The organism is Kitasatospora sp. NPDC127067 (assembly GCF_042724755.1).
Taxonomy (GTDB): domain Bacteria; phylum Actinomycetota; class Actinomycetes; order Streptomycetales; family Streptomycetaceae; genus Kitasatospora; species Kitasatospora lactacystinica.
This window is the reverse complement of the sequence record NZ_JBHXEM010000069.1, coordinates 1-45,864: the sequence shown is the minus strand read 5'-3', so window position 1 is coordinate 45,864 and position 45,864 is coordinate 1. Positions and strand designations below refer to the sequence as shown.

Here is a 45,864-nt window from a genome sequence, read left to right as displayed (position 1 = left end):
GGCCCGGACCGGTCCGGGCCCGCCCCCGCCTTCGCCGCGTGTCCCGTTCTCCAGCCTTCCCGCGCCTCCTGGCCGCCGCTCTGCGCGCTGGATCTTTAGGCCTGAAAGTCGCTATCCGAAACCGGTGATCAAACCATAGGAATGGCTCCACGGCCTGACCGGCCACCCCGACCAGAAGGAGCCTCACCCATGATTCGCCTCCGTACCACCTGTATGGCCGTCGCCGGTACCGCCGCGATGCTCGCCCTGGCAGCCGCGCCCGCCCAGGCCGCCCCGGGTGACGTCACGACCTCGTGCGCAAGCGTGGTCACCCCGGCCGGCTTCGTCGACGTGAACTGGGGCTACAGCAGCAGTTGCGGCACGGGGAGCTTCAGCCCGAACATCAAGCAGATCAAGCAGCTCACCGGACTGCCCGTCGGCACCGTGGTCCAGGCCTGCTCCACCACCTACCCGCCCGCGGGCTGGGTCCAGACCAGCTCCTACTACACCAGCAGCTGCGTCGCCTGGTCGAACCCGAGCCTCAACAACAACGCCTGGCAGCTGAAGCGCGTCTCCTGATCCGGCGCCCCCGGCGCCCCCGGCGGCTCCGCTGATCCGTCGGCTCCGCCCGGACCCTCGGTCGGGTGCCTGACCCGAGGACCTGACCGAGGGCGCCGGGACCGGACGCGCCGGTGCCGACGTGATCAGCGGGCATGCTCGGGGCCGATCGAAGACCGTGCAGTTGTTGAGGTGTCAGTTGTCGCTGCACCCCGGCTCCGGTGAGCAAGTCCCTTCTCCGAGCGCTCGGATCGCGCGGTCGAGCAACCCCGTCGGCACGACCGCAATGCGGGCCGGAGACCGGCTGGACGGGCTGTGGTGCAACGGGGCTTCGCGGGCTGGTACCCGCGCGACGGACGCCCGGTCCGTCCGGGCAAGAACCCCACCCGGCCCAGGACCAGGATCCTCGCCGCCGACGACGGCAGCCTGCCACCCTCCGCCTCGGCGATCGTCTCCCTGCACGACACGACGGCTCGTCACGTCCGCCGCGGGCACATCATCAGCTGGAAGGGGTTCGCCGCACATGTCACCGGGACGAAACCCCGTTATCGAGACCGCCTTCCAGACCTACCCGGACGAGAACGACATCCCCCGGCCGAAGTCCTGGCGAACCCTTGGCACCTGAGCTCGCAAGATCACCGACAGAGCCGATCTCGGGCCCTGCTCGCGGATGCACGACGCTGAACGCGCCCGGCTCCTGCCACGCTGCACAGGAAGTCGGCGGGTCCGACTTCCTGTGCACGGCGCGGAATTCAGATACGGGCCGCTTGGGTGCGGCAGTGGGTGAGGGCGTACTTGAGGCGGGTGTCGGCGTTGGGAGCGGTGGTGAGGAGTTCGCCGGCGGTGACGAGGGTGGTCCAGTACAGGGTGGGGTCGCCGGTGCGGGGCATGGGCCGGGCGGCGGCGAGGGAGAGGTAGGCCGCGGTGAGGTTGCCGGTGGTGAACCAGCGGTGGAGGCCGTGCTGGTGGCCGGGTCGGATGCCGCCCATGGCGTCGATGGCGAGCAGGAAGAGGTCGACGACGGCGAGTTCGGTGTCCGTGAGGGACTTGGGGACGTCGAAGACGCCGAGGGCTTCGAGGAGTTCGCCGGTGTCGGTCTCGGAACCCGCGCGGGGGTTGGCGAGGAGGGCGTCGTGGCACTCGTTGAGGCGGCGGACGGTCTCGGCGAGGGGGATGGTGAGGGCGAGGCAGACAGCCCGCGCGGAGGGGACCGGTTTGTGGGTGCGGCGGGCGAGCAGGGCGTAGGTGTCGGCGGGGGTGCGGCCGCGGGAGAGGGCGTGGCCGGCGAGGGTGGTGAGGTGCATGGGGGTTCTGGGCTTTCAGGCGGTGACGAGGGCGGGGCCGGGGGCGGGGGCGACGTGGGCCCAGACGTACTTGCCGATGCCGCCGGGGCGGTTGGCGCTGCCCCAGCGATCGGCCAGCTCGTTGACGAGGAACAGGCCGCGCCCGTGCTCGTCGTCCGGCGCGGCGGAGCAAAGAGACGGGGATCCGCTGCCGGCATCGTGCACCTCCAGCCGCAGGCGGGAGTTGACGAGGGCGAAGCGGACTTCGATGTGGCGGTCGTCGGGGGCGTCGGAGTGCTGGACGGCATTGGCGAACAGCTCGCCGAGCAGCAGCTCGGCGGTGTCGCGGTAGCGGTCGCCGGAGGGCAGGCCCGCGAGATAGGCCCTGAGCAGGTACCTGGCCAACGGCGTGGATTCGGTCCGCGAGTCGAGGCGCGCGACGAACATGCGGGGCCGGTGGTTTTTGAGCATGGGGAGTACCTCAAGGGGTGCGTGCGAATGGAGTGCGCCATGCGCTGGGCCTTGCCTGGTGCGGCGTCATCCAGCGGCCAGGCACCGTTTCCGGGCGGCTCCTCGCCTTCAAGGCCAATGAAGTCCTTCACAGCTTCGTCAAGTTGGAGGGCATCTGAGGAGCCCCGACCTTCGGGCATGGGTGTCTCTGTGAGGGGTGTGCGCGTTGCCGCCCCGGCAGGCAACTCCGGTCAGTGACCGAATGACTACCAGGATGACTCAGCCTCCTCTAGGATCGGAAGAGTTTCAAATCTCTAGTCCGATAGATTTTAAAGAGGGTGATCTTGGTTCGCCGCACACTTGATCCAACGTCATCTCCACTGGAAGCACTGGCGGTTCAGATCAGTAGATCGCGCCAGGCCAAGGGGCTGACGCAGATCGAACTTGGCAAACGAGTCGGATACTCCAACGTCTACATCTCGAACGTGGAGCGAGCCAAGCAAGCTCCGTCTTTAAAGTTCGTAGAACGGGTTGACGTCGCGCTCGATGCTGGTGGTGCTCTGACAGGGCTGTGGTGGAGCTGGAAGAACGGCGCATTGTTGCCAGGGTTCTCCGAGTACCTTCGCCGAGAGCGCGAAGCGATCACAGCCCGGCTGTTCGACACGGACATGGTGTCGGGCATACTTCAGCACCCCGACTACAGCGCAGCCTACGAAGCCGGCATCGTCCGACGCGGGGAGGCGACTCGGGAACAGGCCGACGGAAGGCTCAGCTTGCTGGCCCAGCGCCAACTCATGCTCAACCGGGGCACGATGATCCATGCTGTTCTGGACGAGGGAGCCCTACGTCGGCCGATCGGCGGTCATGAGATCATGGCTGTGCAGCTCTCTCACCTGGAGAGTCTGAGTGATCGCCCGAATGTGATCATCCAAGTTGCCCCGTACCGCCTCGCCGAAGATCGACCGCTGTCCCACCCCGTCACGCTCCTGACCCTCCCGAATCGGGCGCTGGTCGGGTACACGGAGACGCTTCAACGGGGATATCTGGAGCAGGATGCCGAGACGGTGGCCCGATGGGTCGATAGATACGATCGACTCCAGGTCAACGCGCTCAGCCAGCCGGACAGTTTGGCCATGATCCGGGAGACACGGAAGGAACTGGACCATGCATGACCCAACGGGCGCCAAGTGGCGCAAGAGCACCTACAGCAATGGCGGGGGCGGCTGCATCGAGGTGGATGACGCGCACCCGGGCAGGGTCCGTGACTCCAAGGACCCCCAGGGGCCGGCTCTGGTCTTCCCGCCCGAGGCCTGGGCGTCGTTCGTCGCTGCGGTCCGCAGCGGCGAGTTCGGCGAAGTCTGATTTCGAAGCCCTGGCGTCCTGGCCCGGGACGGTTCCAGAAGCATCGCGACGTGCGGTGAAGAGGCTGCCGGGCGCTCGGCTGGGGCTTGCCCGGCCGAGCGCTTTGCGTGACGGGCAGTCGAGCTTGCCGCCCGGTCCCAGGGGGGCGCCCCGCAGGGCAAGAACGTCCCCTGGTGTCCTCGCCGGCGCCCGCGCCGTCATGGTCCTCGTCAGTACATGGAGCGTCGTCTTCGCTGACGTGGGCAGCGTTTGCACCACAGCGCCCGGACACCACCCGATCAAGTGCAGTACGTCGAGGACTGCGCACCCGGCACACGCCGACGCTTCTCCATGACGAACCCATCGGGTCCGTCCGGGCCGCCGGCTCGCGGCCGACCAAGGACACTGTGAGCAATTGACTCCAGGACTCGTGGTCAAATCCGGCGGCGTTCGGCCACGATGCCCCAATGATGCACCTCAGGCGGGACCAGGACGACGGGGTGTTCGATCGCTTCGGCGGTCACATCGAGGATTTGTGGGCGAACGGCCGTGAGGTATGGACGGCCCCGGCAGCAGAGGTGGTGGATCATGCCCAGGCGTGATTACGAGGACGACCCGAACGCCCCGGCCGCCAACTCGCTGGTCCCGGCCGCATCCGTGGTCGTGGTCGACGATGCGGGCCGTGTCCTGCTCCAGCGGCGTAGCGACAATGGGATGTGGGCCCTGCCCGGCGGAAAGATGGACATCGGCGAGTCGCTCGCCGGGTGCGGCATCCGCGAGACGTACGAGGAGACCGGCATCGAGGTCGAGATCACCGGGATCGTCGGCACCTACACCGACCCCGGCCACGTCTTCGCCTACGACGACGGCGAGGTCCGCCAGGAGTTCTCCATCTGCCTGCTCGCACGCCCGGTCAGCGGGAAGCTGCGGGTGTCCGACGAGTCCCACGAGGTGGCCTGGTTCACCCCGGCCGAGACGGACGGGCTGCCGATGGTGGCGAGCATCCGCAAACGGCTGGCCGACTGGCGCTCCGGGGCGATCCCCGCGGTGCGCTGACACGGCTGGTGCACGCGGGAGGTCGTGCCGGCGGTGCCGCCGCGGGCGGCCCGTCTGTCGGAGCGTCGTCTTCGCTGACGTGGGCAGCGTTTGCACCACGGCGGCCCGGACGCCACCCGCTCAAGCTTCAGTACGTCCAGGACTGCGCACCCGGCACACGCCAACGCTTCTCCATGACGAACCCATCGAGTCCGTCCGGGCCGCCGGTTCGCGGCCGACTGACGTCGCTGTCCGAGGACACCGTGAGCAACTGACGCCAGGACTCGTGGTCGAATCCGGCGGCGTTCGACCGCGATGCCCTGAGTGGCTGGAATGACTGGCGGTCAGGTCGTGAAATCACCACCCGCCGTTCCGAGGATCAGACGCGAGGGGGCGATCGGCGTGTCGAACCCGATCGCCGCGACGACGAAGAACGAGATTCCGATACCGAAGGCCACGGAATGGGGCTGGTCGAGGTTGAACGTGTTCTGACCGTCCAGCCCGGTGCGGTGTTCACCTTCGCCTGCGAGGTTCTCGAATTGCTGGATAGGCCCTCCGGAGGCGTCCCAGACGTGCACCCGGGTGAGCTGGCCGAATCCGACGTCGGTCTTGAACAGGACGAAGACCCTGACCAGGTTCGTCCGGACGTCGTTGACGATCACCGGCGTCGGTACGGCGATGTGGAACCAGCTGGTCTTCCCGGGTGTGATGTCCACATCGGAGCCCCACCCGAAGTGTCCGTTGCGGCTGAGGTTCTCGGGATTCTCCACCACCATGGCGTTCCCGTGGACCCAACTCGCCTGCAGCGCCACAATACCCACCTCCTCGGCAGGTTATTTCCTTTCTTGCGGTCTCACACTCCGGAGCCCTGGCTCACAAGAGTCCGGCCCCGCATACTTTCTGCTGTCGCGGGCCCATTACCGATTCGTACAGCAACGGTGAAGGCGGCGGCTCGCCGTATGAGCCCGGACACGCAATTCGCCGAGCCCCGGCTGGAGACAGACGGCCGGCCTGCCATCGCGCAAACGCTCTTTCCGGCGATGACCGGCTATGCGCACTTCACCGCGATGCGGGTACGCGCTCGCCGACGACATCGAGGACGTCCACGCCGCGCGGGGAGTCGGCCGGGCCGACTTCCCGCGCACGGCCGGCGGGGTGGTGGGTCAGGCCGGGTGGACGAGGCGGCTTTCGTAGGCGAGGACCACGGCCTGGATCCGGTCGCGGAGTTCGAGCTTGTGCAGGATCCTCCCCAGGTGGGACTTCACGGTCGCCTCCGCGAGGTAGAGGGTGGCCGCGATCTCCGCGTTGGACAGGCCGCGGCCCACCTGGACGAGCACCTCGCGTTCGCGGGCGCTGAGCCGGCCCAGCCGCTCCTCGTGCTCGGGGTTGCGGCCGTCGGGGATGTGCGGGCGGAGGTTCTCCAGCAGGCGGCGGGTGATCCGCGGGGAGATCACCGCGTCGCCCGCGGCGACGTTGCGGATCGCGGTGAGCAGTTCCTCGGGCCGGGCGTTCTTCAGCAGGAAGCCCGAGGCCCCGGCGTTGAGTCCGGCGAAGGCGTACTCGTCCAGGTCGAAGGTGGTGAGGATGAGCACCCTGCTGTGCGGGGAGTTCCCGACGACCTGCCGGGTCGCCTCGATCCCGTCGGTCCCGGGCATCCGCACGTCCATGAGGACGACGTCGGGGCGCAGCTCCCGGGCGAGGCGTACGGCCTGGGCGCCGTCGGCGGCCTCGCCGACCGGTGCCATGTCGGGCTGGGCCTCCAGGACGGTGCTGAAGGCCATCCGGAGCAGCGCTTCGTCGTCGGCGATCAGGATGCGGATCGTCATGCGGGCGCCGCTTCGCCGCTGTCGAGCAGCAGGCGGGTGTGCACTCCCCAGCCGCCGCCCGGGAGCGGTCCGGTCCGCAGTCTCCCCCCGTAGGCGGCCGAGCGCTCGCGCATGCCGGGGATGCCGTGGCCGGACGGTGCGGCGGTGGCAGTGGCGGGTTGCGGCGGGCGGGGGCCGCTGTCGGTGACGTCCACGGTGACGGCCGCGGTCGAGCAGTGGATGCGGACCGTGGCGCGGGTGCCGGCGGGTGTGTGCTTGAGGGTGTTGGTCAAGGCTTCCTGTACCAGTCGGTAGACGGTGAGTTGGGCGGTGGCGGGGATGTGGGCGTGGCCGCCGTGGACGTCGAGGCGGGTGGGCAGTCCGGCGGCGCACATCTGGTCGGCGAGGGCCTCCAGTTGGGCGATGCCGGGCAGTGGGTGGCGCTGCGCGTCGGGTTCGTCGGTGCGCAGGACGCCCAGTGAGCGCCGCATGTCGGTCAGGGCCTGGCGGCCCGTCTCGGAGATCTGGAGCATCGCGGTGGTGGCCCTGTCGGGCGACCGGTGCTGGGCGTAGACGGCGGCGTCGGTGAGCGCGACCATGACGGACAGGTTGTGGGTGACGATGTCGTGCATCTCCCGGGTGATGCGCGTCCTTTCCTCGGCGACGGCCAGTCGCGCCTGCTGTTCCTGTTCGTGCTCCAGGCGGGCGGCCCGTTCCTCCAGGGCCGCGAGGTAGGCGCGCGTGGTGCGCACGTTCACGCCGAGGACGGCGGCGGCGACGACCATCGCGGTGACCGCGACGAACGGGGTCAGGAACGCGCCTTCCGTCGCCCAGCGCAGGCAGGCCAGCAGGGCGCCCGCCTCCACGAGGGCGCCGGCGACGAACGTACCGCGCCGGCCCGAGGTGGCGGCCACCGTGTAGAGGGCCACCAACAGGGCGACGTCGGCGGGCAGTTGGACTCCCGTCAGCCACTGGACGAGGGCCGCGGCCGCCACCGCGGCGAACACCGTGCGCGGGGCCCGGCGCCGCCACAGCAGGGGCAGCGCGAGGGCGGCGGTGAGGGCCACGGCCACCGGCAGCTCGTGCGGCGGGCGCGTGGTCGCGGCGTTGAGGAGCAGGAGCGCCGGCAGCAGCGCGTCCCGTACCGCGGGCGGCAGCCGGGAGCCCCAGCGTGCGGCGGCTTTCACCGGTCGCGCCGCTCGTGCGCGGGCGAGGTCGGCGTACTGCGTCAGTCGTAGGGCCGTGCCCGCCCACCACGCCCGCACCCGCACAGGCACGGGCGCCCGCACAGGCACCTGGTTCCGGTGGGCCTGGCCGGGTTCCGCGGCCGCCTCGGTCATCGCACGTCCCTGTCGATTCGGCGTCATGGTGGCCCCGGCACGGACCGCTGCCCGGCACGTACCGCGGCCCTGTTCACGGTAGGCCGCCGGCCCGCGCGGCACATGCGTCCACCGTCTGATCGCGCCGGGCCGGGATACGCCCGCAGGAGGAGTCCCGATACCTCCCGTGGTCGCAGTGCGGCCGCCGGTCCGGCGTGCTCGACTACTGCTGCGGTCGTACGGGGACGTTCAGCGGTTTGCGACCCCGGTCGCCCACGGCGGCGACCCGTGATCGATGCGGCGGCGCACGCCCGGTGCCGAGCATGGCCGGGTGACCGAGAACATCGCGGGACTGCCCATGTCCCCCCTGGAGATCCTCGCCCTGCTGGGTGCCGTCGCGCTGGTGGTGGCGCGCTGGCTTCCCCCCGCCGCCCGCCCGCGCGTGACGATCGCGGCGGGGGCGCTCCTCGTACCGTCCGCGCTCGCGCCGGCCGTGACGGGGATCCGCTGGCAGCTGCTGCCGGTCCTGGCCGGCGCCGCCCTCGCGGCGCCGTTCGCCCTCGCGCCCCTGCTGCGAGGCCGGCGCCGCGGCGGCCGGCCGGCGTGGCGGGCCCGCTGGTGGCTGGCGCTGCCGGGATCGGTGGCCTGCGCCGGCCTGATCGCCACCGGCCCGGTGGCCGCCTGGGCCTTTCCCGTGCCCGTGTTCCCCGAACCGTCGGGCGCCTTCGCGGTCGGCACCCGCGTGGTGCAGTGGACCGACCCGCGCCGCCCCGAGACCTTCACCGCCGATCCGAACGACCTGCGCACGGTCGTGGTCCAGCTCTGGTACCCGGCGCGGAAGAGCCCCGCGGGCACGCGGCGGGCCCAGTACCTGGGACGCACCGAGCGCGAGGCGCGCACCGTCTCCGAGGCCCTCGCCCGCGGCGTCGGCCTGCCGGGCTTCCTGGTCGACGGTGTTCCGCGGGCCCGCAGCCGTTCGGTCTTCGACGCCCCGGTGGCCGGCGGTGGCGAACGGTTCCCGGTCGTGCTGTTCTCCCCCGGGTCGGGCGGGGTGCGCACCCAGAACACCGCCTGGGCGGAGGAACTCGCCAGCCACGGATACGTGGTCGCCGCCCTCGACCACCCGTACGACTCCGCCGCCGTCGTCCTCGCCGACGGCCGGACGGTCACCACCGAGACCGCCTCCAGCGGCGACCGGGGCAAGGACGACGAGCTGGCGGCCGGCTGGACGGCGGTGCGGGCCGCCGACCTCGGCTTCGTCCTCACCCAGCTGGACGCCCTGGACCGGGGCGGGATCGCCGACCCGCTGACCGGACGCCTGGACACCGGCCGGGTCGCGGTGAGCGGCCACTCCATGGGCGGCGCCGCCGCCCTGCAGGCGGCCCGGCAGGACCGCCGGTTCGCCGCCGTCCTCGACCTGGACGGCTACCCCCACGGCCCCACCACGCCCGCCCTCGACCGGCCGACGCTCGCACTCACCCAGGCCCTCACCCCGGGAACCGACCCGCGCTACCTGCCCCGCCTCACCGAGGCACTCGGGTCCAGCACCGCGACGAGCTACCGGCTCACCGTCCCCGGCGCCGCACATCTCACCTTCATGGACGGCCCCCTGTACCTGCCGCCCGTGCCCTCGCTCGTGGGCTCCCTGGGCCGCACCGAGAGCCCGCGCGTCGTCGCCGCGGCCACCCTCGCCTTCCTGGACGCCGTTCTGCGGGACCAGCCCGGCGACCCGGCCGGCGCCCTGCGGGCCTACGGCGACCTCACCGTCCACCACCCGGGCGGCCACGGGTGAGGCCGGGTGACGGGAGGCCCGGCGCCGGCCGGGTGACGGGCGGCCCGCTCAGCTCCGGTTCGGTTCAGTGCCGGGCGACCGGTTCGGCCGTGAGCGCGCCGAGGAGGCCGAGCGCCTCCTCGGCCCGGCTGCCGGGCGCGGCCGTGTAGACGACCAGCAGGTGGTGCGCGGTGTCGGGGGCGCGGAAGGTCTCGTAGTCGAGGGTGACCTCCCCGACGGCCGGATGGTGGAAGCGCTTGCGGCCGTGGCTCTTCTCGTGCACATGGCGCCCGGCCCACAGGGTGCGGAACTCCTGGCTGCCGAGGGAGAGTTCACCGAGCAGGCGGACGAGTTCGGGATCGTGCGGCCGTCGCCCGGCGGCCATCCGCAGGATGCCGACGGTGGTGCGGGCGGCCTCCGCCCAGTCGAGGTGGACCTCGCGCGCGTCCGGGTCGAGGAAGAGCCGGCGGGCCATGTTCCGCTCGCGCGGCGGCAGACGGGGGAAGTCGGCGATCAGCGCGGCGGCCATCCGGTTCCAGGCCAGCACGTCGTTGCGGTCGTTCATGACCAGGGCGGGGGTGTCCGCCATCGCCTCGACCACCCGCCACAGCGCCGGGCGCAGCGCCTCCGAACGCCCCGCCGTCCGGCCCGCCACTCGGCCCGCCGCCCCGCCCGCCGCCCGGCGCGGCGGGCGGGCCAGGTCGTACAGGTGGGCGCGTTCGGCGGGGCCGAGCCGCAGCGCCCGTCCGATGGCGTCCAGCACCTCGTCGGAGGGCCGGTCGGCGCGGCCCTGTTCGAGGCGTACGTAGTAGTCGGTGCTGAGCCCGACCAGTTCCGCGACCTCCTCGCGCCGCAGTCCCGGCACCCGTCGACGGCCGGTCGGCGGCAGCCCGGCGTCCTCGGGGGTGAGCAGGGCGCGGCGGGTGCGCAGGTACTCGCCGAGGCTGCCGGCGAGCGGGTTCGGGTCGGCCATGCGTTCCAGTATGGGGGCGCCGGGGGGCGCCGTTCGGGGGTGCGGGGCCCGCAGGGTGGCCCTGTCGGACCCAGGGAACGGGACTCCCTTCCCGCCGCTCGCACGGCCCGCCGACGATCGGCGCATGACCACCTCCGCAAGCGCTCCCACCTCTGCGAGCAGCCTCCCGACGGCGGCGGGCGCCGGCCGGGACCGCTACCGGGCCACCGTCGCCGCGGTCGGCTGCGCCGGCGTGATGCTGCCGTTCTCGGTGACCGGCGCCGCCGTCGCGCTGCCCGACATGGCCGCCCGCCTCGACGCCTCGACCGACGCCGCCCAGTGGATGCTGAACGCCTTCAACATCACCTTCGCCGCGCTGCCGCTGGCCGCCGGCGCCCTCGCCGACCGGCTCGGCCGGCGCCGGGTGCTGCTGGCGGGGATCGCGCTGGTCGGCGCGCTGTCCCTGGTGGTCGCGCTCGCGCCGTCGATGGCGGTGGTGGACGCGGCCCGCGCGGTGCAGGGCTGCGGGGCGGCGGCCGTCCTGGCGGCGGGCGCGGCGGTGCTGGCCCACTCGACGTCCGGGCGGCGGCGCCGGGTGGCCTTCGGCGTACTCGGCACGTCCTTCGGCACGGGCCTGGCGGTGGGGCCCCCGGCGGCCGGCGCGCTGGTGCAGGCGGGCGGCTGGCGGGCGGTGTTCCTGCTGGTCGCGGCGCTGGCCGTGCCCGCGTACCTGTGCGCCGTCCGGGCGCCGGAGTCCCGGGCACCGGGCCGCGCCCCGATCGACCTGGGCGGGCTCGGCTGCTTCACCGCGGGGCTCGCCGCGCTGTCGTTCGCCCTGGTCCGGGCCACCGGCGCCGGCTGGACGGCGCCGGGCACCCTGCTGCCGCTGGCCGGCGCGGCCCTGCTGGTGGCGGCCTTCGCGGTGGTGGAGCTGCGCCGGGCGCAGCGGGCGATGTTCGACGTCCGGCTGTTCCGGCGGCCCGAGTTCCTCGCCGTCGTGTGCCAGCCGTTCACCGTGACGCTCGGCTTCGTGGTGCTGCTGGTCTACCTGCCGGCCTACCTCCAGGGGGTGGGCGGGCGTTCCGTGCTGACCAGTGGTCTGCTCCTGCTGCCGCTGACGGTGCCCGTCCTGCTGCTGCCGCTGCCGGCCGGGCGCCTGGCCGCGGCGTTCTCCGTCCGTACGGTGCTGACCGGTGCCTCGGCGCTGATCGCGCTGGGCGCCCTGCTGCTGGTCACGGTGCGCGGCGACGCGGGGTGGGCGGCGCTGACGGTACCGCTGCTGCCGTTCGGGGCCGGGGTGGGGCTGGCGTTCGGGGTGATGGACGACGCGGCGGTGGGCACGGTGCCGGTCGAGCGCGCCGGGGCCGCGGCCGGCGTCTTCAACACGATGCGGATCACCGGCGAGTCGGTCGCGGTCTCGGGCGCGGCCGCGCTGCTCACCGCGCTGACCGCCGCTCACCTGCCCGGCCTGCCGGGCGGCGAGGCGGCCCGGCTCGCCGCCCGGGCCGTCCAGGGGCAGGTGGACCCGGCCCGGCGGGAGGCGCTGGCGGCCGGGTTCACCGGGGCCCTGCACGTCCTGGGGGTCGTCCTGGCGGTGCTGTCCGCGGCGGGGGCGGTGCTCACCCACCGGGCTCTGCGGGAGCGGGGCGGGCGGGATGCGAAGGTGCGCCGGGGGTGAGCCGGGGGTGAGCCGGGGCGGTGCGCCGGACGGGCCAATGCCCCGTTGACGGCCGTGCCGCGCCCCTCTACAACGGAGCACAGGCCCCGATCCGCAACGGAGCACCGGCCCCGGACAGGTCGGCCCCGCCGCGGGGCACCACCGTCCACCGGGGCGGGCCCGACAGGTCCCGAGAGTTCCCGAGAGTTCCTGAGAGTTCCTGAGAGTTCCTGAGTTCCTGAGTTCCTGAGAGCTCGTGAGGAGCAATGCCATGGCTCCAGACGACAGCCGCTGCCCGGTGCTGGACATGACCGCCCGGCGCGTCCACCAGCAGAACGCGGAACTGCGCGCCGCCGGGCCCGCCGTACGGGTCGAACTCCCCGGCGGCATCATCGCCTGGTCCGTGACCCGCAGCTCGGTGATCCGCGCCCTGACCGGCGATCCCCGGATCTCCCGCGACCCGCGCAGGCACTGGCCCGGCCTGGCCTCGGTGCCCGAGGGGTGGCCGATGGGGCCGATCGCGTTCCAGCAGAACTTCTTCAACCTCTACGGCCGCGAACACCGCTCGGCACGACGGCAGATGGCGCCCTCCTTCTCGCCCCGCCGGGTGTCCGGGCTGCGGCCCCGGATCGAGGCGACGACCGCCGCCCTCGTCGGCGCGTTCCGCGACCTGGGCCCCGGCGAGGCCGTGGACGTCCGCCGGGCGCTGTCGCTCCCGCTGACCATGACGGTGATCTGCGACCTCTTCGGCGTGCCCGCCGACATGCGGCCGCGGATCGGCACGTCGATGGACGCCCTGCTGACGACGACGGCCACGGCCGAGCAGATTACCGCCTCCCGGGCGGCGATCAACGTGGTGCTGACCGACCTGCTGGAGCTCAAACGGCGCTCCCCCGGGCCCGACCTCGCCACCGACGTGGCCGGCGTCGGCACCGGCGACGGGACGGGCCGCAGCGAGGAGGAGTCCCGCGACATCCTCTTCCTGATGCTGGGCGCCGGGTACGAGACCGCGGTCAACCTCATCACCAGCGCCGTCCAGGCGCTCCTCACCCACCCCGGCCACCTGGCCCGGGTCCGCGAGGGCGGCCTCGGCTGGGGGGACGTCATCGAGGAGACCCTGCGCCACGAGAGCCCGGCGATGCACATCCCGCTGCGCTACCCGCTGGAGGACATCGACCTCGGCGAGGGCGTGGTCGTCCGGCGGGGCGAACCGATCCTGCTCGGCTTCGGCGCGGCCGGCCGGGACCCGGAGGTCCACCCGCAGCGGCCGGACGACTTCGACCCGACGCGCCCCGACAAGGAGCACCTGTCCTTCGGCCACGGCCCGCACTTCTGCCTGGGCGCGCCGCTGGCCCGCCTGGAGGCCGAAGTGGCCCTGGACGGGCTCTTCGGCGCCTACCCGGGCGCCGTCCTGGACCCGTCCAGGGCGGCGCCGTCCCGGATGGAGTCCGTCATCATCAACGGCCCGTCCGAGCTCTGGATCGTCCCCACGCCCGCCCCGGCCGCCTGACCTCTGTCGCGAACGCCCTTTGTGCGCGCGATCGTTGTGACAGGTTCCGTGACAACAACCACTCCCGATGCGTGTTCATCGCAGCGCCCACGTGCGCGATTTCACCGTGTTGCCCAACGGCATGCTGCAGTGCCGGCAGCTCTCCTACACCACCCGCGGCCTGCTCTCGGACCTCCTCTCCCGCCCCGACGGATGGCGCGAGGACGGCCGGCACATGGCCGACACCAGCCCCCAGGGACGCGGCGCGATCCGCAAGGCACTGAAGGAGCTGACCGCCTCCGGGTACTACCGGGTCGAGCGGATCCGCAGGCCCGACGGCACGACCGTCACCGAGACCCACGTCTACGACACCCCGCGGCTCGCGCCGCCGGGTGTCACCCGTCCGGTTCCCGGTGAAGCGGCCACCGGCGGCGCTGACGCCCTTCCAAAGGACCGGAACCAAGAACCCTCCCTCCCCGAGCGACATGTGATGGAGCATCAAAACTCCGGTGGCCGGTCAGCGGAGGTGCCGGACGAGCAGCTCCGCGAGGCCGTCGCCACCCTGTTCCGGGCGATCCGCCCGGAACAGGGTGGCGACCTCGCCCAGGCCCTGATGCCGGGCCTGCCCACCCCAATGCACTCGGCGCTCGCGTTGCTCCGCCACCGCCCGGAGCGCAAGCTGCCACCCGACCGGAGCGCCGCTCGGCCCGCCGCGGCCCGATACGCCGAGTGCGCCGAGTGCCATGACCCGGTGCCCCGTTCCGGACTCTGCGACCCCTGCGCGGGCCTCGCACCCCGGCAGGTCGAGGTCGGCCGCGGCGCGACGGCCGCCCGCACCGGCGCCGCCCACGCCAGGGCGGCCCTGCGGGCCGCGCAGACCGTCGGCGTGAGCCCGGACGGCCTGGCCGCCGCCTGACAGCCGGATGCCGCCCCCGACTTGTTCTTCGACCTCCGGGTCATCGGCCTTCTGCCACATCGGCCCGAGGTGACTCGAACTGCGCGGGACCGTCTCGGCCATGTGCCTGGTAGCCGGTGGCGAACTCTGGTCGGGAGGCCTTGCCGGCCGCACCGTCCCGGTGTGCCGACCAGCAGTCAGGAAGCTGTAGGGGAAGTGCCGTTGGTGTTCAGCAAGGTGAGGCCGAGATGGGTCAGCGTGTGAAGGGCCGCCTTCCGCTCCCGGGTCAGAGCGGTCAGTCCGGCCTTGCGCAGGGTGGTGGCGTGCTCGCTGGCGCTGGCCGGCGACAATCCGGCCCGCTGCGCCAACTGCGTCGTCGTGCAGGCGGGATGGTCGGCTATGACGCACAGCACGATCGCCCTGCTACGGCCGAGGAGCGCGGTCAGAGCCGGCGGCACCGGGGCATCGCCGCTGCGGGCATCGACAGGGGGAGCCCACAGGGCAGCCGCATCGACCGGATCGTGCAGTGCCTGATAGGCCATGACCACCGTCTCGGCTTCAGGGCTGGCGAACAGCTGGGGAACCGGCCCGCAGAACACCGACGGAGCCAGCACGAACGAGCGGCCCGACAGGTGGAAGTCGGCCTCCGGATGGACCAGCGGCCGGTAGCCGGGGATCTGAAGCACCGGCGGGTTCCACACGGCCATCGGGCGCAGACCGTCCAGCAGCACCCCCACCCCGCCCTGCGCCATGAGCCGGCCGCGTCGCGCCACTTCCCCCTGAAGGTGCTGGTCGATGCGGGGCCAGTAGGGGGCGACCGCGACGCGGTGGCAGCGCCGCAGGGCGACGCCCAGCCGTCGCACCGCCTGCGGGGCGGCGTCCATCGCCTCGGTCAGCCACGGTGCCGGACGCCCGGCCGTACGCGGCTTGACGGAGAACTCCGCGCGCAGCCGCGGGGTCGGCACACCGATCAGCCGCTCCACCCCCTCGTCCACACAGCCCACCGCGCCCACCAGGGTGAACAGGTCCACCAGTCCCCCGCAGGCGGCCGGGCTGAGGAACCGTGCCGTCTCCCGCCCGTCGGCATCGATCCGTGGACCGGTCCGCGCGCGCCACCCGTCGAACAGCACCGCACGGTCGCGCCACTGCACGGTCCGCAGGCTCAGCTGCGTCTCCGCGAGCGGTCCCAACGTCGCGACCCGTACCTGCGCCAGGTCCTCGGCGGTGAAATGAACCCGTAACACGACATCCTCCTCATCCGCGCCCGCACCTGCGGATGAGCCTTCCGGCCGCACTCGTTTCGGGGCAGGCCGAAACGAGTCGAATCCCGCACCGCTCCGGGTGGACTCTTCCATTCGTGCCCGAGGCACACCGCACATCCACGAAGCGACAGAGGAGAACACACATGCGCGCACGTCTGCTTCTCACCGGCCTGGTTCTGGGCGCCACCGTGCTGGCGGGCGGCGCCGCCACCGCACAGGCGGCCCCCGTGCCCTCCCAGGCCGGCACGTCGTCGGCCGTGGTTCCGGGGTACTGGGAGGTCATGGGCCCCTTCACCAAGTCGATGTGCATCGCCATGAGGGACTCCTACGCCGGCAAGGCCTACTGCACCTCCGCTGGCGCCAACTACTACCTGCACATCTGGGTCCTCTGACCCTCTCCCCGCGTGCTGCTCCTGGAGCGGCCTCATCGTGAGTGCGCTGCGCCGCGAAGGCCCGGGGAGCTCGTCGGCGGCGCGTCAGGAAACGGTTCCGGCCCTTCGGTTCGTCCGAAGGGCCGGAGTCGCGCCGGCCCGGGGCGGGCCTGACTACAGGATCACGGGATCTACGGGTTGACGGGGCCGAAGATCGTGGTCGGCCTCGTCTGCTGCGGGGTCTCCAGGCTCTGCAGGCAGAGGGTGTACTTGGTGCTGCTCCGCTTGTAGGTGAAGTAGCCGTCGGCGGTGGGGAACTTCCTGCACGCGGCCTCGCCGTCGTTGGTGTCCTCCTCGCGGCCCACGACGCGGGCCTCGGCCTTGGGGTCGGAGCAGGGCACCACTTCGACGTCGGGGTTCTTGTCGACGAGGCCGGGCAGGGCGGCGGCGATCGGGTTGTTGTTGTGGATGCAGTCGCCGGCCTTGGCGAACTCGGGGTCGCGCTTCGCGACGAGGTAGATCACCGTGATCAGCAGCGCCGGGATGAGCACGCCGAGGATCGTGGGCCGCAGGTACACCGGCTTGCCGGGGTCCATCGGCGGGCGGGGCGCGCCGGGCAGCGGCTCCGCCAGCTTGTCGACCTTCAGGCGCTGCGGGATGTTGATCAGCATGATGATCGGGTTGACGATCATCGAGGGGATGCCCCACCAGCCCTGCCAGAGGCTGTCGGAGGTCATCTCGCGGTGGGTGGCGATGCCGCAGCTGCGGCAGAACGGCCCCCGGGTCTTCAGGTACTTCAGGATGATGATGAGGCCCAGGTGCCCGCGGAAGGTCGCGTCCACGGCCGGGACGGATCCGCAGTGCCGGCAGCTGAGCTGCCCCTCGCCGTAGCCGGGCAGGCCCGGGCCGGGTGCCGGGGCGTCGGAGGCGGGCTCGGTGGGCGCAGCGCTCTCGGGCAGCTCGGCAGACTGAGTGGAAATGGTGAAATCCCCCGTGACGGTCACGAATATGTGCGTCGGGAAACCTACCGCTGCCGGGGAGCGGGGAGGACCGATTTATTCACCGGCCGACGGAAGGTCGCCGAACCGTGATCACAAACCGGCCGATCGATGCCGAAACCTCCCCGGTCGGGCGTCCGACCGGCCCCTGTCGGTGGCCCCGCGTACGGTCGCCCCATGGATGACCAGCAGGAATCGCACGCGGCCGGCACTCCGGCGCCCGGGGCGGCGCACGGGCCGGGAGACGACGTACGGCGGGCGTGGGGCCGGGTGACCGGGTGGCTGGAGCGGCACGACCCGGAGGTCTTCGCCGCCCTCGGCGGCCCGGCGAGCCGGGAGGACGTCGACCGGGCCGAACGGCGCATGGGCCTGACGCTGCCGCAGGAGTTGCGGCAGTGGCTGCTGGCGAACGGCATCGACGCCGGCACGCAGCCCGACATGCCCTCGTGCCTGGTGACGCGGGCCTGCGCCGTGCCCCTGCCCGGCGGCCACATCCTGCTCGGCCTGACGGACGTCCAGCGGGTCCACCTCAGCCGGACGGCCCTGGAGGAGGCGGAGCCGTCCGAGGACCCCGACTGCCCGTTCTGGCGCCGTACCTGGGTGCCGGTCGCCGCGGAGCGCGACGGCTTCTACGGGACGTTCCTGGACACGGCCACCGGAACCGTCGGCACGTGGGCGGAGGCGTCCTGCCCCGAGGAGGGCGTGTACGCCTCGCTGTCCGCGTTCTTCCACCATGCGGCGGACTGGCTGGAGGGAGCCCCCACGGGAGATTGGACCGGCCCCGGCAGGCCCGCCGCCTCCCGCGAGCCCGACCCCCGGCCGCAGGACGAGCCGATCCGCCGCTGGGCCCGCGCCCACGGCATCCTCGTCAACGAGCGCGGACGCGTCCCCTCGACCGTCCGCGAGGCCTACGAGGCGTCCCAGCGGTGAGCGGCGCACGGAAAAAGAGTGAATCGACGGCCCTCGGTGGTGCCCGAAATGGCCTCGTGCGCGGCCTCGACGGCGCCCTGGCCGCACCGCGGTGGCCGTCCGGGACCCCTGGGGCGGACGCCTGCCGGCAGGCGCTCACGCGGCCGTCCACACCCTCATCAAATGGGCTCTGACCTGGTGTTATTCTGAAATTCGCCTAGGCTGTGGAGTTCTGCCGGGACACCTTCGGAGGGGACACCGTGTGCCAGGAATCCAGCAGTTACGACGCCGCCCGCATCCAGGTGCTGGAGGCGCGGGAAGCCATTCGCAGGCGGCCCGGGATGTACATCGGCTCGACCGGTGAACGCGGCCTGCACCAGATGGTGTTCGAGGTCGCCGACCGGGCGGTGAAGGAGGTCCTGGCGGGCCGCGCCGGCCGCGTCGAAATCACGCTCGGGTCCGACGGTGGCGTGTGCGTCGCCGACGACGGTCCGGGCGTTCCCGTCCACGACGAGGGGGCTGCCGGCGAGCCCGGCCTCGGAGCCCTGCTGACCCGTATGCACGCCGGAGCACGGCTCGGCGGCGGCCGCCACGACGTGATGCTCGGCTACAACGGCGTCGGGCCCACCGTCACCAACGCCCTGTCGAGCCGGCTGACTGCCGAGGTGCGGCGCGAGGGGGTCCGCTGGGAGCAGGAGTTCGAGCGCGGTGTCGCGGTCGCCCCGCCCACCGAGGCGGGCCCGGCGACCGGCAGCGGGACCGTCATCACCTTCTGGCCGGACACCGGGATCTTCGGTGCGGCGCAGTGCTCGTTCGACGAACTGGCCGACCGCTTCCGGGAACTGGCGCTGCTGAACCGGGTCCTGGACATCTCGCTGACCGACCGGCGCGGCCCGGGCGAGCCGCGGTCGGTCCGGTTGCGGTTCCCCGGCGGGGCGCGGGACTTCGTCGCCCTCCTCGACGGCCGGGACGCGGCCTCCGCTTCCACGGACATCATCGGCTTCGAGGGCGAGGACCCGCGGATGGCGGGGACGGTGGAAGCGGCCTGGCGGTGGCGCGGTCGTGGCGAGGAGAGGATCCGGAGTTTCGCCAACGGCCGGCCCACGCCGCGCGGTGGCACGCACGAGGCGGGCTTCCGGGACGGGGTGGCGGCCGCGCTCGACGCGTATGCGCGCAAGGGGCTCCTGTCGGCCGCGCCGGACCCCGCCCTGACCGCCGAGCAGGTCTGCGCGGGCCTGACGGCGGTCGTGTCGGTGAAGCTCGACGCTCCCGAGTTCCACGGCTCCACCTGGGACGTGCTCGGCGACGACACCGTGCGCACCTGCGTCGCGCAGGCCGTCCGGGACCACCTGGGCATCTGGCTGGAGCAGCACCCGGAGCAGACCGCGGCCGTCCTCGGCCGCCTCGTCCACGGCATCTGAGCACCCGGCCCCGCCGCCTCCCTCGAAGCGGCGGGGCCGGGGCGTTCGACAAGGTGTCAGGCGGGGCGGATGCCCGGGTTGCCGGCCTCGGTGGTGAAGGAGGCGGCGGTGGACAGGGTGCCGCCGGGGCGGGTGATGTGGGAGACCACCCGGTAGTCGGCGCGGGCGCGGTGGCGGTCCAGGGTGAGGACGGTGTAGCCGCGGCGCCCGTCGTAGAACTTCATGTGCGGGTTGGCCGACATGAGGTTGTTCCAGTTGGAGGGCTTCTCCTCGCCGTCGCCGTCGCTGCTGATCGAGGTGCCGACGAACTCCACGCCCACGGTGCGGGAGCCGGGGTCGTCGAAGTTGCGCTTGACGTCCAGGGCGTAGGCCACGTGGACGTCGCCGGTGAGCAGGACGAGGTTCTTGACGCCGGAGCGGTCGACGGCCTGCAGGAAGCGCTCGCGGGCGGCCGGGTAGCCGTCCCAGGCGTCCATGGAGAGCTTGGAGCGATCGGCGGTGGTGTTCTTGCGGCGGGAGAAGACGACCTGCTGGGGCACGACGTTCCAGGTGGCCCTGGAGCGGCGCAGGCCTTCGGCGAACCAGCGTTCCTGGGTGGCGCCCATCAGGGTGCGCCCGGCGGCGTCGGACTCCGGGGTGGGGTACTGCCAGCCGTCGCCGTTGGCCTGGTCGTCGCGGTACTGGCGGGTGTCGAGGATGTCGAACTGGGCGAGCTGGCCGAAGTGGACGCGCCGGTAGAGGGTCAGCTCGGTGCCGTGCGGCTGGGGCATGCGCAGCGGCTGGTTCTCCCAGTAGGCGCGGTAGGCGGCGGCGCGGCGGGCGACGAAGGGGGCCGGGTCCTGGTTCTTCTCCGGGATGCCGGCGGCGTAGTTGTTCTCCACCTCGTGGTCGTCCCAGGTGACGTACCAGGGGTGGGCGGCGTGCGCGGCCTGGAGGTCGGGGTCGTTCTTGTAGAGGGAGTAGCGCAGCCGGTAGTCCTCCAGGGTGGTGGTCTCGTGGTTGAAGTGGGCCGCGAGGGTGCGGTCGGTGTACTTGCGGTCGCCGCCGGCGGCGTCGATGCCGTATTCGTAGATGTAGTCGCCGACGTGGAAGACGGCGTCCAGGTCCTCGTTGGCGAGGTGGCGGTAGGCGGTGAAGTAGCCGTCCTCGTAGGCCTGGCAGGAGACGAGGGCGATGCGGGCGCTGTCGAGCTTCCTGCCGCGCGGCGGGGCGGTGCGGGTGCGGCCGACGGGGCTGGACCAGGAGCCGACGGTGAAGCGGTACCAGTACTCGCGGCCGGCGTCGAGGTCGTCGACGTCGACGTGGAGGGCGTAGTTGAACTCGGCGTGGGCGCGGGCGGTGCCGCGGCGCTCGACGCGGCGGAACTTCTCGTCGCGGGCGATCTCCCAGCCGACCTTGACCGAGCCGGTGGGCGGCAGGCCGGCGCCGGGCTCCAGGGGGCGCGGGGCCAGGCGGGTCCACAGCACGACGGCCTCGGGGGTGGCGTCACCGGAGGCCACGCCGAGGGTGAAGGGGTTGTCGCCGATGGCGCGCGGGGCGATCTCGTTGTCGGCGGCGTGCGCGGAGGGCAGGTTGACGCCGAAGGCGAGCGCGGCGGCGGCCGAGGTGACGGTCAGGAAGCGGCGCCGGTCCAGGCGGGCGGCGGCCTCGCGCAGCATCCGGTCGGGCGTGGGGTGGTCGGCGGGGCGGGTCATCGGCGTGGTGGCCTTTCGCAGCTCGGGGGTGTGCGAAGGGAATTGGAGTGGACCACCCCGTACGGCGGGGGTCGGGATCACGGCAGCAGAGTGATCATCTGATGGGAGAGCGGTGAAGGTCCGGCACTTCACCCCGAACCGGACGGAAGGCTGCATTCCGGTCGCGTTCGCCCTGTCCCGACCGGCGCCGACCGGCCCCGCCGCGCACCCCTCGGGCCCCGGCACCCGCCCGTGCGCCCGGTGGGTGCGGCCCGCGCAATGGGCAGGTCAAGGCGCACGGGCCGGATGCCTCCGGGTGAGCGGGCCCGGGCCGGCCCGTCAGACGACTTCCAGGTTGGCCATCATCCCCATGTCCTCGTGCTCGGCGTTGTGGCAGTGGAAGAGGTAGCGGCCGCGGTAGCCGTCGAAGCGGGTGATGATCTCCGCGGACTCCCCCGGGCGCAGCGAGACGGTGTCCTTGAGGCCGGCGTCGTGGGGCAGCGGGGGCCTGCCGCCGCGGGTGAGGATGCGGAAGCCCACCAGGTGGAGGTGGACGGGGTGGTGGACGTCGGCGATCAGGCGCCAGATCTCGGTGTCGCCGAGGGGGACGGTGACGTCGGTGCGGGCGGGGTCGAAGGGGCGGCCGCCGATCAGCCAGCCGTGGCCGCCGTTCATGCGGCCGGCGCGGAAGGCGAAGTCGCGGGTGCGCACGGCGTCCTGGCGGTGCCAGTCGGGCAGGTCGGTCGACAGGACGGGTGGGATGCGGCTGTCGTCGGCGGCGGGGCGGCGGGTGATGCGGAAGGCCATGATGTCGCGGGTGCGGCCGGTGCCGAGGCGGTTGACGAGGCGGACCAGGGAGCCGACGGGGGCGGCGGCGAAGTCGACGACGAGGTCGTGGCGTTCGGCGGGGGCCAGGGGCAGGGACTGGTGGGTGACGGGGGTGGCGAGCAGGCCCTGGTCGGCACCGACCTGGACGAGGTCGAGGCGGCGGCCGTCCTCGGTGCGGGCCTCGATCTCGTAGTGGCGGGCGTTGGAGGCGTTGAGCAGGCGCAGGCGGTGGCGGGCGGCGTCGGTCTCGTGGACGGGCCAGGGGGCGCCGTTGACGAGGACGACGTCGCCGAGGACGCCGGCGAGGTGGGGTTCGGTGACGCCGGGGCGCTCGCGCAGGGTGGGGTCGAGGGAGGGGTAGGTCAGGGCGCCGTCGGCGGCGAAGGCGCGGTCGGTGATCATCAGGGGGATCTCGCGGGGGCCGGCGGGCAGGCCGAGGGCGTCCTCGGCGTCGTCGCGCACGATGTGCAGGCCCGCGAGGCCGCGCCACAGGGCGGGGGCGGTGAAGTCCATGCGGTGGTCGTGGTACCAGAGCAGCGTGGGGCGCTGGTCGTTGGGGAAGGTGTAGTCGCGTTTGCGGCGGCTGGTGACGGCGCGGGGGTCGGTCATGGCGCCGCCCATGCCCGGCATGCCGTCCGCGCCCTGCATGCCGGGCATGACGTGGGGGGTCTCGGGCCAGCCGGCGGGCAGGACGAGGTCGGTGGGGTAGCCGTCGGAGTCGGCGGGGGTGTGCCCGCCGTGGAGGTGGACGACGGTGGGTACCGGCAGTTCGTTGCGGTGGGTGACGGTGACGGGCCGGCCGCGGCGGGCCTCGATGGTGGGGCCGGGGAAGGTTCCGCCGTACGTCCACAGCCGGGTGGTGAGGCCGGGGAGGATCTCGGCGTCGGTCTCGCGCTGGACGATCTCGTAGCGGTCGGCTCCGCCGTCGGTGGACAGGGGCTTGGCGACGGCGGGCAGCGGCAGCGGCACCTGGTAGGGGGGTGGCAGGGCGGCGGTGCTGCGCAGCTGGGCGCCGGTGGTGGCGGGGCGGCGGGCGAGGGTGGCGGCGGTGGCGAGGCCGGTGGTGGTGAGCAGGCCGAACGCGCCGCCGATGCCGAGGATCTGACGGCGGGTCATGCCGAGCGGGCGGCCGGGGCGGGGTTCAGTCACGGCCGTCCTCCCGGCGGGCGGGACGGCGGGCGGGGCGGCGGGCGGGCAGCGGGGTGCGCCACAGGGCGATGGTGAGGACGACGGTGGCGGCGATGGTGGCCACGCCCAGGGGCAGGTGCAGCCACAGGGCGCCGTCGCGTCCGGCGAAGTACTGGACGGTCTCGGCCGCGACGACGGCGAGGGTGGCGGCCGCCGGCCAGCCGCGGCGCAGCCGGATCCACACCACGAGGGCGGCGATCAGCTGGAGGTAGCCGAGGGAGGTGACGACGTTGGCGCCGGCGGCGTGCCAGGTGAGGGCGTCGTAGTCGCCGCTGAGGTAGACGCCGGCGAAGACGGGCTGGCCGAAGACGGCGGCGGTGTGGGCGGCGGCCAGGGCGCGCAGGGTCCGTCCGGCGGGCCCGGTCCGCTCCCCCGCGGCGGACCGGGCCTTCGGCTCCGGTGGGGTCCTGTCGGCGGCGATGGCCATGGGCGTCCTTCCTCGAACCGTTGCCGGGCCGCGCTGTGCGCCGGTGCGCGGCCCCGCCCATGACGCTATGACCGTCCGGTTATCCTGTCTAAGATCAATATTGCTATGGCGTTATGACGCCTCGGGCATGGGGGCGTCGGTGGACCTGAACACGCTCGCGCAGTTCCTGGCGGTGGCGCGGCTGGAGCACCTGAGCCGGGCCGCCGAGGAACTGCGCGTCGCCCAGCCCTCGTTGAGCCGCTCCATCGCCCGGCTGGAGGCCGAGCTGGGCACCCCGCTGTTCGAGCGGGGCGGGCGGCTGCGGCTGAACGCGGCCGGGCACCTGTTCCGCGGCTACGCGGAGCGTTCGCTCGGTGAACTGGAGGCGGGCCGACGGGCGGTGGCGGAGGCCGCCGGGCAGGGGCTGGGCACGGTGCGCCTGGCCTCGGAGACGTTCCTGGCCTTCAGTGGGCCGCTGGCGGCGTTCAAGCGCGGCCACCCGGGGGTGGAGATCGAGCTGCACCAGCTGTCCGCGCGGGAGGCGGCGCGGCGGCTGCGGGCCCAGGACGTCGACCTCGCCGTCTTCTCCCAGCCCGTCGCCGCCGAGGGCCTGGAGTCGGTGCCGCTGCTGGACGAGGAGGTGGGGCTGGCCGTCCCGGTGGGCGACCCGCTGGCCGGCCGCACCTCGGTGGGCGTCGAGGAGCTCGCCGAACGCCCGTTCATCGCCGCCCGCCCCGGCCACTGGCAACGCCGCCTGCTGGACCGGCTGTTCGCCGCCCGCGGGCTGGTGCCGCGGATCGTCTGCGAGAGCGACGAGGCCGGCGCCATCGCCGAACTGATCAGCGCGGGCCTGGGCATCGGCCTGGTGCCCGCCGTCGCCCGGCGCACCGCCACCCGCCTGCCGCTGGTGTGGGTCGGCGTCGACAGCCCCGACTGCCGGCGCTCCCTGACCCTGTTCTGGGACGCGCAGGCCCGCCTGCCCGCCGGCGCCCGACTGCTGCGCGAGGCGATCGCGGGCTGGGACTGGGCGGGCGGCGGTCGGACAGCGGGCGACGGACGGGCTGCGGCGGCTTCTGACGGCCGGCAGGCGGGCGGCAGGCAGGCGGACGGCGGCTTCTGACGGCCGGTCCCCCCGTTCGAGTGCTGCTACAGCTTCGCGGCCGAGAAGGTGTCGCACTGGGCGAAGTCGCCGCTGCGGTAGCCGGTGGTGAACCAGGCCTTGCGCTGCTCGGCGGAACCGTGCGTCCAGGCCTCCGGGTTGATCCGCCCGGTGGCCTGCTGCTGGATCCGGTCGTCGCCGACCGCCGCCGCCGCGTCCAGGCCCTGGGCGATGTCCTGGTCGGTGAGCGAGGCGATCAGCGGACGGCCGGTGGAGGGCTGCGGGGTGGTCGTCGCGTGGTGCGCCCACACCCCGGCGTAGCAGTCGGCCTGCAGCTCCAGGCGCACCGAGCCGCTGGTGGCACCCTGGCGGTCGTTGCCGACCTTCTGCATGGCGCCGGTGAGGTTCTGGATGTGGTGGCCGTACTCGTGGGCGACGACGTAGGACTCGGCGAACGGACCGCCCTTGGCGCCGAAGCGGGCGGACAGCTCGTTGAAGAAGCCCAGGTCGAAGTAGGCCTTCTTGTCGCCGGGGCAGTAGAACGGGCCCACCGCCGAGGTCGCCGCCCCGCAGGCGGTGGAGACCTGGCCGGTGAACAGCACCGTCTCGGCGTTCTTGTACGGGACCTTGGCGGCGCGCGGCAGCTCGGTGCGCCAGAACTCCTGGAGGCTGTTGGTGACCGCCACGATCCGGCAGTCCTGGCGCTTGTTGGCGTCCGCCCCGGTCTTGCAGGCCTGCTGCGCCTCGCCGGCGGTGCGCACGCCGGAGGAGTTGGAGGAGGAGCCGGAGCCGGAGGACAGGCCCAGCAGCTGCGGGTCGACCCCGAGGACGACCGCGAACAGCACCGCGATCAGGCCCACGGCCCCGCCCCCGATGGCGATCTTCCCGCCCGGGATGCCGCGCCGGTCGTCCACCTGCGAGGTGTCGAGGTCGCCCTGGTCGTCGAACTGCATGTGCCCCTGCCTGCCCGTTTCTGTCGCGTTCCGCCCTACTGGTGACGGTCTGTACCGTCGACGGCCCGGCCCAGCCTACGGGCCCCGCCCCGGATCGCGCCGCAGCGGGTCCCGGCTGCCCCCCGCCCCGGATCGCGCCACTGCCCCGCCCCGGCGGCCCGGGCGCGGTCAGGCGGGCGCGGTCAGGCAGGCGCCGGGACGCCGACGACGCGCAGCAGCTCCAGACGGGAGGCCGACTCGCCGCCCGGCGCGGCGGTGTGCACCAGCAGCAGCTGGTCCTCGCCGCCGGCGGCCAGCACCTCGCACTCCAGCTCCAGCGGCCCCACCACCGGGTGCAGCACCCGCTTGCGGCCGCTGCGCCGCCGGGCGACCTCGTGGCGCTCCCAGCAGGCGGTGAACTCCTCACCACTGGCGAGGAGTTGCTCCAGCAGTTCGGCGGCGCGCCGGTCCCCGGGGCGGGCGGTGCGGGCGGCGCGCAGGGAGGCGACGTGGGCGCGGGCGAGGTCCTCGTGGTCCTCGGGCGGGAACAGCGCCCGGACGCCCGGTTCGGTGAACCAGCGCAGCAGCAGGTTGCGCCGCTCGGGCGCCAGCGCGGTGACGTCGCCGAAGACGGCGGTGGCCATCGGGTTCTGCGCGAGGACGTCGCCGAGGTCGGAGACGACCTGGGCGGGCGTGTCGTGCAGCCGGTCCAGGATCAGCAGCAGCCCGGGCCGCACGTGCCCGAGCGGCCCGTGCCGGCGCGGCGGCTCGTGCCCGGCGAGGCGGAACAGGTGGTCGCGCTCGTCCTCGCTCAGCCGCAGCGCCCGCGCCAGCGCCGCGAGCAGCTGCGGCGAGGGCTGTGGGCCGCGCCGCTGCTCCAGGCGCGCGTAGTAGTCCACCGACAGCCCCGCCACCTGCGCCACCTCCTCCCGGCGCAGCCCCGGTGTGCGCCGCCGGACCCCGGGCGGCAGCCCCAGGTCGGCGGGGGCGAGCCGGGCCCGGGTGCGGGTGAGGAAGTCGGCCAGTGCCGCTCGGTCGATCATGCCCCCAGCATGGCCCGCCGGAGCCCGCCGCCACCAGGGACCGGCGGTCCCCCGCTCGCGGACGTCGTCACCCGTCGGCGCGCGGTGGGTGTCCGCGGCGCCGGGCCCGGAACAGGACGTGGCCGCTGTCGCCCTCGGGCACGAACTCCTCGTGGACCACGTCGAAGCCGGCGCTCACGAGCCACCCGCGGTTGGTGGCGGCGTCGGCGTGGCTCCACCACATCGCGGCCCCGCCGCCGAGCCAGTTCTCGTCGGTGCCGGTCCAGGCCCGGTGCCCGGTGGTGCTCAGGAACCAGCCTCCCGGCCGCAGCCAGTGGGCGATCCGCTCCAGCAGGGCCGGCTGTTCCTCCACCGGAACATGGATCAGGGCGTACAGGCAGACGACGGCGTCGAAGCGGCCCCGGGGAAGCTCCAGGGTCGTGGCATCGGCCCGGATGAAGTCGGCGCCCGGCACGAGCTGCCGGGCCCTGCGGATCTGGACCTCGCTGATGTCGACCCCCGTCACCCGGTGACCCGCCGCGACCAGGGACCGGGCCACGGGAACCCCGGTGCCGCACCCGATGTCCAGGACGGCCGCGGCCCCGGGGAGCCGGCCGAGCAACTCCTCGATCCACGGTCCGTACTTCGTCCCGCTGCCGAATGCCCGCTCGTAGTGCTCCGACAGCGCGTCGTACCCGCGCCGGACCACTTCCTTCGGATCCTCGTCGTCCACGCGCGCACGCTACGGCGCGCCCGCCGGGAGCGCGACCGCTTTTCACCCGGCCCCGGCCCGCCCTGCGCCCGGGGCCGGTGGCGCCCGGGGCCGGTGGCGCGCGGGCCGGTGGCGCCCAGTGCCGTGCGAGCGCCAGGGCCCCCAGCCAGGGATCGGCGGTCCCTGGATCGGGAGGTCTCTGCCGCACCGCTCGGGGCGCGGGCAGGGTGGTGGGTGTCGAAGGTGATCAACTCTCCTGGAGGAGGCGGACGATGGCGACGATCCTGGTGACGGGCGCGACGGGCTCGGTGGGCAGCAGGCTGGTGCCGCGGCTGGTGCGGTGGGCGGAGGCGGACGGGTCCTCGGTGCGGGTGCTGGTGCGGGACGCCGCGAAGGCGCGGGCCCTGGACGGGGTGGAGGTGGTGGTCGGCGACCTGTGCGAGGAGGCGGACCGGGCGCGGGCGCTGGAGGGCGCCGAGGTGGTGCTGAACGTGGCGGCGGCGCTGCGCGGGGTGCCGGACGAGGCGGCGTGGGCGGTCAACCGGGACGCGGCCGTCGCCCTGGGGCGGGAGGCGGCGAAGGCCGGGGTGCGGCGGTTCGTCCACACCAGTACGAACCTGGTGTACGGGCGGGGGCTGGGGCGCCCCGCTGTGGAGGGCGACCGGCTCGCACCGGATCCGGCATGGGGGGTGTACGCGGCGTCCAAGGCGCAGGCCGAGGCGGGGCTGCGCGCGCTGGGGGACGAACTGCCGCTGGTGGTGGCCCGGTTGGCGTTCGTGTACGGGCAGGGCGATCCGCACCTGGCGCAGTCGCTGCACTGGGCGGCGAACTGGCCCGCGCACCAGCGCCTGGCGGTGGTGCACCACGTGGACGTGGCGCGGGCGCTGTGGCGCGCGGTGGTGACGCCCGGCATCGAGGGGCGCACGTACAACGTCGGCGACGACGCGCCGCTGACGGCCTGGGACCTGTACGCGCTCAACGGTCGGACGCACCCCGGCAGTTCACCGGCCGAGCCGGACGAGCCGTCCGACCCGTTCGACCCGTGGGAGGGACAGGTGTCCACGGCGGCGGCGCGCCGGGAGCTGGGCTGGCGTCCGCTGTACCCGTCGGCGTGGGCGGCGGCCGACGCCGGGGCTCTGTAGCGGACGCCGCCCGGCCCTCCCGGTACGGGGAGGGCCGGGCGACACCGCTCAGCCGGCCGGTGCCGCTCAGCCGGTCCGTGCCGCTCAGCCGGCCGGCGTGGGCGCGGGGGCGTAGCCGGCCGGGCGGGTGGTGAAGGTGCCGCGGCCCTGGGTGCGGCCGCGCAGGCGGCCCGCGTAGCCGAACAGTTCGGCCAGCGGCACCAGTGCGCCGACCCGGGCGGTGGCGCCGTGGCCGGGTTCGGTGGAGCGGACGTGGCCGCGGCGGGCGGCGAGGTCGCCCAGGACGGTTCCGAGGGCGTCCTCGGGCACGGTGACGCTCACTTCGGCCAGCGGTTCCAGCAGGTGCATCCGCGAGGCGCGCAGGGCCTCGCGCAGGCCGAGGCGGGCGGCGGTGCGGAAGGCGAGCTCGGAGGAGTCCTTGGGGTGGGTGGCCCCGTCGGTGAGGGTGACGGCGACGCCGGTGACCGGGTGCCCGCCGAGCGGGCCCTCGGCCAGGGCGTCGCGGCAGCCGGCCTCGACGGCCTGCACGTACTCGCGCGGCACCCGTCCGCCGGTGACGGTGGAGGTGAACGCGAACTCCCCCTCGGTGCCCGCCGGCAGGGGGTGGACGTCGAGGACGAGGTGGGCGAACTGCCCGGCGCCGCCGTCCTGTTTGGCGTGCCGGTAGGTGAAGCCGGTGACGCCCTCGGTGAGGGCCTCGCGCAGCGCGACGCGCGGGCGCCCGACGACCGCCTCGACGCCGGCCTCGCGCCGGACCTTCTCCACCGCGACCTCCAGGTGCAGTTCGCCCAGGCCGGACAGGGTGCGCTGGCCGGTCTCCGGGTCGGTGGCCACGCGCAGCGAGGGGTCCTCCTCGGCCAGGCGGGCGAGGGCGGCGGCGAGTTTGTCGGTGTCGGCGGCGCGGCGGGCCTCGACGGCGACGGTGACGACCGGTTCGGCGCTCACGGGGGCCTCCAGGACGATGGGGTGGTCGGCGTCGCACAGGGTGGCGCCGACGCGGGTGTGCTTGGGGCCGACGACGGCGACGATGTCGCCGGCGCGGGCGCTGTCGGTCTCGGTGTGGCGGTCGGCCAGGACGGTGAGGATGCGGGCGACGCGCTCGCGGCGGCCGGTGGCGGTGTCGAGCACGGTGGCTCCCTTGTGGAGGGTTCCGGCGTACAGGCGCAGGTGGGTCAGCCGCCCGGTCGGGGCGGAGGTGACCTTGAACGCCAGGGCGGTCAGGGGCTGTTCGGGGTCGGGGTCGCGCTGCTGGGCGCGGTCGGCGGAGCGGGTGGGCGGGACGTCGAGCGGGGAGGGCAGGTAGGCGACGGCGGCGTCCAGGAGCGGTTCGATGCCGCGGTTGCGGTAGGCGGAGCCGCACAGCACCACGACCACCTCGCCGGTGCGGGTGAGGTCGCGCAGGGCCGCGGTGAGGGTGTCGGCGCCCAGGGTGGCGCGGGCGCAGAACTCCTCCAGGGCTTCGGGGTGCAGTTCGGCCACCGCCTCCTCCAGGGCGCGGCGGCGCTCGGCCGCCACGGCTTCGAGGCCGGCCGGGACCGGGCCTTCGTGCAGGGTGCCGTCGTCGTCCCAGGTGAGGGCGCGCAGGCCGACCAGGTCGACGACGCCGGTGAACGACTCCTCGGCGCCGATGGGCACGTGGACGGCCAGCGGGCGCGGATGCAGGCGTTCGCGGATGGCGGCGACGGCGGCGTCCAGGTCGGCGCCGGCGCGGTCGAGCTTGTTGACGAAGGCGATGCGCGGCACGCCGTGGCGTTCGGCCTGGCGCCACACCGACTCGCTCTGCGGCTCGACACCGGCGACCGCGTCGAACACCGCCACCGCGCCGTCGAGCACCCGCAGGGAGCGCTCGACCTCGTCGGCGAAGTCGACGTGGCCGGGGGTGTCGATGAGGTTGATCCGGTGCCCGGCCCAGGCGCAGCTGACGGCGGCGGCGAAGATGGTGATGCCGCGGTCGCGCTCCTGGGGGTCGAAGTCGGTGACGGTGGTGCCGTCGTGGACCTCGCCGCGCTTGTGGGTGGTGCCGGTGAGGTAGAGGATCCGCTCGGTGACGGTGGTCTTGCCGGCGTCGACGTGGGCGAGGATGCCGAGGTTGCGGACGGCGGCGATGCCGGCGGTCGCGGCGGCGGTGGTGGTGCTGCGGGTGGTGGTGTGGGTGCGCATGGCCCGGGTGCCTTTCGAGGCGGTTCCGCTCGTGGGGTGGGCGCGCGATTCCAGCAGTGCCGACGGATCGTCGGATTCATGACCACGGAATGGGGTTACGGCCGGACAGGCCGGTGTCAGACGGTGGCGGCACTGCTCCGGTGCCGGCCGCGCAGCGGGCACCGGAAGGCCGAGGACACCAGGATCACCTCGTACCGCGACGCGGGAGAGGGGGCGGCGGCGCTCTGCTTCGGCATGGCCGCCCGCCCCCTCTCTCGTCCCGTTCGTCGTCGCGGTCGTCGTGGTTGTCACGTTGTCGCGGCGGGCCGCGCGTCGGGGCGCGGCCGCGTGGCGAGTGTAGGGAAGGCGGGCCGGCCGGTGCGACGGGTTTTACGGTGCCGGGTCCTACGGTGCCGGGTCCTGCGGTGCCGGGTCCTGCGGTGCCCGGAAGCGCAGCACCGGCTCCGACCAGCCGTCGTCGCGCACCCCGGCGTCCAGGGCGGCGCCGATGGCCCGTTCCTCGTACGCGAAGTGGGAGTCCATGATGGCGGCGAGTCCGTCGAGTTCGCGTCCGATCGCCTCCAGGTCGGCGCCGGTGGCGCCCTGGACGACGGCGTCGGCGGCCCGGTCGGCGAGGTGGCGCACCCGGGTGAGGATGTGGGTGATGAAGCCGTGGTCCTCGACGAGTTTGCCGATGGTCGGTGCCAGGTCGGGGCGTTCTTGCAGGAGTTGGGCGAACAGGCCGGTGTCCTCGCCCTGGTGGTGGTTGGTCAGGGCGGTGCAGAAGGCCAGGCAGTGGGTGAGGAGTTCGTTGCCGTCGCCGTCCGGGCGGCGGGGCCGGCCGAGGTTGGTGCGCAGGTCGGCGAGGCGGCGGCGCAAGTCCTGGTGCGCGCGGGAGAGTTGCAGGCTGAGGGCGGCCGTACGGCCGGTGGAGGGGGAGGCCACGGGTGGCGGTCCCTTCGGTTCCGCACCTCCATGCCTGACGCAGTCCGTCACCGGCACGCGATGCTCGCGCCATCGGATCATGTGGTCCGGCCGGAAGGCAAGCGGGCGGCCGCGGGGCCGGCCTCGGGACCGGCAGAGGGCTCGGCGGCGGGAGCGGGCTCGGCGGCGGGTTCGGCGGCCGCGCCGGCGCGCGGGCGCCCGAGCAGGATGCCGGCGACCACCAGCGCCAGTCCCGCGCCCTGGCGCACCCCGAAGGGGTCGCCGTCCAGCGCGGTGCCCAGCAGCACGCCGGTGAGCGGGTTGAGCAGTCCGAGCAGGCCCACCGTGCCGGCCGGCAGGTGGCGCAGTCCGGCGAACCAGCAGGTGAAGGCGAGCGCGGTGGCGACCACGGTGGTGTAGCCGAAGGCGAGCAGGGTGGGCCCGTCCGCCGGCGGGGGCGCACCCTCGGCGGCGGCGGCGAGCGGCAGCAGCACCAGGCCGCCGGCGGTCAGCTGCCAGGCGGTGGCGGTGAGCGGGTCGGCGCCCTCGCGCCAGCGGGCGGCCAGCACGTAGCCGACGGAGGAGACCAGCATCGCGGCCGCGGAGGCCGCCAGCCCGGCCCAGCCGATCCCCTCCCCCGTTCCGGCCAGCGCGAGGGCGACCCCGGCCAGGCCCACCACCGACCCCGCCAGGTGCGCGCGGCGCGGCCGCTGCCCGGCCAGCGCCCAGGCGGTGAGCAGCAGGGCCAGCGGGGAGGCGGCCATGAGGGTGGCGGCGGCGCTGGTGGGCAGCAGTTGGGAGGCGAGGTAGAGCAGGACGAAGAAGGCGGCGGTGTTGAGCAGGCCGAGCAGGGCGCTGCGCCACCACCAGGCGCCGTGCGGGCGGCGGCGGGCGAGGGCGAGTTCGACGTGCTCGCCGCGCTGCGCCGCGCCGGCGCCCCGTACGAACGGGCCCCGGGCGAGCTGGCCGCGCACACGATGGTGACCACCGGCGCGATGACCAAGCGGATCGACCGGCTGGAGCGCGCCGGGCTGGTCACCCGCCGCCCCGCCATGGACGACCGGCGCGGGCGCGTGGTCGCCCTCACCGACGCCGGCCGGCGCCTGTTCGACGAGGCGTTCACCGCCCACCTGCGCAACGAGCACCGCCTGCTGGCGCACCTGAGCACCGAGGAGGCCGCCGCCCTGCAGGGCCTGCTCACCGCCTGGCAGCACCGCCTGGACGGCACCGGGGACGCGGGTGGAAGCCGCACCGGTGGAAGCCGCGCCGGGGGCGCCGGGGACGCGGGCCGTACGGAGCGGTGCGGTGACGGCGGGCCGTGAGAAGCTGACGCATGGCCAGCGAGACTCCCCCGCCCGACGCCCCGCCGCCGCACCGCCGGCACTCCTCCGCTCCCCCGCCCGGCTGGCGGAACCCGGAGGTGCGGGCCGCCCGGCGCCTGGTGGAGATGCTCCAGGAGCTGCGGGTGCTCCAGACCGGCGTGCAGATCGTCTTCGCGTTCCTGCTCGGCGTCGCCTTCACCCCGCGCTTCCCCCAACTCACCGACGCCCAGCAGGACATCTACATCGTCACCCTGCTGCTGTCGGTCGTCTCCTCGGCCGTCCTGGCCACCCCCGTCGCCCTGCACCGCGGTCTGTACCGCCACCCGGGCAAGGCGCGGATCGTCGACGTCTCGGCCCGCATCGCCCAGGTGGGCCTGCTGCTGCTCGCCTGCGCGCTGACCGGCGCCGTGCTGCTGGTCCTCGACGTCGTCCTCGGCACCGTGCCGGCGGTGCCGATCACCTGCGCCATCGCGCTGGTCTTCGCCGTGCTGTGGTTCGTCCTGCCCTGGGCGGTGCGCCGCTCCGCCACCCACCACCGGGCCTGACCCGACGGCCACCGCCGCCTTCGCCATCGCCGCCTTCGCCGCTGCCGCCGCCCGCAGCGGGGTTGTACGGGCGGCGGACCACGGACCGGGCCGGGGCCGGCTGCCGGGCGCCGGGGGCCGGGCCGGGAGGCACCCGCCGGGCCGCCTCCCCCACCCCACAGAGCCCACCCGCACCCCGGACCGCTTACCGTGCCGGTATGCATACCGACGAAAGCCCGTGGGACGTCCTGCTGATCGGCGGCGCGTCCGGCATCGGCAAGAGCCGCGCCGCCGCCCGCCTGTCCGCCCGGCACGGCGCGTTCGTGGTCGAGTTCGACGACGTCGTGGCCGCCCTCCAGGCCGCCACCACCCCCGCCGGCCACCCCGGCCTGCACCACTTCGCCACCGTGCCCGACCCCGACGCGCTGCCCGCCGACCGCGTCCTGGAGCTCCAGATCGCCACCGCCCGCGCCCTGGACGACGCGCTGCTGGGCGTCGTGCGCAACCGGCTCACCGTGGACGTGCCCGCGATCGTGGAGGGCGACTACCTCACCCCGGCCGCCGCCGCCCGCGCCGCCGCCGAGGCCACCGGGCAGGGCCGGCGCGTGCGCGCGGTCTTCCTGCACGAGGACGACCCGCGGCGCATCGGCGCCAACTACGCCGACCGCGAGCCCGGTTCGGGCCCGCAGCCCGAGCGCGCCGCCGTCAGCGCCCGCTACAGCACCTGGCTCGCCGACCAGGCCCGCGCCCACGCGCTGCCCGTGGTCGACTGCCGCCCGTACGCCACCCTGCCCGAGCGCCTGGCCGCCGCCCTGGCGTGACAGCGGCCGGGGCGGCGGCACGGGCGCCCGGCGGGCCCGTCAGCCCTCCTCGATCTCCGAGATCAGCCTGGTGCCCAGGTCGCTCTGCACCGCCAGCCGGGTGTGCCCGGCGTCGGGGCCGGGGGCGGCACGCTCCCGCCCCGGGCCGGTCGGTCCGACCCGTACGGCCCAACGAGCCGGCCCACCGGAGGTTGCGCCCCGGTCCGCCTCCCCCACCGGCCGGCCGGCCCACCCCGGCCGTCGGCCCGCCCGGCCGGGGCGGCGTTCGGGTCAGCCCGGCGCCTGGCGCCCGTCGTCGTACGCGGCGCGCGCCGCGAGCACCTGCGGCATGTGGCACTCGGCCCAGGCCTTGATCTGCCGCACGAGCGGCAGCAGGTCGCGCCCGAGCGCGGTGAGCGCGTAGTCGACGCGGGCCGGCACCCCGGCGGTGACGGTGCGCCCGACCAGGCCGTCGCGTTCCAGGGCGCGCAGGGTCTGGGTGAGCATCTTCTCGCTCACCCCGGCCAGGCGCCGGCGCAGGCCGCTGTAGCGCAGCGGCCCGTCGGCGAGGGCGTTGACGACGAGGCTGGCCCACTTGTCGCCGATCCGGTCGAGGAGTTGGCGGGCCGGGCACTCGGCGAGGTAGGCGTCGTAGTCGGCGGCCTCGGCGGCGCGGCGCTGGGCGGCGGTCGTGGTGGGCACCGGCCCACTCTCCTTTCCGTACGGTACGCACGTTCGGGTGCGTCCTTCCCCATGGAGAGTAACTCTCCTTAGGTTGGGTGGAGTTGCCGATGCGTGAGCCGATGGCGCGAGCCGAGGCGCGAGGGGTGTGGGTGCGATGCGTGCCGTGGTGGTGCGGGAGTTCGGTGGTCCCGAGGTGCTGGAGCTGGTGGAGGTGGCGCTGCCGCAGCCGGGCCGCGGGCAGGTGCGGGTGCGGGTGGCGGCGGCCGGGGTCAACCCGGTGGACGCGGTCACCCGTTCCGGGGTGCTCGCCACGGCCGGGCTGATGGCGCCCCGGGCGGTGACCGGCATCGGCTGGGACGTGGCCGGGACGGTGGACGCCGTCGGCCCTGGCGTGACGCGGTTCGCCCCCGGGCAGCCGGTGGTGGGCCTGCGCGACCGCCTGGACACCGACCTCGGCACCTACGCCGACCGGGTCGTCCTGGACGCGGACACCCTGGCCCCCGCCCCGGCGGGCGCCACCCTCGCGCAGGCCGCGACGCTGCCGCTGAACGGCCTCACCGCGCTGCAGGCCCTGGACCTGCTCGACCTGCCGGCCGGCTCCACCGTCCTGGTCACCGGCGCCGCGGGCGCGGTCGGCGGCTTCGCCGTCGAACTGGCCGTCCTGCGCGGCCTGCGGGTGGTCGCACTGGCCGGGGAGGGCGACGAGCCGCTGGTGCGCGGGCTCGGCGCCGAGTGGTTCGTGCCGCGCACGGCGCCCGATGCGGCCGCCGCCGTACGGGAGTCGGTGCCCGGCGGGGTCGACGGCGCGATCGACGCCGCCCTGCTGGGCGTGCGGGCGCTGGGCGCGGTGCGCGGTCGCGGCGCCTTCGTCGCGGTCGCGGCCGGCAGCGCCCCGGCGGCCCTGCGCGGCATCCGGGTCGCCAACGTGTGGATCACCGCCGACGGCCCCGCCCTCGCCCGCCTCTGCGCCCTCGTCGCCGACGGCCGCCTCACCCTGCGGGTCGCCGACACCCTCCCCCTGACCCGCGCCGCCCACGCCCACCGCCGCCTGGAAGCGGGCAACCTGCGCGGCCGCCTGGTCCTCACCCCCTGAACCGCTGCCCTCGGGGAACGGAAAGAAGGCCTGCTCCCGTTACGGGGCAGGCCTTCTTCGATGTGATCCGCGTCACGGCGGGGCTGCGGCAACAGCGCTCCGCCCGGGGAGACCGTCCGGGTTGAGGGGAAGGGCTCTCGGGTTGCACTGTGGCAGCCGGCGGGGCTCCGACCAAGCCGGCCGGACGACTTCGGACGCTCTCGGACGCCTTCGGACGCCCGATCGCCCCGAGCAGGCGCGATCCCGCGACTGCGCCCGCAGGTACGCGGACGGCTTCGGACGACCCCGGACGCGCGGGTCCCGGCGCCGGCGCGGCGGTGTCCGAGGCCGTCCCGAGAAGCCGTCAAATCCCCTCGCCAGGTCTCCTTTTGACGCCGGTCACGCCCACCGGAAGGAACTTGCGCGGGCCTTCACGGCCCGCGCATGATCTGACCCAGCCGCCCGCCGGGCGGCCCAGGGGACGGCAATCCCCATGTCCGGGTTGAGGGTTCAGAGAGGGATCACAGTGCTGTTCGAGTTCCGATGCGCGGTGCGGCGCACGCCGCCGCCCGCGCAGTACGCCGAGAGCCACGACCTGCGGCGCGCCGCGCTGTCCGCGGCGTTCCTCGCGGTCGCCCTGGCCGGCGTCATCGCCCTGATCGTCCTCGGGTACACCGTCGAGGCGCTGGTCACCGTCGTCGTCACCGCCTCGGTCGAGGCCTCCGGCACGGCCGCCCGGGGGCGGCGATGAGCACGCCGGATCGCACGGGGATCCCTCCCGCCCGCGCCCGGCTCGTCGCCGAACTGCGGCAACAGCGCCTGCTGGCAGGTCTGCCGTCCCTGAGCTCGATCGTCAGAGGACGCGATCTGTCGGTCACCACCGCGAGCAGCATGCTCGTGGGGAAGATGCTTCCCTCGGAGCGGTCGCTGAAAGCACTGTTGGACGGGATGGGCGTGAGCAGTCGCGACCAGCAGCACGTGCTGCTCCTCCACCGTGATGCGGCCGAGGAAGCCCGTGCCACCGCTCGGCGCGCCGCCGCCGAGCGCCCCGCCGACGAGCGCGCCCCCGAGGAGCGCCCCGCCCCCGACTGGCGCGTGCCGGTCCCGGCCGCGGGGGAACCCGATCCGGTGATGTTCTCCACCGTGCAGGAGTTCGTCGCGGGCCTGGAGGACGTGAGGATCTGGGCCGGCGAGCCGTCGCTGCGCCGGCTGGAGGAGCGCAGCGAGAGGCTGCACCGGCAGCGGCACACGGCGTACGGCAAGGTCCTGCGGCGCAGCACGATCTCCGACATGCTCAACGCCTCGGTGCTTCCGCAGATGGAGAAGGTGCGGCACTACCTGCAGATCTGCGGGGTGCGGGACATCGACGCGTGGGTGTACACGTGGCGGCGGATCCGGACGATCGAGAAGGCCGCCCTGCGCCGGGCGGCCTGACCCCTCACGGCCGCGGAGTGGGAAGTCGGCGGGTCCGACTTCCTGCTCCGGCTTCCTACTCCGGTTCCTTGCCCGCAGTGGACGCCGGCTTGGTGTGGAGGACTTCGCGGGCCTGGTCGGCGGCGCGCACGATGCTCTCGCTGATGAAGTCGAGGAAGCGGGCGATGTTCTCCAGGCGGACGGCGGCGGGGGTGCCGGGGCCGAGGACGGTGACGCCCTGGCGGGCGGCTTCGATGACCCGGTCGTTGGCGCGGGCGCTGGCGATGACGGCCTGGTAGTAGAGCTCGTCGTCGACGATGTAGCGGTCGCGGCGGCGTTCGTCGCGTTCGCGGCGTACCAGGCTCTGGCTCTCCAGGAAGGCGATCGCCTTGGAGACGGAGGCCGGGCTGACCTGCAGGCGCTGGGCGAGTTCGGCGGCGGTGAGGCTGCCCGCGTCGGTGGTGGACAGGCAGGTGATCACCCGGGCGCCCATCCGGTTGAGGCCCGAGCCCATCAGGACGGTGGTGAACTGTTCCTCGTAGGCGGCCACGGCCTCGCTGTCGCGCCCGTGGGGCTGCGGGCCGGACTGCTGTGCGCCGGGGGTGGCGGGCCGGCGCCGCTGGGCGCGGTGTTCGGTGGCGCGGTGGGCGAGGTCGGCGCGGTAGGCGAGGGGGCCGCCGTTGCGCATCACCTCGCGGGTGACGGTGGAGGTGGGGCGTTCCAGGCGCCGGGCGATCTCGGCGTAGGGGAGGCTGTCGGCCAGCCCCAGCGCGATCTGTCGGCGTTCCTGCTGGGTGAGCCTGCCTCCGGGCATCGCGTTCTCCTCGGTGGTCGTCGCCGCACGGTTCGCGGCACGGTTCGCCGCACGGTTCGCGGCGTGCTTGCCGGTGGGGTCACCGGTCGACGGCCCCACCATAGCGTTCACCTTCCACCCATTGCAATGGTCGCAACGGTCGCCGTTGCATTCATCGACACATCCGTTGCAACAGTTTCCTGTCATTCACCTGCCGCAATGCTGTTTTGACGCAACGAACTAGTTGCCGAGATCTTGAAAGCAACGTAGCGTTTCCAACGTCGGAAACACCGACGGGGCAGGCCCGGAACCGGGCCCGAGCCCGCACCCACCCCCGTATCCACCCAGGAGCGCACCATGCAGAAGTTCGACACCTCCGCCCCGATCACCGTCGTCCTGGACATCCCCGGCGGGCGCGTCCGGTTCATCGCCGCCGAGCGCGGCGACACCACCGTCGAGGTCCGGCCCGCCGAGGCCGGCAAGAACCGCGACGTCCAGGCCGCCGAGCGCACCGACGTCGCCTTCGCCGACGGCGTCCTGCGGATCACCACCGCCGCGGCCGGCCACCAGCTCCTGGGCCCCACCGGCTCCCTGGAGGTCACCGTCCAGCTGCCGGCCGGCTCCGCCGTCCGGGGCAGGGCCGCCGCCGCCGAACTGCGCGTCGTCGGCCGCCTCGGCGACGTCGCCTTCGACGGCGCGTACCGCACCACCAAGGTCGACGAGGCCGCGAGCCTGGACCTGACCGCCGTCGACGGCGATGTCGAGGTCGGCCGGCTCACCGGGCCCGCCCGGATCGCCACCACCCGCGGCGACATCCGGATCACCGAGGCCCGGCGCGGCACCGTCGAGCTGACCACCCAGGCCGGGAGCATCACCGTCGGCGCCGCCGCCGGCGTCCCGGCCGCCCTGGACGCCGGCACCGGCCACGGCCGCATCGCCAACACCCTGCGCAACGACGGCACCACCGTGCTCGACATCCGCGCCACCACCTCCCACGGCGACATCACCGCCCGCAGCCTCTGACCCCGGCCCCGCCCGGGCCGACACCATCCAGCTCCAGGGGGACACCATGACCGGCAACGCGACACCCACCACCCGTCCGAGCGCGTGGACCGGCATGCTGCCGGTCGACGACACCGCCCTCGCCGTCACCGACACCGGCGGCCCGGGCCTGCCCGTGCTCTACCTCAACGGCCAGTTCGCCACCCAGGGCTACTGGCGCCGCGTCATCACCGAACTCGGCCCGCGGTTCCGGCACATCACCTACGACGAGCGGGCCCGCGGCCGCCGGTCGAAGCGCTCCGCGGACTACTCCTTCGAGGCCGCCGTCCGGGACATCGACGCCGTCCTCACCGCCCGCGGCGTCGAGCGGGCCCTGCTGGTGGGCTGGTCCTACGGGGCGTTCCTCGGCGCGCACCAGGCCTCGCGCAACCCGCGGCGCACCATCGGCGCCGTCCTGGTCGACGGCGCGCAGCCCTACGACTGGCTCACCGAGGAGATGGAGCAGCGCATCCGCAGGCAGTTCCGGCAGTGGGCGCCGCTCATGGCGCTGATGCGCCCCACCGGCCTGACCCCGCGGATGACCCACCGGCAGATGTCCGACTGCAACATCGAGCTCGGCAGGATCGGCAGCGCCGGCGCACTGGGCCCGGTGCTGGACGCCGTCACCGTCCCGACCCGGTACGTGGTCGCCTCGGGGGTGTCCCTGGGCAGCAAGGGCGAGGAGCAGGAGATCATCCGCGCGGCCCTGCCCGCGGTGACCGAGCGCAACCCGCACATCGAGATCAGCGCGAAGGTCCCCAGCAACCACGGCGCGATCCTGAAGAAGGACTTCCGCGCCATCGCCGACGCCGTCCGCGAGGTCGCCGCCCTCGACCGCCCCACCCCCGGCCACTGACGGCCCCCCGCACCGGCACCGGCACCGGCCGCCACCTGCCGCCACCGGGCGGCCCGCCGGAACGGCGGCCCTGCGCGCCGCGGCTCAGCGCGGAAGCGAGGACTCCTCACCGACGGCGGCCAGCAGCTCGAACGGGAACTCCGGATCGGCCTGGCCGATGGCCAACGCGAGCCAACGGCCGCCGGACGGCAGCCACCACACGCGCATGGTGCCGGCGACGTTGCACAGGAAGCCCAGCGGCTCCGGAGCCGCCGATTCGGGATCCGGGTCGTCGAACCCGAGATACGGCCACAGTTCGACCGTCGCCGGATCTCCCCAGCGGTCGGCCAGAACGGCCGTCAGTGCGTGGAGGTCGGCTTCCAGCTCCTGTTCGGCCGCCTCGACGATCTCTTCGCTGCGGTCGTCCCAGAAGTCCCGGCTCTCCCCGAGCACTGCCACATGGTGTCCGGGCCCACCCCATCGACGGTCCGTCCCCGGCCGGACCTCCCGCTCGGGAAACGGGAGGATGCTCAGTTCGTCGATGATCGAGAGCCGGGCGGCGGTGAATCCCCTCGATCGGTGCCGGCTCGACATGGGCGGAGCCTATCCAGGTCTCCCCCCGCCGTGCCACGGCGGCGGGCGAGGCACCGTACCGCCGGGCGTTCGACCAGGGTGTGGACGAGGGCCCCGGCGGCCAGGGTCGCGGCGAACGCGGCGAACGTCAGCAGGACCGCGATCGGGGTCGGGTAGGTGCGGTCGCCGAGGACGAGGGGGCGGCCGTGGAAGAGGACGACGCCCTGGCAGAGGTAGAAGCCGAAGGAGACGCCGCCCAGCCACTGGGCCAGGCGGCGCGGCGCGGGGCGCGGGCCGCCGGGGTGCAGGTCGTGGTGGGCGGCGGCGCAGATGACCAGGGCGATCGGCAGGGCCATCGGCAGGACGAAGTCGTAGGGCGAGGGGACGGTGAGGGTGAGCGCGTAGGCGGGCGCGACGAGGAGGGCGGCGGGGGCGAGGGGCATGCGCGGGGCGAGACCGGCGGCGACGGCCCGGGCCAGCAGCATACCCAGGACGAACTCCGGCAGCCGGGCCGGCGGGAAGAGGTAACCGAACCACAACTGGTCGAGCGACACCGGCAGTTGGGGGATGCGGGGGTGGGCCGGCAGCAGGGCGGCGTCGGCTCCCGCGACGGCCGCGGCCACCAGCAGGACGGCGGCCAGGGCCGGGCGCAGAGCACCTTCGGGCAGATACCGTACGGCGCGGTGCAGGAGCGGGAACAGCAGGTAGAACAGGACCTCGCAGCACAGCGACCAACTGGGCATGTTCATACCCGAGTTGATGTTCGGGTCGGGCGAGTAGGCGTGCACGAGCAGGAGGTTGGGCAGCCAGACCCGCACCGGGCAGGCCCAGGCGAACAGGAGGGCGGCGGCGGCCCACATCGCCAGGTGGCTGGGGTAGATCCGGGCCAGGCGCCGGCGCCAGAACGCGGCGGGGCGCTCACCGTCCCGCGCGGACCAGGTCAGGACGAAGCCGCTGAGGACGAAGAAGAACGAGACCCCGGCGTAGCCGGCCTTGGAGGTGGCGTGGGCGAGGGCGGCGGCGAGGCGGGGGTCGGCGAAGAAGCCGAGCGGGGCCCGGGGGCGCAGCGGGTCGGTGACGAGGAAGGCGTGGAAGAGGAAGACGGCGAGGGCGGCGGCGAAGCGCAGGGCGGTGAGGGTGGGCAGACGGTGCGGGGGTGGCGGTTCTCCGACGAGCAGAGCATCACTTCGTGCACTCATAACATGACCTTAGGTGACTGTGCGTCAAGCTGGGTCACTGTCGGTATCGCCCGGAAGGCGTAAAGCGGGGCGGAACACCCGGGGCGGGACGCGGGGCGGGATGCGCTGGTGGCGAGCGGAGGCGGGACGCGGGGGGCGGCGAGCCGGGTGGAAATGGCGGTGCGGGCCGTGCGCCCGCTGGGCACACTGGTTCGATGATCACCGACCACTGGCCCCTGCGGGGGCTGCGCGTGACCTCGCCCCGCCTGGAGCTGCGCCTGCCCACCGAGGACGAACTCGCCGAGGTGGCGGACGTCGCCGCGCGCGGCGTCCACCTGCCCCAGGACCGTCCGTTCCTGACGCCGTGGGGCGAGCTGCCGCCGGCCGAACGCGCCCGGCACGTGATGCAGTCGCACTGGGCACGGCTGGGCCGCTGGAGCACGCAGCACTGGGCGCTGGACCTGGTCGCCTTCCACGAGGGACGCCCGGTGGGGATCCAGGACATGCGCGCCGAGGAGTTCGGCGTGCGGCGCGAGATCGTCTCCGGTTCCTGGCTCGGCCTGGAGCACCAGGGCAAGGGCCTGGGCACCGAGATGCGGGCCGCGATGCTCCACCTGGCCTTCGCGGAGCTGGGCGCGCGCTCGGCGACCTCGCTCTCCTTCGCCGACAACCACTCCTCCCTGGCCGTCTCGCGCAAGCTCGGCTACCGCGGCGACGGCATCGACCGGGACGTCCTGGACGGGCGGGTGGTGGTCTCCGAGCGCCTGCGCCTGAGCTCCGAGGCCTGGGCCGAACACGCCCGCACCCCGGTCACCGTCACCGGCCTGAGCGCCGACTGCCGCACCATGTTCGGCCTCACCGACTGACCCCGGCCCCCGGGAGCAGCCGGCGCGCGGAAAGTCGGCCCCGCCGACTTCCCACTCCCCCACAACAACCGCACACAGGCCCGGCCGACAGGCGAAACCAACCACGGGCAACACGCAGCACGGGCCCGGGTGATGAACGGGCTTCGGACCCGAGCCCCACCTCGGCGCCAAAAGTCGGCCACACCGACTTCCCGCGCGCTCACCCGGCCCCGCTTCTCCTCCCGCCTGCGCCAAAAGTCGGCCCGGCCGACTTTCTGTGCGCGGGGACGGCCCGGCTCAGGGGTGGAGGGCGGCGGGCAGGGCGGTGAGGGTGTGCAGGACGTGGATGCCGTCGTCGACCGGGGCGGTGCGGGTGGCGGTGCGGTCGAGCCAGAAGGGGTGCAGGCCGGCGTTGCGGGCGCCGAGGGCGTCGAGGTCGTAGTTGTCGCCGACGTAGGCGACTTCGTGCGGGGGCAGGCCGAGGCGGGCGCAGCCGGTCCAGAAGATGGCGGGGTCGGGTTTGGCCTCGCCGGGCCGGTCGGAGCCGACGAGGGCGGTGTCGTCGAAGTGGTGCAACAGGCCGGTGGCGTGGAGTTTGGGGCGTTGCTGGTCGATCGGGGCGTTGGAGACGATCCCGAGGCGGTGGGTGGGGGCGAGGGCGGCGAGGGTGGGGGCGGCGTCGGGGAAGGCGGTCCAGGCGGCGTTGCGGTGGGCGGTGTAGCCGGCGAACCAGGCGGCGGCGGTCCCGTCGGGCATGGTGGCGGTGTCCTCGCCGAGGCGGGCGAGGAACTGGCGGGCGCGTTCGCGCTGTTGCCCGGCGAAGGTCAGTTCGCCGGCCAGGAAGCGGGCGTACTGCTCCTGCATGACCTCACGCCACAGCGTCACGGCGCTCTGCGGGTCGGGGACGCGGTGCAGCAGGCCGAGGTGGTGCAGGTGGGCGAGGATGCCCGCCTGTTCCGAGCCCGAGTAGTCGAACAGGGTGTCGTCGACGTCGAAGATCACGCCTCTGATCGGCACGGTCCGTCCTTCCGCTGGTTCCGTCCGGGTCCGCCCGGTCACGTACGGACCCTATGCGGTCCGCGGTGCCCCGTCGCCGCCCCCGTCCGCCCAGTCCCCGCCGGCCAGGCGGTGGCGGGCGGCGGTCAGGAACTCCTCTGACAGTGCGGTGTCGTCGCTGGCGCGGGCGAGCAGCAGTGCTCCGACCATGGTGGACAGGTCGGCGAGGGTCTCCTGCCGTCCGGCGCCTTCGGGCAGTGCGGCCAGGGCGTCGACGAGTTCGTGCAGTCCGGCGGTGTAGGCGGTGCGCAGGGGGGAGCCGGGTTCGGTGCGGGCGGCGTCGGCGGCCAGTGCGGCGGCGGCGCAGCCGTGGCCGGGGTGGTCGCGGTGCGGTTCGGACAGGTAGCGGTCGAGGAACTCGGCGCGGGGGGTGCGGTCGTCGGCGGGCCGGTCGCCGGGCCGGCCGGCGGGCTGGTCGCCGGGCCGGCCGGCGGGCTGGTCGCCGGGCCGGTCGGCGAGTCGTTCCATGGCTTCGCGGCGTTCGGTGAAGGCGGCGGCGAGGGCTTGGGCGAGGAGGTCGTCCTTGGAGGCGAAGTGCCGGTAGAAGCCGCCGTGGGTGAGTCCGGCGGCGGCCATCGCCTCGGGGACGCTGACCTGGTCGGGGCCCTTCTCCCGGATCAGGCGGGCGGTGTGGTCGATGACGCGGCGGCGGCTGCGTTCGGCCTCGGCGCGTGAGACGCGGGGCATGCCGCGGCTCCCTTCCTCGTGTCGGACGGCGGTGCTGTTCCCGAGCGGTGCTCCGGGCGGTGTTCCCGGGTGGTGTTCCTGGGGTCCACTTTCCCATCCCATTTAGATGATGGTAATAATCTAAACGCTGCGGCGCCGCCAGTCACGGCCGGTGCCGCCCCAAGAGCGAGGAGATGCGCATGACCGTGATCGAAGGCTCCACCGTCCTGGTGACCGGGGGCCTGCGCGGCCTGGGCCGGGCGTTCGTCTCGGAGCTGCTGGCGCGCGGCGCGGGGAAGGTCTACGCCACCGCCCGCACCCCCTCCCCCGGCGCCGGCGGCGACCCGCGGGCGGAGGTCCTCGCCCTGGACGTCACCGACGACGCCTCGGTGGCCGCCGCGGCCGCCACCGCCGACGACGTCGACATCGTCTTCAACAACGCCGGCGTCCTGTACCCGGGGCCGCTGCTGACCGGTGACCTGGAGGAGGTCCGGGCCACCTTCGAGACCAACGTCCTCGGCCCGCTGCGCGTCGCCCGGGCGTTCGCGCCGGTGCTGGCCGCGCGCGGCGGGGGCGCGCTGGTGGACGTCCACTCGCTGCTGTCCTGGGGCGCGGGCGCCGGGGCCTACGGGGCGTCCAAGGCGGCGCTGTGGTCGCTGACCAACTCCCTGCGCCTGGAGCTCGCCGCCCAGCACACCCAGGTCCTCGGCGTGCACCTGGGCTTCGCGGACACCGACATGGTCGCGGCCCTCCCGGTCGAGAAGGTCCCGCCGGCCGAGGTCGCCCGGATCGTGCTGGACGCCCTGGCGCGCGGCGAGAGCGAGGTCCTCGTCGACGACGCCACCCGGGCCGTCAAGGCCGCCCTGTCCGGGCCGGTGGAGGGCCTCACCGTGCGCATCGGCCGCTGACCCCCGCGCCGGGACCGACGCACCAGGGCCGGCACGCACCGACGCGCACCGACGCGCACCGACGCACACCGACACCGACACCGACACCGACACCGACACCGAGGAGCACACCCCATGCCGCTGTGGCACGTCTACCACCCTCCCGGCACCTACACCCCCGAGCAGAAGCGTCAACTGGCCGGCGACGTCACGGGGTTCTACACCCGCATCGGGCTGCCGAGGTTCTACGTCATGACCCTCTTCCACGAGATCGCCGCCGACTCCTTCCACGTCGGCGGCGAACCGGCCGACAGCGCGGTGCGCATCGTGGTCGAGCACATCGCCCGCCACAACGCGGACCCGCAGGCGCGCCGGCACACCCGCGAGAGCCTCGCCGCCCTCCTCGCACCCCACACCGCCGAGCGCGGCCTGTACTGCGAGTTCCACATCGACGAGACGCCCCAGGACCTGTGGATGACGGACGGCATCGCCCCGCCCCCGCCCCGCAGCGAGGCCGAACGCGCGTGGGCCCGCGAGAACCGGCCCCTGCCCTACTGACCCCACTGCACCTCACCGCCACCGGAGGCGGTGCGGCGGAGCGGGAGGCCCACCGAC

The 45,864-nt window shown here is 74.0% G+C and carries 46 protein-coding genes and 1 pseudogene; 24 read left to right on the top strand and 23 right to left on the bottom strand.

The genetic code is table 11. The features are described from left to right. Window positions 1-189 precede the first annotated feature (189 nt). On the top strand, window positions 190-558 hold the full coding sequence (locus ACFWJ4_RS25475) for a hypothetical protein (RefSeq protein WP_380547301.1): 369 nt from the start codon (window positions 190-192) through the stop codon (window positions 556-558). A gap of 731 nt (window positions 559-1,289) precedes the next feature. On the opposite strand, the gene ACFWJ4_RS25470 is transcribed toward ACFWJ4_RS25475, so the two are convergent. Both ACFWJ4_RS25470 and ACFWJ4_RS25465 read right to left on the bottom strand, forming a co-directional pair. Further along, a complete protein-coding gene (locus ACFWJ4_RS25470) occupies window positions 1,290-1,841 on the bottom strand; it encodes a hypothetical protein (RefSeq protein ID WP_380547299.1) in 552 nt (183 codons plus the stop codon). 15 nt (window positions 1,842-1,856) lie between these two features. Then, window positions 1,857-2,291 (bottom strand): ATP-binding protein, encoded by a 435-nt coding sequence (locus ACFWJ4_RS25465; protein ID WP_380547297.1) that lies wholly within the window; start codon window positions 2,289-2,291, stop codon window positions 1,857-1,859. A 317-nt stretch (window positions 2,292-2,608) separates the two neighbouring features. Here ACFWJ4_RS25465 and ACFWJ4_RS25460 point away from each other — a divergent pair, with 317 nt between their 5' ends. The 3 genes from ACFWJ4_RS25460 to ACFWJ4_RS25450 all read left to right on the top strand — a co-directional run bounded on the left by ACFWJ4_RS25460 (window position 2,609) and on the right by ACFWJ4_RS25450 (window position 4,667). Next, a complete protein-coding gene (locus tag ACFWJ4_RS25460; protein ID WP_380547295.1) occupies window positions 2,609-3,442 on the top strand; it encodes a helix-turn-helix domain-containing protein in 834 nt (277 codons plus the stop codon). Then, on the top strand, window positions 3,435-3,632 hold the full coding sequence (locus ACFWJ4_RS25455; protein ID WP_380547293.1) for a DUF397 domain-containing protein: 198 nt from the start codon (window positions 3,435-3,437) through the stop codon (window positions 3,630-3,632). The genes ACFWJ4_RS25460 and ACFWJ4_RS25455 overlap by 8 nt, the downstream gene beginning before the upstream one ends. Window positions 3,633-4,199: 567 nt before the next feature. Beyond that, window positions 4,200-4,667: an NUDIX domain-containing protein gene (locus ACFWJ4_RS25450; protein WP_380547291.1), complete on the top strand. Its 468-nt coding sequence runs from the start codon at window positions 4,200-4,202 to the stop codon at window positions 4,665-4,667. Between the two features lie 323 nt (window positions 4,668-4,990). Here the strand turns inward: ACFWJ4_RS25450 and ACFWJ4_RS25445 are convergent, their stop codons facing one another. The 3 genes from ACFWJ4_RS25445 to ACFWJ4_RS25435 all read right to left on the bottom strand — a co-directional run bounded on the left by ACFWJ4_RS25445 (window position 4,991) and on the right by ACFWJ4_RS25435 (window position 7,638). Continuing rightward, complete coding sequence (locus ACFWJ4_RS25445) at window positions 4,991-5,458, bottom strand: DUF6623 family protein (RefSeq protein ID WP_380547289.1); 468 nt, start codon at window positions 5,456-5,458, stop codon at window positions 4,991-4,993. A 351-nt stretch (window positions 5,459-5,809) separates the two neighbouring features. Next, complete coding sequence (locus ACFWJ4_RS25440) at window positions 5,810-6,472, bottom strand: response regulator (protein ID WP_380547287.1); 663 nt, start codon at window positions 6,470-6,472, stop codon at window positions 5,810-5,812. After that, on the bottom strand, window positions 6,469-7,638 hold the full coding sequence (locus tag ACFWJ4_RS25435) for a sensor histidine kinase (RefSeq protein ID WP_380547285.1): 1,170 nt from the start codon (window positions 7,636-7,638) through the stop codon (window positions 6,469-6,471). The genes ACFWJ4_RS25440 and ACFWJ4_RS25435 overlap by 4 nt, the downstream gene beginning before the upstream one ends. Before the next feature lie 427 nt (window positions 7,639-8,065). Here ACFWJ4_RS25435 and ACFWJ4_RS25430 point away from each other — a divergent pair, with 427 nt between their 5' ends. Further along, window positions 8,066-9,562 (top strand): alpha/beta hydrolase family protein, encoded by a 1,497-nt coding sequence (locus tag ACFWJ4_RS25430; protein WP_380547283.1) that lies wholly within the window; start codon window positions 8,066-8,068, stop codon window positions 9,560-9,562. Between the two features lie 64 nt (window positions 9,563-9,626). On the opposite strand, the gene ACFWJ4_RS25425 is transcribed toward ACFWJ4_RS25430, so the two are convergent. Next, a complete protein-coding gene (locus ACFWJ4_RS25425) occupies window positions 9,627-10,514 on the bottom strand; it encodes a helix-turn-helix transcriptional regulator (protein ID WP_380547281.1) in 888 nt (295 codons plus the stop codon). A gap of 124 nt (window positions 10,515-10,638) precedes the next feature. Between ACFWJ4_RS25425 and ACFWJ4_RS25420 the strand changes: the two genes are divergently transcribed. The 3 genes from ACFWJ4_RS25420 to ACFWJ4_RS25410 all read left to right on the top strand — a co-directional run bounded on the left by ACFWJ4_RS25420 (window position 10,639) and on the right by ACFWJ4_RS25410 (window position 14,555). After that, the gene (locus ACFWJ4_RS25420) at window positions 10,639-12,171 is read left to right on the top strand and encodes an MFS transporter (RefSeq protein WP_380547279.1); all 1,533 of its coding nucleotides are present in this window, start codon (window positions 10,639-10,641) and stop codon (window positions 12,169-12,171) included. Between the two features lie 250 nt (window positions 12,172-12,421). Then, window positions 12,422-13,660, top strand: a complete 1,239-nt coding sequence (locus ACFWJ4_RS25415) for a cytochrome P450 (protein ID WP_380547277.1) — start codon at window positions 12,422-12,424, stop codon at window positions 13,658-13,660. Between the two features lie 67 nt (window positions 13,661-13,727). Beyond that, window positions 13,728-14,555, top strand: a complete 828-nt coding sequence (locus ACFWJ4_RS25410) for a hypothetical protein (protein ID WP_380547276.1) — start codon at window positions 13,728-13,730, stop codon at window positions 14,553-14,555. A gap of 176 nt (window positions 14,556-14,731) precedes the next feature. On the opposite strand, the gene ACFWJ4_RS25405 is transcribed toward ACFWJ4_RS25410, so the two are convergent. Beyond that, window positions 14,732-15,778 (bottom strand): winged helix-turn-helix domain-containing protein, encoded by a 1,047-nt coding sequence (locus ACFWJ4_RS25405; protein WP_380547274.1) that lies wholly within the window; start codon window positions 15,776-15,778, stop codon window positions 14,732-14,734. Between the two features lie 161 nt (window positions 15,779-15,939). Between ACFWJ4_RS25405 and ACFWJ4_RS25400 the strand changes: the two genes are divergently transcribed. Beyond that, entirely contained in the window at window positions 15,940-16,188 is a 249-nt protein-coding gene (locus ACFWJ4_RS25400; RefSeq protein WP_380547272.1) for a hypothetical protein, read from the top strand. A 170-nt stretch (window positions 16,189-16,358) separates the two neighbouring features. Here the strand turns inward: ACFWJ4_RS25400 and ACFWJ4_RS25395 are convergent, their stop codons facing one another. Continuing rightward, window positions 16,359-17,171: a hypothetical protein gene (locus ACFWJ4_RS25395; protein ID WP_380547270.1), complete on the bottom strand. Its 813-nt coding sequence runs from the start codon at window positions 17,169-17,171 to the stop codon at window positions 16,359-16,361. Between the two features lie 171 nt (window positions 17,172-17,342). Between ACFWJ4_RS25395 and ACFWJ4_RS25390 the strand changes: the two genes are divergently transcribed. Both ACFWJ4_RS25390 and ACFWJ4_RS25385 read left to right on the top strand, forming a co-directional pair. Next, window positions 17,343-18,095 carry a histone-like nucleoid-structuring protein Lsr2 gene (locus ACFWJ4_RS25390; RefSeq protein WP_380547268.1) on the top strand — a complete coding sequence of 251 codons (753 nt, stop codon included), beginning with the start codon at window positions 17,343-17,345 and terminating at the stop codon, window positions 18,093-18,095. Between the two features lie 239 nt (window positions 18,096-18,334). After that, a complete protein-coding gene (locus ACFWJ4_RS25385; RefSeq protein WP_380547266.1) occupies window positions 18,335-19,495 on the top strand; it encodes an ATP-binding protein in 1,161 nt (386 codons plus the stop codon). A gap of 56 nt (window positions 19,496-19,551) precedes the next feature. Here the strand turns inward: ACFWJ4_RS25385 and ACFWJ4_RS25380 are convergent, their stop codons facing one another. From ACFWJ4_RS25380 to ACFWJ4_RS25370, 3 genes are all read right to left on the bottom strand, one after another. After that, entirely contained in the window at window positions 19,552-21,189 is a 1,638-nt protein-coding gene (locus tag ACFWJ4_RS25380) for an alkaline phosphatase D family protein (RefSeq protein ID WP_380547264.1), read from the bottom strand. 318 nt (window positions 21,190-21,507) lie between these two features. After that, complete coding sequence (locus tag ACFWJ4_RS25375) at window positions 21,508-23,145, bottom strand: multicopper oxidase family protein (protein WP_380547262.1); 1,638 nt, start codon at window positions 23,143-23,145, stop codon at window positions 21,508-21,510. After that, the gene (locus tag ACFWJ4_RS25370) at window positions 23,138-23,611 is read right to left on the bottom strand and encodes a hypothetical protein (protein WP_380547260.1); all 474 of its coding nucleotides are present in this window, start codon (window positions 23,609-23,611) and stop codon (window positions 23,138-23,140) included. The genes ACFWJ4_RS25375 and ACFWJ4_RS25370 overlap by 8 nt, the downstream gene beginning before the upstream one ends. 139 nt (window positions 23,612-23,750) lie before the next feature. On the opposite strand from ACFWJ4_RS25370, the gene ACFWJ4_RS25365 reads away from it, so the two are divergent. Beyond that, window positions 23,751-24,710, top strand: a complete 960-nt coding sequence (locus ACFWJ4_RS25365) for a LysR family transcriptional regulator (protein WP_380547258.1) — start codon at window positions 23,751-23,753, stop codon at window positions 24,708-24,710. Between the two features lie 26 nt (window positions 24,711-24,736). Here the strand turns inward: ACFWJ4_RS25365 and ACFWJ4_RS25360 are convergent, their stop codons facing one another. The 3 genes from ACFWJ4_RS25360 to ACFWJ4_RS25350 form a co-directional block, all read right to left on the bottom strand. Then, window positions 24,737-25,642, bottom strand: coding sequence for a neutral zinc metallopeptidase (locus ACFWJ4_RS25360; protein WP_380547256.1), 906 nt, complete (start codon window positions 25,640-25,642; stop codon window positions 24,737-24,739). Between the two features lie 182 nt (window positions 25,643-25,824). Beyond that, window positions 25,825-26,661 (bottom strand): helix-turn-helix transcriptional regulator, encoded by an 837-nt coding sequence (locus ACFWJ4_RS25355; protein WP_380547307.1) that lies wholly within the window; start codon window positions 26,659-26,661, stop codon window positions 25,825-25,827. A 70-nt stretch (window positions 26,662-26,731) separates the two neighbouring features. Next, on the bottom strand, window positions 26,732-27,376 hold the full coding sequence (locus ACFWJ4_RS25350; RefSeq protein ID WP_380547254.1) for a class I SAM-dependent methyltransferase: 645 nt from the start codon (window positions 27,374-27,376) through the stop codon (window positions 26,732-26,734). A 251-nt stretch (window positions 27,377-27,627) separates the two neighbouring features. On the opposite strand from ACFWJ4_RS25350, the gene ACFWJ4_RS25345 reads away from it, so the two are divergent. Continuing rightward, window positions 27,628-28,497, top strand: coding sequence for an NAD-dependent epimerase/dehydratase family protein (locus ACFWJ4_RS25345; protein ID WP_380547252.1), 870 nt, complete (start codon window positions 27,628-27,630; stop codon window positions 28,495-28,497). A gap of 84 nt (window positions 28,498-28,581) precedes the next feature. Here the strand turns inward: ACFWJ4_RS25345 and fusA are convergent, their stop codons facing one another. The 3 genes from fusA to ACFWJ4_RS25330 form a co-directional block, all read right to left on the bottom strand. Next, window positions 28,582-30,657 carry an elongation factor G gene (fusA, locus tag ACFWJ4_RS25340; protein WP_380547250.1) on the bottom strand — a complete coding sequence of 692 codons (2,076 nt, stop codon included), beginning with the start codon at window positions 30,655-30,657 and terminating at the stop codon, window positions 28,582-28,584. 384 nt (window positions 30,658-31,041) lie between these two features. Further along, window positions 31,042-31,581 (bottom strand): hemerythrin domain-containing protein, encoded by a 540-nt coding sequence (locus ACFWJ4_RS25335; protein ID WP_380547248.1) that lies wholly within the window; start codon window positions 31,579-31,581, stop codon window positions 31,042-31,044. Between the two features lie 77 nt (window positions 31,582-31,658). Beyond that, entirely contained in the window at window positions 31,659-32,534 is an 876-nt protein-coding gene (locus tag ACFWJ4_RS25330) for a DMT family transporter (RefSeq protein WP_380547246.1), read from the bottom strand. On the opposite strand from ACFWJ4_RS25330, the pseudogene ACFWJ4_RS25325 reads away from it, so the two are divergent. The 3 genes and pseudogenes from ACFWJ4_RS25325 to ACFWJ4_RS25315 all read left to right on the top strand — a co-directional run. Then, window positions 32,451-32,882: pseudogene (locus ACFWJ4_RS25325) on the top strand (MarR family winged helix-turn-helix transcriptional regulator); the annotation flags it as partial. The gene ACFWJ4_RS25330 and the pseudogene ACFWJ4_RS25325 sit on opposite strands and share 84 nt — an antisense overlap. 11 nt (window positions 32,883-32,893) lie before the next feature. After that, entirely contained in the window at window positions 32,894-33,427 is a 534-nt protein-coding gene (locus ACFWJ4_RS25320; RefSeq protein WP_380547244.1) for a DUF6328 family protein, read from the top strand. 197 nt (window positions 33,428-33,624) lie between these two features. After that, window positions 33,625-34,227, top strand: a complete 603-nt coding sequence (locus tag ACFWJ4_RS25315) for an AAA family ATPase (protein WP_380547242.1) — start codon at window positions 33,625-33,627, stop codon at window positions 34,225-34,227. Between the two features lie 270 nt (window positions 34,228-34,497). Here the strand turns inward: ACFWJ4_RS25315 and ACFWJ4_RS25310 are convergent, their stop codons facing one another. Further along, a complete protein-coding gene (locus tag ACFWJ4_RS25310; RefSeq protein ID WP_380547241.1) occupies window positions 34,498-34,908 on the bottom strand; it encodes a winged helix-turn-helix transcriptional regulator in 411 nt (136 codons plus the stop codon). Window positions 34,909-35,044: 136 nt separating this feature from the next. Here ACFWJ4_RS25310 and ACFWJ4_RS25305 point away from each other — a divergent pair, with 136 nt between their 5' ends. The 3 genes from ACFWJ4_RS25305 (at window position 35,045) to ACFWJ4_RS25295 (ending at window position 37,396) form a co-directional block, all read left to right on the top strand. Then, on the top strand, window positions 35,045-35,983 hold the full coding sequence (locus tag ACFWJ4_RS25305) for an NADP-dependent oxidoreductase (RefSeq protein ID WP_380547305.1): 939 nt from the start codon (window positions 35,045-35,047) through the stop codon (window positions 35,981-35,983). Between the two features lie 505 nt (window positions 35,984-36,488). Next, window positions 36,489-36,713: a hypothetical protein gene (locus ACFWJ4_RS25300; protein WP_380547239.1), complete on the top strand. Its 225-nt coding sequence runs from the start codon at window positions 36,489-36,491 to the stop codon at window positions 36,711-36,713. Continuing rightward, the gene (locus ACFWJ4_RS25295; protein WP_380547237.1) at window positions 36,710-37,396 is read left to right on the top strand and encodes a hypothetical protein; all 687 of its coding nucleotides are present in this window, start codon (window positions 36,710-36,712) and stop codon (window positions 37,394-37,396) included. Before ACFWJ4_RS25300 ends, ACFWJ4_RS25295 begins: the two co-directional genes overlap by 4 nt. A 55-nt stretch (window positions 37,397-37,451) precedes the next feature. Here the strand turns inward: ACFWJ4_RS25295 and ACFWJ4_RS25290 are convergent, their stop codons facing one another. Further along, window positions 37,452-38,189 (bottom strand): helix-turn-helix domain-containing protein, encoded by a 738-nt coding sequence (locus ACFWJ4_RS25290; RefSeq protein ID WP_380547303.1) that lies wholly within the window; start codon window positions 38,187-38,189, stop codon window positions 37,452-37,454. A 336-nt stretch (window positions 38,190-38,525) separates the two neighbouring features. On the opposite strand from ACFWJ4_RS25290, the gene ACFWJ4_RS25285 reads away from it, so the two are divergent. Both ACFWJ4_RS25285 and ACFWJ4_RS25280 read left to right on the top strand, forming a co-directional pair. Then, window positions 38,526-39,191, top strand: a complete 666-nt coding sequence (locus ACFWJ4_RS25285) for a DUF4097 family beta strand repeat-containing protein (protein ID WP_380547235.1) — start codon at window positions 38,526-38,528, stop codon at window positions 39,189-39,191. A gap of 46 nt (window positions 39,192-39,237) precedes the next feature. Continuing rightward, the gene (locus ACFWJ4_RS25280; RefSeq protein ID WP_380547233.1) at window positions 39,238-40,065 is read left to right on the top strand and encodes an alpha/beta fold hydrolase; all 828 of its coding nucleotides are present in this window, start codon (window positions 39,238-39,240) and stop codon (window positions 40,063-40,065) included. Between the two features lie 84 nt (window positions 40,066-40,149). Here ACFWJ4_RS25280 and ACFWJ4_RS25275 read toward each other — a convergent pair whose 3' ends face one another. Then, complete coding sequence (locus tag ACFWJ4_RS25275; protein ID WP_380547231.1) at window positions 40,150-40,638, bottom strand: hypothetical protein; 489 nt, start codon at window positions 40,636-40,638, stop codon at window positions 40,150-40,152. Then, entirely contained in the window at window positions 40,575-41,816 is a 1,242-nt protein-coding gene (locus ACFWJ4_RS25270) for an acyltransferase family protein (RefSeq protein WP_380547229.1), read from the bottom strand. The genes ACFWJ4_RS25275 and ACFWJ4_RS25270 overlap by 64 nt, the downstream gene beginning before the upstream one ends. Before the next feature lie 194 nt (window positions 41,817-42,010). Here ACFWJ4_RS25270 and ACFWJ4_RS25265 point away from each other — a divergent pair, with 194 nt between their 5' ends. Then, the gene (locus ACFWJ4_RS25265) at window positions 42,011-42,661 is read left to right on the top strand and encodes a GNAT family N-acetyltransferase (RefSeq protein WP_380547227.1); all 651 of its coding nucleotides are present in this window, start codon (window positions 42,011-42,013) and stop codon (window positions 42,659-42,661) included. Window positions 42,662-42,937: 276 nt separating this feature from the next. Here the strand turns inward: ACFWJ4_RS25265 and ACFWJ4_RS25260 are convergent, their stop codons facing one another. Beyond that, the gene (locus ACFWJ4_RS25260; protein WP_380547225.1) at window positions 42,938-43,657 is read right to left on the bottom strand and encodes an HAD family hydrolase; all 720 of its coding nucleotides are present in this window, start codon (window positions 43,655-43,657) and stop codon (window positions 42,938-42,940) included. A 51-nt stretch (window positions 43,658-43,708) separates the two neighbouring features. Continuing rightward, window positions 43,709-44,383 (bottom strand): helix-turn-helix domain-containing protein, encoded by a 675-nt coding sequence (locus ACFWJ4_RS25255; protein ID WP_380547223.1) that lies wholly within the window; start codon window positions 44,381-44,383, stop codon window positions 43,709-43,711. 179 nt (window positions 44,384-44,562) lie between these two features. Here ACFWJ4_RS25255 and ACFWJ4_RS25250 point away from each other — a divergent pair, with 179 nt between their 5' ends. Continuing rightward, a complete protein-coding gene (locus tag ACFWJ4_RS25250; RefSeq protein ID WP_380547221.1) occupies window positions 44,563-45,270 on the top strand; it encodes an SDR family oxidoreductase in 708 nt (235 codons plus the stop codon). Between the two features lie 114 nt (window positions 45,271-45,384). Further along, on the top strand, window positions 45,385-45,807 hold the full coding sequence (locus ACFWJ4_RS25245; RefSeq protein ID WP_359906373.1) for a tautomerase family protein: 423 nt from the start codon (window positions 45,385-45,387) through the stop codon (window positions 45,805-45,807). The last annotated feature ends 57 nt before the right edge of the window (window positions 45,808-45,864 follow it).

Bases quoted from the DNA above. Each gene is read 5' to 3' on its own strand.
- ACFWJ4_RS25475 (WP_380547301.1), top strand. From the start codon at position 190: ATGATTCGCCTCCGTACCACCTGTATGGCCGTCGCCGGTACCGCCGCG.
- ACFWJ4_RS25470 (WP_380547299.1), bottom strand. From the start codon at position 1,841: ATGCACCTCACCACCCTCGCCGGCCACGCCCTCTCCCGCGGCCGCACC.
- ACFWJ4_RS25465 (WP_380547297.1), bottom strand. From the start codon at position 2,291: ATGCTCAAAAACCACCGGCCCCGCATGTTCGTCGCGCGCCTCGACTCG.
- ACFWJ4_RS25455 (WP_380547293.1), top strand. From the start codon at position 3,435: ATGCATGACCCAACGGGCGCCAAGTGGCGCAAGAGCACCTACAGCAAT.
- ACFWJ4_RS25450 (WP_380547291.1), top strand. From the start codon at position 4,200: ATGCCCAGGCGTGATTACGAGGACGACCCGAACGCCCCGGCCGCCAAC.
- ACFWJ4_RS25440 (WP_380547287.1), bottom strand. From the start codon at position 6,472: ATGACGATCCGCATCCTGATCGCCGACGACGAAGCGCTGCTCCGGATG.
- ACFWJ4_RS25430 (WP_380547283.1), top strand. From the start codon at position 8,066: ATGCGGCGGCGCACGCCCGGTGCCGAGCATGGCCGGGTGACCGAGAAC.
- ACFWJ4_RS25425 (WP_380547281.1), bottom strand. From the start codon at position 10,514: ATGGCCGACCCGAACCCGCTCGCCGGCAGCCTCGGCGAGTACCTGCGC.
- ACFWJ4_RS25420 (WP_380547279.1), top strand. From the start codon at position 10,639: ATGACCACCTCCGCAAGCGCTCCCACCTCTGCGAGCAGCCTCCCGACG.
- ACFWJ4_RS25415 (WP_380547277.1), top strand. From the start codon at position 12,422: ATGGCTCCAGACGACAGCCGCTGCCCGGTGCTGGACATGACCGCCCGG.
- ACFWJ4_RS25410 (WP_380547276.1), top strand. From the start codon at position 13,728: ATGCGTGTTCATCGCAGCGCCCACGTGCGCGATTTCACCGTGTTGCCC.
- ACFWJ4_RS25400 (WP_380547272.1), top strand. From the start codon at position 15,940: ATGCGCGCACGTCTGCTTCTCACCGGCCTGGTTCTGGGCGCCACCGTG.
- ACFWJ4_RS25390 (WP_380547268.1), top strand. From the start codon at position 17,343: ATGGATGACCAGCAGGAATCGCACGCGGCCGGCACTCCGGCGCCCGGG.
- ACFWJ4_RS25380 (WP_380547264.1), bottom strand. From the start codon at position 21,189: ATGACCCGCCCCGCCGACCACCCCACGCCCGACCGGATGCTGCGCGAG.
- ACFWJ4_RS25370 (WP_380547260.1), bottom strand. From the start codon at position 23,611: ATGGCCATCGCCGCCGACAGGACCCCACCGGAGCCGAAGGCCCGGTCC.
- ACFWJ4_RS25360 (WP_380547256.1), bottom strand. From the start codon at position 25,642: ATGCAGTTCGACGACCAGGGCGACCTCGACACCTCGCAGGTGGACGAC.
- ACFWJ4_RS25345 (WP_380547252.1), top strand. From the start codon at position 27,628: ATGGCGACGATCCTGGTGACGGGCGCGACGGGCTCGGTGGGCAGCAGG.
- fusA (WP_380547250.1), bottom strand. From the start codon at position 30,657: ATGCGCACCCACACCACCACCCGCAGCACCACCACCGCCGCCGCGACC.
- ACFWJ4_RS25320 (WP_380547244.1), top strand. From the start codon at position 32,894: ATGGCCAGCGAGACTCCCCCGCCCGACGCCCCGCCGCCGCACCGCCGG.
- ACFWJ4_RS25315 (WP_380547242.1), top strand. From the start codon at position 33,625: ATGCATACCGACGAAAGCCCGTGGGACGTCCTGCTGATCGGCGGCGCG.
- ACFWJ4_RS25305 (WP_380547305.1), top strand. From the start codon at position 35,045: ATGCGTGCCGTGGTGGTGCGGGAGTTCGGTGGTCCCGAGGTGCTGGAG.
- ACFWJ4_RS25295 (WP_380547237.1), top strand. From the start codon at position 36,710: ATGAGCACGCCGGATCGCACGGGGATCCCTCCCGCCCGCGCCCGGCTC.
- ACFWJ4_RS25290 (WP_380547303.1), bottom strand. From the start codon at position 38,189: ATGCCCGGAGGCAGGCTCACCCAGCAGGAACGCCGACAGATCGCGCTG.
- ACFWJ4_RS25285 (WP_380547235.1), top strand. From the start codon at position 38,526: ATGCAGAAGTTCGACACCTCCGCCCCGATCACCGTCGTCCTGGACATC.
- ACFWJ4_RS25280 (WP_380547233.1), top strand. From the start codon at position 39,238: ATGACCGGCAACGCGACACCCACCACCCGTCCGAGCGCGTGGACCGGC.
- ACFWJ4_RS25275 (WP_380547231.1), bottom strand. From the start codon at position 40,638: ATGTCGAGCCGGCACCGATCGAGGGGATTCACCGCCGCCCGGCTCTCG.
- ACFWJ4_RS25270 (WP_380547229.1), bottom strand. From the start codon at position 41,816: ATGAGTGCACGAAGTGATGCTCTGCTCGTCGGAGAACCGCCACCCCCG.
- ACFWJ4_RS25265 (WP_380547227.1), top strand. From the start codon at position 42,011: ATGATCACCGACCACTGGCCCCTGCGGGGGCTGCGCGTGACCTCGCCC.
- ACFWJ4_RS25255 (WP_380547223.1), bottom strand. From the start codon at position 44,383: ATGCCCCGCGTCTCACGCGCCGAGGCCGAACGCAGCCGCCGCCGCGTC.
- ACFWJ4_RS25250 (WP_380547221.1), top strand. From the start codon at position 44,563: ATGACCGTGATCGAAGGCTCCACCGTCCTGGTGACCGGGGGCCTGCGC.
- ACFWJ4_RS25245 (WP_359906373.1), top strand. From the start codon at position 45,385: ATGCCGCTGTGGCACGTCTACCACCCTCCCGGCACCTACACCCCCGAG.